Raw genomic sequence first — 57,671 nt, forward strand, 5'->3', positions numbered from 1 at the left:
GTGCGACGTGATTATTGCCGGTGAACTGTGACGATTCGATGAATCAACAGAATCTTAATGTGTTCTGTACGCCGTAACGCCGTGTAGGAATCCGAGATGAGTGAGCGCACGCCAACATCGCCTCTGGACACGACTTGGCATGCGCAGCGCCGCCCCATAAGAAAACAGCGCCGGTGGCGCGGTGCGATGCACACCGCGCCACCGGCGCTGCGGGACCAACCGCTGGCTCAGTAGCCGGCGGCGAGACCGTCGCGACGACTGTCGCTCGCGGCGACGTAGCCTCGATCCGGATCGTTGCGATCCAGGCGCCAAATGTACTGGCCCGAGCCGAAGTCCATGTACGGGTCGTCGATGGACTTCAGGGAGTGCCCCATCGCCACCAGTCCGGCCACCGTCTCGCGGTCAAGCGTCGATTCGATATCGACGGTAAAGTCGCGATTGACCTTCCAGCGCGGTGCGTCGCATGCCGCCTGGGGTTGCTGGCCGTAGTCGATCATCCGCACGATCGATTGCAGATGGCCCTGCGGCTGCATATCGCCGCCCATCACCCCGAAGCTCATCACGGCCTCGTGCTTGCCGTCGACCTTTTGCGTGAGGAACGCCGGAATGATGGTGTGGAACGGTCGTTTACCGCCTTCGACCACGTTGGCCGACTTCGGATCCATGGAGAACCCGCAGCCTCGGTTTTGCAGCGCGATGCCCAGATCGGGCACCACCACGCCGGAACCGAAGCCCATGTAGTTCGACTGGATGAAGCTCACCATCATGCCCTGCTCGTCGGCGGCCGACAGATAGATCGTGCCGCCGGCCTTCGGCATGCCGAAGTCGAAATGCGACGCCCGCTCGGGGTCGATCAGCTTCGCACGCGCGGTGAGGTAGGCGTCGTCGAGCATCTGCTCAGGCGTCACCTCCATCGAGCGGGGATCGGCGACGTATCGGTAGAGATCGGCAAAGGCGAGCTTCATCGCCTCGATCTGCAAGTGTTGCGAATGCACGCGATCGACCGCCAGACGAGACACATCGAACTTCTCCAGAATGCCCAACGCCATGAGCGCGGCAATGCCCTGCCCGTTCGGCGGAATCTCGTGCACCGTATAACCGCGATAATCCTTCTCGATCGGCTTGACCCAATCGGCGCGGTAATTGCGCAGATCGTCGGTCGTCATCGCCCCGCCATGCTCTGCCGACCAGGCGGCGATGCGCTGTGCAATCTCGCCTTCGTAGTACGCGCGCGGCCCCTCCTTCGCGAGCAGGCGCAGCGTGCGCGCATGGCCGGGCATACGGATCATCTCGCTGGTCATCGGCGCACGGCCATGCGGCATGAACGTCTGCGCGTAACCAGGAAGGTCCTTCAGCTCAGGCACCGCCGCCGCCCATTTGCGTGCGACGATATGCGCCACGGCATGTCCGCGCTCGGCGATCTCGATCGCCGGCGCCATCAGATCCGCGAACGGCAGCTTGCCGAACTTCGCATGCAACGCCTCCCAGCCCGCGATCACGCCGGGCACGGTCACGGTGTCGAGACCGCGCGTCGGCTGCTTGGCGATGCCATGCTGCTCACCATATTTCTTGCGGAAGTAATCGATGTTCCACGCGGCCGGCGCCACGCCCGAGGCGTTCAGGCCGTGGAGTTCCTTGCCGTCCCAGACCAGCGCGAAGCAATCGCCGCCCAGGCCGTTGGAGACCGGTTCGACGATTGTCATGCACGCGGCAGCGGCAATCGCGGCGTCGACGGCGTTGCCGCCCTGCCACAGCATGCGCAGCCCGGCCTGGGCGGCCAGCGGATGCGACGTCGACACAATGTTGCGGGCGAACACCGGCAGGCGCGGCGTCGGGTACGGATTCTGCCAATTGAAGTGCGTCATGGGACTGGCTGATGACCTTGGTAACGAATCGTGAAAGTGGCCCACCGGGCGGCGCGGCTGAAGAATCTCGTGCCGCGCTATTGTTCGCGCGGATCGAGCGCGTCGCGCAAACCGTCGCCCAGCAGGTTGAAACCGAGTACCGTCAGGAAAATGGCGATACCGGGGAAAATCGACATCCAGGGCGCCTGCTCGACGAAGTCCTTGGCCGTGTTGAGCATCGAGCCCCACGACGGCGAGGGCGGCAACTGTCCAAGCCCCAGAAACGACAGGCTTGCCTCCGCGATGATCGCGGTCGCCACGGTCAGGCTCGCCTGCACAATGATCGGCGGCAGCACGTTGGGCAGGATATAGCGCACGATGATGCGCGCATCCGTCAGGCCGATGGCGCGCGCGCCTTCCACATACTCCTCCGCCTTGACGGTCAACGCCTGCGCGCGGGCAAGCCGGACGAAACGCGGCATGGCCGACACGCCGATGGCAATCATCGCGTTCGTAAGGCTCGCGCCGAGGAACGCGGCCATCGCAATCGCGAGAATCAGGAACGGGATCGAGAGCAGCGCATCGGCCAGACGCGAGACAATCGCGTCGACCCACCGGCCGAAGTACCCTGCGAGCAAACCCAGCGGCACGCCGACGATCACCGCGATGCCCACCGACACCACCCCCGCCGCGAGCGAGGCGCGCGCACCGAAGATCATGCGGGCGAGCACGTCGCGACCCAGCTCGTCCGTGCCGAACCAGTGCAGCGCGCTCGGCGCCTGCCGCACCGTCATGAAGCTCGTGGCGATCGGATCGTACGGCGACAACCACGGGGCGAACAGCGCGACGATCACGGCGAACGCCACGATGATGGCCCCCACGACCGCCGCCCGGTTACGTGCGAACTTGCGCAGCCCGCGATGGCGGCGGCGCGGCAACCGTTCGGGGCTGGCAACGGCCGCGGCGGGTCGGCCCCCTTCGGCGCTCTGCGATGCAGTGGAAGTCGTAGGCAATGCGGCCATGTTCGAAGAGGTCTCAGGCGCGACGCAGGCGCGGGTTGAGCAAGACGTAAAGCACGTCGGCCAGGAGGTTGAGTGCGATGAAGCTCACGGCGGTCACCAGGACCACGCCTTGTACCACGGCATAGTCACGATTGAACACGGCATCGACGACCAGCTTTCCGAATCCCGGAATCGTGAAGACCTGTTCCGTGAGCACCGCGCCCGCGAGCAGTTCGCCAAAGAGCAGCGCGAGCACCGTCACGATAGGAATCAGCGCATTGCGCAGCGCATGCTTGAGCACCACGGTGCCACGCAACAGACCCTTGGCGCGCGCCGTGCGAATGTAGTCGGTGCGCAGCACGCCAAGCATGGCGCTGCGCGTGTGGCGCATCAACTGAGCCCCCAGCGCCGCGCCGAGCACGAACGCCGGCATGACCATCGTCTTGAAGCTCATCCACAGGTCTTCGGCAGGCGATACGTAACCCGACGACGGCAGCAGGTGCCAACGCACCGAGACCAGAAAGATCAGCAGAATACCGAGCCAGAAGTTGGGGATCGACATGCCGGACAAGGCCAGCACGTTCGCGCCGTAATCGATGGCCTTGCCGCGGTTGGCCGCCGACAGGATGCCCAGTGGGATACCGATCCCGATGGCAATCAGCAATCCGAACATCGCCAGTTGCAGTGTCACGGGCAGCTTCTGCGCGATCAGTGTCGTGACCGGCTCGCCTGTGCGCAGCGAGTTGCCGAGGTCGCCGCGCAGCACGTCGCCGATCCAGAGCGCGTACTGCGTGGGCAGCGGCTTGTCGAGGTGGTACTTCTCGCGCAGCGCGGCGATGACCTGCGGGTTCTGATCCTCGCCGGCCATCGCGAGCACGGGATCGCCGGGCAACATCTTCTGCAGCCCGAAGATCATCATCGACACGATGATGAGCGTGGGTATCGCGACCAGCGCACGATGGAGGACGAGGCGAAGCATGACGGCTCCTGTTTCCCTGGTAATGCCGGGCGGTCCCGGATTATCCCTTGAGGCTCACGCCACGCAGACGAATCAGTCCGTCCGGATAGGCAACGAATCCCTGCACCTTTTTGGTAAGCACATACGGCCACGGCTGCACGTACAGATAAAGGATGGGATTGTCTTCGGACAGGATCTTGTCGGCGGCGTCATAGAGCGGCTTGCGCTCCGCCACGCTGGATTTCACGCGCGCCTCGTTGAGCAGCTTGTCGACATCGGCATTGCAGTACTGCCCGTAGTTCAGGTTGCCCTTGCACGTGACGAACTGATGCAGGTTACCGTCCGGATCCACGCGTCCCGACCAGCCGTTGTAGAGCACGTCGAAGTCGCCGCGATGGGCGGCGTCGAGCGCCGCCGCGTAATCCATCGGCCGCAATTTCAGTTGAATGCCCGCCTCGGCGAGCATCGCCTGCAGCATCTGCGCCATCTGATTGGAAACCGTGTTGTTGCCGAAGCTCAGCGTCACGTCGACCTTCTCGAAGCCCGCCGCTTTCAGCAACGCTTTTGCCTTGGCAACGTCGCGCTTGGTCGTCTTGATCGACGCGTCGTAGTACTGTCCCGAGCGCGGCAATGCCTGATTGGCCGGGGTGAAGATACCGCCGCCGATCACCTTGTTGATGGCGTCGCGATCGATGGCCAGATCGAACGCCTGACGCACGCGCTTGTCGCGCAATGCCTTGGGCGCGTTCGCCGCCACATTGAACGTCAGGCCGTAGTAACCCAACCCGTCGATGGAGACGAACTTCAGGTTGGCATCGCGCTTGACCGAGGCCACATCCGACGGCGCGAGGCGTTCAAGCATGTCGAGCGATCCCGAGCGCACGTTGGCCAGGCGCACCGTGGTGTCGGGAATCGGCAGGAAAACGACCTTCTGGATCGGATACTTGTCCGCTTCCCAGTAGCCCGGGAATTTCTCCAGCACCACACGATCGTTCTGTACACGCTGCACGAACTTGTACGGACCGGAGCACACGGGGTGGGACTGCACGGCGGCATCGTCGCTCAGGGTCTTGGGCGCGAGCATCATGCCCGCGCGATCGGACAGCGTGGCGAGCAGCGCGGAATCCGGCGCTTTGAGCACGATGTTGACGGTGCTGTCGTCCACGGCGTCGACATGATCGATGGACGACAGCTCGCTCTTGCGATTGCTCGCGGGCAGGCTACGCGCGCGGTCCAGATTGGCCTTGACGGCGCGGGCGTTGAACGGTTCGTCGTCGTGGAACTTCACGCCCTGGCGCAGCTTGAATGTCCACGTCTTGCCGTCGGCACTCACACTCCACGAGGTGGCGAGCATCGGCACGAACTTCAGATCGGTACTGATGTCGACCAGCGAGCTGCACAGCGAGCGCAGCACCATGCGGTCGACGACCTGCGAACTGCGCGCGGGATCGAGCGAGCCGATGTCCTCCTGCAAGCCGATGCGAAGCGTCGATTGCGCCATCGCGGCGGCTGCGCCGGTCGTCAACGACGCCGCCAGTACAAGATCGAGCAGAACTTTACGCATGCGTGAGATCCCTTGTGGATGAGAGTGGGGAGAAAGTGTTGTTATCTGCCGACGGCCGCATCGGCCTGGGCTTGGCGCGCACGATACAGCGCAAGTCGCGCGCTCAGCGCATCGCTCGGCGCCGCGGCGCGCGCCGGACTGGCCCCAGCGTTCTGAATCTCGCGCCAGAAATGACAGGCAACTTGCCGGCCGTCGGGCAACACTTCGTCGACCGGCTTGTGCTCGCGGCACGCGGCGCGCGCATGCGGGCAACGCGGATGGAAGCGGCACCCGGGCGGCGGCGCGGTCGGGCTGGGCAATTCGCCGCCGAGCGGCGCGCGTTCGCGCCGCAAGTGCGGATCGCTCGCGGGGATTGCTTGCAGAAGGGCCTGCGTGTAAGGGTGCAGCGGCGTGTCGAAGAGCGCGTCCGCGCTGGCCAGCTCGACAATCTCCCCAAGGTACATCACCGCCACACGATCACTCATGTGGCGAATCACCGCCAGATCGTGGGCGACCATGATGAGCGTCAGTCCGAAGTCGTGCTTGAGGCGTTCGAGCAAATTGATGACCTGGGCTTGCACGGAAACGTCGAGCGCCGAGACCGGCTCGTCGCCAACGATCACCCGAGGCTCCCCCGCCAAGGCTCGCGCAATGCCGATGCGCTGTCGCTGACCGCCGGAGAACTCATGCGGAAAGCGTTGTGCGTAATCGGGTTGCAGGCCGACGGTGCGCAGCAGTTCGGCCACGCGTTCGTCCCGGGCACGCCCACGGGCGAGGCCGTGCAACGCGATAGGTTCGCCGATCAGTCCCCCCACGGTCATGCTCGGATTGAGCGACGCGAACGGGTCCTGGAAGATGATCTGAAGTTCGCGCCGAAGACGCCGCATGGCGCTCGCACCCAACGTCATGATGTCCTCGCCCTGATAGCGCACTTCGCCGCGCGTGGCATCGAGCAAGCGCAACAACAGCCGCCCCAGCGTGGATTTTCCGCAACCGGATTCGCCCACGATTGCGAACGTCTCTCCGGCCTGCACGGAAAATGACACGCCGTTGACCGCATACACCGTGGGCGCACGAGAGAAGCCGACGCGATGACCGCCGAAGTGCTTGGTCAGGTCGCGCACGTCCAACAGCGGGTGCACAGGGGCGGGGGCGTTCATACGGCAACCTCTTCCATCGGGAATGCGGGCGGTGTCAGGGCCTCCACCGGTGCCAGCCAGCAGGCCACGCGATGCTTGCCGGACAACGTACGCTCGACAGGGGCTTCCTGCGTGCAGCGGGCTTCGGCAAACGGACAGCGCGGCGCAAAACGGCAACCGGCAGGCATGCGTTCCGGTGAAGGCACCGCGCCACGGATGGTCGCGAGCGTGCCCTCGCGTTTGCCAATCGACGGAATCGCCCCCATCAGACCGATGGTGTAGGGATGCTGCGGATCATCGAAGATCTCGTTCACCGAGCCGTATTCGACGATGCGCCCCGCGTACATCACCGCGACATCGTCGGCGACTTCGGCGACCACGCCCAGGTCGTGCGTGATGAGCACGACGGCGGTGCCGGTTTCGCGCTGCAAGGTTTGAATGAGCGTGAGTACCTGCGCCTGAATCGTCACGTCGAGCGCGGTGGTCGGTTCGTCGGCAATCAGCAGCGCGGGTCGGTTGGCAAGCGCCATCGCAATCATTACGCGCTGACGCATGCCGCCGGACAGTTCGTGCGGGTAGTTGTCGAGCCGTGTCTCCGGTGCGGGGATGCGCACCCGCTTGAGCATTTCGAGCGCCTCGGCGCGCGCGGCGCGGCGATCCAGACCGCGATGGCGCCGAATGCCCTCCTCGATCTGATGACCGATGGTGAACGACGGGTTCAGCGAGGTCATCGGCTCCTGGAAGATCATCGCGAGACGATTGCCGCGCAGGTCGGCAAAGTCGCGCTCCCCCAACGTCAGCAGATCCCGACCTTCGAACATCGCGCGCCCCGCCACGACATTGGCGGGCGGACTCGGCAACAACCCCATGAGGGCGAGCGACGTCACGCTCTTGCCGCATCCCGATTCGCCGACGATGCACAGCGTCTTGCCGGGATACACGGCAAACGAGACGCCATCGATCAGATTCGGCGAGTCGGGCGCTTTGGAAAACTTCAGCGACAGTCCGGTGACATCAAGCACCGGCCCAGCGTCTGCGGGCATGGTCATGGGCGCGTTGTAGGGGTCATCAATCGTCTTGCCCCGGTTCCGGAAAGTCGGTCGCGAGGGATGTGCGTGACACGATTATGTCTTCCACGCACGCAAAAGAAATATTAATATTTCTTTTTCAAACGTAAATTATTTTTAACCTCTCGATGCTTACGTTGCGCATGTTGAAGACGTTCCGGCTGGTGGCACAAACCGGCTCGTTTGCGGCGGCCGCCGAGCGTGCCGCCCTGACGCAGGCGGCCGTCAGCCTGCAAATGCGCGGTCTCGAAGATGCCGTCGGTCAGCGGCTGTTCGATCGGCGCGGCCGGCAGATCACGCTCACGCGTCAGGGACGCGACTTGTTTCCGCGCGTCGAGCAGATCCTGGCGCTCACCGCCGAGCTGAGCGCCACCTCCGCCGGCACCATGCAGGGCCCGGTCACCATCGGCGCCGTGGTGTCGGTCATTGGCGCACTGTCGATGGCTGTCGCGGAACTCAAGACCGCGCACCCACGGCTCGATGTGCGGCTCACGTCGGCGCGCTCGGACGAACTGACCGATCTCGTCGAGCAGGGCGAGGTCGACATCGCCGCCGTGGTCGCGCGCGCCGACGATGCGCGCGTCGACGGCCTGGTGTGGACGCCCCTCTATACCGAGCCGATGGTCATGGTCGTGAATCGCGACGTCACCGAAACCGACCCGCAGCGCATTCTCGACGAGCACGCGTTTTTGCGCTTCGACCGGCGCGTTCGCACCGGCATGGTGGTGGAGCAGGCGTTACGCGCGGCGAAGCTCGGTGTGACCGAATACCTGGAGCTGAACTCCATCGAGACGATCGTCGCGCTCGTGCGCAAGAATGTCGGCGTATCGGTGCTGCCGCAACTGCATCGCGGCGATTGGCAGTCCGACCCGTTGTTGCGCATCGTGCCGATTGCCGAGCCGCCCTTGCTGCGCACGGTCGGCATGATTCATCGTGAGCATGACTCACGCACGCACGACATCACGGCCGCCATCGCCGGCATGTTGCACGACGTGTGAGTGGATGCTGCGACGAGGGAAAAACGGCGCGAACACTGTCGCGCCGTGACCGAAAATGAGAAGCCTGCAGCCGCGCATGCGATCAATCGCGCGTCTCGAAGGCCTTGTTGATGCGCAGTGCCAGCAGCGTGCAGACAGTGCCGGAGAGCAGATAGGCGCTCACTGCGATCAGCCCGAACTCGGACGACAATCCCAGTGCCACGAGCGGTGCGAAGGCCGCGCCGAACAGCCACGCGAAGTCGGTCGTCAGCGCCGCCCCGGTGTAACGGAAGCGTTGCTCGAAGTTCGACGTCACCGTGCCCGCCGCCTGCCCGTACGACAATCCGAGCAGGGCGAAGCCGACCAGGATGAAAATGTCTTGCTGCGTCGAGCCGCCGCCCATCAGGAACGGCGCGAAGAGTGCGAATATGCCGATAAAGATGGCGAAGAGGCCCAGCGTGGTGCGTCGGCCGATGCGGTCGGCAATGCGCCCGGAAATGACCGTGCACACGATGGCGATCGCCGCGCCGCACAGTTGCACGATCAGCACATTGTTCAGATCCTGGCTGTTTTTCAGCGCGATCCACGACAGCGGGAACACCGTCACCAGGTGAAAGAGCGCATAGCTTGCGAGTGCGGCGAAGGCGCCGAGAAAGATGTTGTATCCCTGCGAGCGCACCATCTCGCGCGTGCTGATCGGCTCCAGTTGGCCCTCTTCGAGCATCTCCGTATATTCGTGCGTCACCACCAGACGCAGCCGGGCAAACAGCGCGACCACGTTCACGGCGAACGCCACATAGAACGGATAACGCCACCCCCACGTTAGGAAGTCGTCGGACTCAAGGCTCGAGTGCAGGAACAGGAACAGCGAGGCCGCGATGATGAAACCGATCGGCGCGCCCAGTTGCCCCATCATCGAATACCAGCCGCGCCGCTGAGGTGGGGCGTTCATCGCGAGCAGCGACGGCAGCCCATCCCACGAACCGCCGAAGCCGATGCCCTGCACGAGCCGGAAGAACGCGAGCAGCCAGATGGCGCGGTCCCCCAGTACCGCATAGCCCGGCAGGAACGCCATGCCGGCTGTCGCCGTGCCGAGCACGAACAGCGCGGCGGTGAGCTTGACGCTGCGCCCCCAGCGGCGCTGCGCGTTCATGAACAGCGCGGTACCGAACGGGCGCGAAATAAACGCGAGCGAGAAGATCGCGAACGCGTACAACAAGCCATGCAGGCTGTCAGCGAACGGGAAGAAAACATGGGGGAAGACGAGGACGGCGGCAATGCCGAACACGAAGAAGTCGAAGTACTCGGAGGTGCGTCCGACCACCACGCCGACCGCGATTTCCTCGGGCGCAATGCGCGACTTGCTCCCGTGATCGTGCGCTGTCGATGCGGCAGTCACGCCGGGCGGCGTCGGCGATTGATGAGCACTGCTTGACATTATCGGACCCCCTTGCGGATCGGGATGACCATGACACTCGTGCCAGAAGAGCATCGCAGGTATCGCGAATCGACGCCATAGGGTTTACCCTAAATTGCCGCATCATGGAGGGGAGTCCATGATGAACCCGGTCTACGGCTACGGTTCCATCGATCGCAGCATGACTTCCCCCAAGTGCCTTCGCGGGGTATTTTTGCTCCCCGCCACCGCGTTGCTGTCCGGTTGCAATACCGTATTGATGTCGCCCTCGGGCGATCTTGCGGTAAGGCAGCGGGACATCATCATCATTTCCACTGTCCTGATGTTGCTGATCATCGTTCCGGTGATCGTGCTGACACTGGTCTTCGCATGGCGTTACCGAGCGTCGAACAAGCGTGCCATTTACACGCCCGAATGGGATCACTCGACGCTGCTCGAACTGCTGATCTGGGCCGCGCCGCTGCTGATCATCATCGCGTTGGGCGCGCTCACCTGGGTCAGCACACACAAGCTGGACCCCTACCGGCCGCTTGAGCGCATCGACGCCAAACGCGAGATCCCCCCCGACACGCGCCCCCTCACGGTGCAAGTGGTCGCCATGGACTGGAAGTGGTTGTTCTTCTATCCCGATCTGGGCATTGCGACCGTCAACGAACTGGCCGCCCCCGTCGATCGGCCGATCCGATTCGAAATCACATCGACGACGATGATGAATTCGTTCTTCGTGCCCGCCCTGGCCGGACAGATCTACGCGATGCCGGGCATGGAAACGAAGCTGCATGCGGTCATCAACAAGCCCGGGATCTATGACGGCTTCTCCGCGAACTTCAGCGGCGCGGGCTTCTCGGGCATGCGCTTCAAATTTCACGGACTGTCGGCAGACGGTTTCGACGCGTGGGTCAAACAGGTCAAGGCGCGCGGCGACAACCTCACGCGCGACAAGTACGAGGCCCTCTCCCAGCCGAGCGAATGGGTGCCCGTCCACTACTACGGCGACGTGGCGCCCAATCTTTATGACGCGATTCTGAACCGCTGCGTGCAACCCGGGCAGACCTGTCTGAAGGACATGATGGATCAGCCCAATCATCCGCGCGCCAGCCGGGCGCGCACAGGCACGTCCGAGTCGTTGCTCGCCGACGCGATGTGCACGGCGCAAAACACCGTGCAGTTCGCCTCCGACACTCGGCACGCCCCCGGCGAGAGACTTACGCAGTGACGCATACCGCGCCCAACCGTCGACAATGATGCGCCTTGTGCGCGATTGATCCCAGGCTCGAGCTTATGGACATCGTCAAGTTGATCTTCGGCCGCCTCACGCTCGAGGCGATCCCGTACCACGAACCGATTCTCGTTGCGACCTTTGCCGGGGTAGCGTTCGGAGGCATCGTCGTACTGAGCGCCATCACCTACTTCAAGTTGTGGGGATACTTGTGGCGCGAGTGGTTCACGAGCATCGATCACAAGAAGATCGGCATCATGTATGTGATCCTGGGCATCGTCATGCTGTTGCGCGGCTTTGCCGACGCCGCGATGATGCGCATGCAGCAGGCGATCTCGTTTGGCGACAACATGGGGTATCTGCCGCCGCACCACTACGATCAGATCTTCACCGCGCACGGCGTGATCATGATCTTCTTCGTGGCAATGCCGCTGGTGACTGGCCTCATGAACTTCGTGGTGCCGCTGCAGATCGGCGCGCGCGACGTGGCGTTCCCGTTCCTCAACAACTTCAGCTTCTGGATGACGACCAGCGGGGCCATGCTCGTAATGCTCTCGCTCTTCGTCGGCGAATTCGCAGGCACTGGGTGGCTGGCTTACCCGCCGTTATCGGGCATCCTGCAGAGCCCTAACGTCGGGGTCGATTACTACATCTGGGCACTGCAGATCGCCGGGATCGGCACCCTGCTCTCGGGGATCAATCTGCTCGTGACCATCGTGAAGATGCGCGCCCCCGGCATGACGATGATGCGCATGCCGGTCTTCACATGGACCTCGCTGTGCACGAATGTGCTGATCGTGGCTGCCTTCCCGGTGCTAACTGCCGTGCTCGCCCTGCTGGCGCTGGATCGCTACGCCGGCACCAACTTTTTCACGAACGATCTCGGCGGCAACGCCATGATGTACGTGAACCTGATCTGGATCTGGGGCCACCCCGAGGTCTACATTCTCGTGCTGCCCGTGTTCGGCGTGTTCTCCGAGGTGGTCGCCACCTTCTCCGGCAAGCGCTTGTTCGGCTATGCGTCGATGGTCTATGCGACGGTCGTGATTACGGTGCTGTCGTACCTCGTGTGGCTGCACCATTTCTTCACGATGGGCTCCGGCGCGAGTGTGAACTCGTTTTTCGGCATCACGACGATGATCATCTCGATACCGACCGGCGCGAAGATTTTCAACTGGCTGTTCACCATGTATCGCGGGCGCATCCACTTCGAAGTGCCGATGCTGTGGACCGTCGGTTTCATGGTGACGTTCGTCATCGGCGGCATGACCGGCGTGTTGCTCGCCGTACCGCCGGCCGACTTCTCGCTGCATAACGGCCTGTTCCTGATCGCTCACTTCCACAACGTGATCATCGGCGGCGTGATCTTCGGGGTCATGGCGGCAATCACCTACTGGTTCCCCAAGGCCTTCGGCTACCGGCTCGATCCGTTCTGGGGCAAGTGCTCGTTCTGGTTCTGGTTCATCGGCTTCTACGTCGCCTTCATGCCGCTGTACCTGCTGGGCCTGATGGGCGTGACCCGTCGCGTGAGCCACTTCGACGACATGTCGCTGCAAATCTGGTTCCAGATCGCCGCCGTGGGGGCACTGCTCATCGCCATCGGCATTGGATGCTTCATCGTCCAGCTCGTCGTGAGCTTCATCCGCCGCGAGCAACTGCGCGACGACACGGGCGACCCGTGGAATGGCCGCACACTGGAATGGTCGACGTCGTCCCCCCCGCCGGCCTACAACTTCGCCTTCACGCCGATCATTCACGACAACGACGCCTGGTGGCAGATGAAGCAGCACGGCTTCAAGCGTCCGGAGCACGACTTCATTCCGATCCACATGCCGAAGAACACGGGCGCGGGCATCATCCTCGCGGGGCTTGCGACGGTATGCGGCTTCGGGCTCATCTGGCACATGTGGCTGGTGGTGATCGTGGCGTTCGTGGCGCTGCTGGCGACCGCCATCGGCCACACGTTCAACTACCACCGCGAGTACTACATCCCGGCCGATCAGGTCGAACAAACGGAGGCAGCGCGCACGCGCCTGCTCGCGCAGCATGTCTGATACGACGGCACCCTTCCCGGCCGGTGGCGCCCCGCTCGGGGCCCACACGCCCAGCGCGCCGCACGACGGCGAGTTGAAGTTCATGATGACGAGCGACTACCACCCGCCCAACGGGACGCTGCTCGGCTTCTGGGTCTACCTGATGAGCGACTGTCTCGTCTTCGCCTGCCTGTTTGCGGCGTATGGCGTACTCGGGCGCAACTACGCAGGCGGGCCGACCGGTGCGGAGTTGTTCGAACTGCCGCTCGTGGCGTTGAATACGACCTTCCTGCTGCTCTCGTCGATCACCTATGGCTTTGCGATGATCGAGATGCAGCGGCGACGCCAGGGCGCGGTGCTAGGCTGGCTCGCGGTCACCGGCGTTCTCGGTGCGGCGTTTCTCTCGCTGGAACTCTACGAGTTCGCGAACCTCATTCACGAGGGGGCGGGGCCTTGGCGCAGCGCGTTCCTGTCTTCGTTCTTCACGCTGGTGAGCACCCACGGGCTGCACGTCACGTTCGGCATCGTCTGGCTCATCACCCTGATGGTGCAGGTCGGCAAGCATGGCCTCACCGCGCCCAACCGCCGCCGGCTCATGTGCCTGTCAATGTTCTGGCACTTTCTCGACGTGGTGTGGATCGGCGTCTTCACGTTTGTCTATCTGATGGGAGTGCTGCCGTGAGCACCCACGACTCGACCCTGCACAATGCCGACGGGCACGGCCACGATCACGATCACGACCATGGCGACGAAGGACCGCACAGCACCCTGCGCGGGTATGCGACCGGCTTCATCCTGTCGGTCATTCTCACCGCCATTCCCTTCTGGTTCGTGATGGGCGGTGTATTCGAGAAATCGAGTACCACCGCGATCATGATCCTGTTCCTGGGCGCCATTCAGATCGTCGTGCATATGATCTACTTCCTGCACATGAACGGGCGCTCCGAAGGCGGCTGGAACCTGTTGTCGTTGATTTTCACGATCGTGCTGGTCGTGATCACGCTGTCGGGTTCGCTATGGGTGATGTATCACCTGAACCAGAACATGATGGCGGGTATGATGCAGGATACGAAAAACCTCCCTTGAACGGCACTTCCCTTGAGCAGCAATCGACTTCATGACTCGGGGGGCGCACAGCGTCCCCCGCGCACTTCCGGTGCGCCCGCCCGCCCGTCTCCCCTTCGACTGATCATCCTTGGCGTTATCACGTTGGTGCTGGTCAGCGTCTTCGTCTCGCTCGGGACCTGGCAGCTTCATCGCCGCGCCTGGAAGCTCGATCTGATCGAGCGTGTGAATTCGCGCGTGCATGCGCCGCCCACCCCGGCGCCCTTGCGTGGCCAGTGGGCCTCGGTCAACGCGGCCGCGGATGAGTATCGCCACGTCTCGCTCAGCGGCACGTACCAGTTCGACAAGGACACGCTCGTGCAAGCCGTCACCGATCTGGGCGGCGGGTTCTGGGTGCTCACGCCGTTGCGCACGGCAGATGGGGGCGAAGTGCTGATCAACCGCGGCTTTGTCCCGCCGGGCTGGAAGGAATCCGTGCCGGCCGCCCCGGCGGGTGCGTTCACCGTCACCGGTCTGCTGCGCATGCCCGAGCCGGGCGGCGGATTCCTTCGCAAGAATGCGCCGTCGGAGAACCTCTGGTACTCGCGCGACGTCGCGGCCATTGCGACCGCGCGCGGACTAACGAGCGCCGACGTGGCGCCCTTCTTCGTCGATGCCGACGGCAAGCCGGGCGCAGATGCAAGCCGCGCGCTCGTCAGCGGCGATGCTGAAGCCGTCACCGGCCGGGCACCGGCACTCGACTACCCCGTGGGCGGGCTCACCGTGGTGCAGTTCCCGAACAACCATATGAGCTATCTGCTGACGTGGTACGCGCTGGCGATCATGTCGGCCGTGGCCGGCGGGTTCGTCATCCGACTCGAACTGCGCAAGCGCGGCTAGTCGAACACCCTGCGGCCGCGACGCGGTCTCGTGTCGCATCCTTCCGAAATCGCGTTCACGACAACGTGGTGACAGCGCAACAGCTGCCAGGCGGAACCTCATCGTTTCAACCGGTTCCGCCTGCCGATCTGCCTCGATTCCCGCAGCGACCGCCCATCCACATCTGACCCCATATAGCAACAAGCGCTTGTCGGCAATGACAAGCGGGCACTTCTGCGGAATGTCCAGAGCCACTCGATCTCGCAATGTGGCCCGTCACGCGGACGTGTGAGACATCATTCCCTAATTAGCCGATATGCGTTAACGTTCCATGGTCGACGGAACTGTTACGCATGCCGAAACCAAGGCAGCGGAGACGTCGCCCCGCAACCGTGCCAGCCTCAGGTGCGCCGCGCGGGCGAGCTGCTGGTCGTGCGTCCGTCGCCAGCGAAGTTGAAATTTCCCCCTATCTCGCTCAAACAAGAACATTTAAAGACGATGAAAAATCCAACCTTATCCAAAGCGTTTCTGGCGACAGCGCTGAGCTGTGCGTTGTTCAACGTTCACGCGGCCTCGCAGGCACCGGTCGGTGCCGAGAACGGCATGGTGGTCACCGCCCAGCACCTGGCGTCGAAAGTCGGCGTGGACGTGCTCAAGGCCGGTGGCAATGCCGTCGACGCGGCCGTGGCCGTGGGATATGCGCTCGCCGTGGTATATCCGGCAGCCGGGAATCTCGGCGGCGGCGGTTTCATGACGATCCAGCTTGCGGACGGCCGCAAGACCTTCCTCGATTTCCGCGAGAAGGCCCCGCTGGCCGCGACGGCTAACATGTATCTCGACAAAGACGGCAACGTCATCAAGGGTGCCTCGACCACGGGCTATCAGGCAGTGGGCGTACCCGGCTCCGTGTCGGGCATGGAATACGCCCGTGAAAAGTATGGCACCAAGACTCGTGCGCAACTGATCGCGCCCGCCGTCACGCTGGCGGAAAAGGGCTTCGTGCTCGATCAGGGCGACGTCGACATGCTTTGGACGGCGACCAAGAATTTCGAGAGCGACCGCGCCAATTCGGGCGCCATCTTCCTGAACAAGGGCCAGCCGTTCCAGCCAGGCGAACGCCTTGTGCAGAAGGATCTTGCACGTACGTTGAAGCTGATCAGCGCGAAGGGTACCGACGGTTTCTACAAGGGAGAGGTCGCCAACAAGCTGGTGGCGTCGATGAAGGCGGGGGGCGGCATCATCACCCAGGCCGATCTCGATCAGTACAAGACGCGCGAACTGGCGCCGGTCGAGTGCGACTATCGCGGCTATCACGTGGTCTCTGCCCCGCCGCCCAGCTCGGGCGGCGTGGTGATCTGCGAGATCATGAATATCCTCGAAGGCTACCCGATGACCGAGCTGGGGTATCACTCGGCGCAGGGGGTGCATTACACCATCGAGGCGATGCGCCACGCGTACGTCGACCGCAACAGCTATCTGGGCGATCCCGATTTCGTGAAGAACCCGATTGCCCACCTGCTCGACAAGCAATACGCGGCCAAGATTCGCGCGGCCATCAACCCGCAGAAGGCGGGTATCTCACAGGAGATCAAGCCGGGGGTGGCGCCGCATGAAGGCAGCAACACCACGCACTACTCGATCATCGATCGCGACGGCAACGCGGTGTCGGTCACCTACACGCTCAACGACTGGTTCGGCGCAAAGGTGATGGCCAACGGCACGGGCGTCATGCTCAACGACGAAATGGACGACTTCACCGCCAAGGTGGGCGTGCCGAACCTGTATGGCCTGATCCAGGGCGAAGCGAACGCCATCGGCCCGGGTCGTCGTCCGCTGTCGTCGATGAGCCCGACCATCGTCACGAAGGATGGCAAGCCGGTCATGGTCGTTGGCACGCCGGGCGGTAGCCGCATCATCACGGCCACCCTGCTCACGATGCTCAACGTCATCGACTACGGCATGAATCTGCAAGAAGCCGTGGACGCCCCGCGCTTCCACCAGCAGTGGATGCCGGAGGCGACCAACATCGAGCGGTTCGCCCTGAGCCCCGACACGCAGAAAATCCTCGAAAGTTGGGGTCAGAAGTTTGCCGGCCCGCAACCGGCGAACCACGTCGCCGCCATTCTCGTGGGCGCGCCGTCGCTGGGCGGCAAACCGATCGGGAAGAACCGCTACTATGGCGCGAACGATCCGCGTCGCAACACGGGACTCGCGCTCGGTTATTGATTGAGGGCGTGTGATCCAAACGACATTGGGATCGAAGGAATTGATGGGGCCGCGCGCGCGGCCCCATTTTTTATGGATGCCGTCTGCGAACGTGTGTGTCGCAGCGTCTTCGTACCCCGAGAGTTAGACATCTGTAACATTTTGTAATGCGTCGTTTGAACGCTCAGGAACTCCTCGCGCGCGTAACGTCCAACAGGTTTCCCGTGTATTTCGCCTGCATCGCGTGCGGTGGCTGCTGCCGCGAGTTGCCTTGTTGTGTGCACATGTCGACCGTATCTTCTGACTATGGAACCGCGTGAAGATGTCTGCCCTGTGGTACCCATTGTTTAGCTCGTCGTTGCCTCGTCTTCGTCGCCTCCCTCGCCGCCCTCGTCTCTCCCGGTTCCCTCGTCTGACGCCACGCATCGTCGCGCTCGCTCGCCTGGCGCTCTTTGGCTTGACGCTGCTCGTTGCCGGGATGCCAGTCAGCGATGCGCTCGCGGTGACCAGCCATCATTCGGGTCATGGCAAGCGCCACCTCCAACCGGCGAAGCACAAAAAGATGGCAGCAAAGACGACGTCGAAGCCCGCGCGTCGGAAAGCAACGGCTGCGCGTGCGCCGCACCATCGATCGGCACATCATCGGGCAAAGACCCATGCAGGCCGTAAAGCGGCGAAACCTGCGCGTCGGGCGCAGACGACGGTGAAGCATCGGGCTAATGCTACGCGGCAGCATGCGACGCCGAAAGTGTCGAGAGCAGCGGGAGCGGTGCGCACTGCTGGCGCGGTAACGAACGCGACCGCGCGCGTGCACACTGCTGCCAAACCACGCCTGCTCGCACGGTGCGGCTTCACGCCGGCATCACGCAAGCGGCTTTTCTCGCGCGCCGTTTATATTGTCGACGAGAATACCAAAACGCCGCTCTTCTCCCTCAACGCCAATCAAGTGCGCCCGATCGCCTCGCTGTCGAAGCTGATGACGGCAGTCGTCTGGCTCGATAGTGGACCGGCCATGCGTGCCCCCCTCACGGTCACGAATGCGGATCTCGATACGCTCAAGTTCAGCCATTCACGTCTGGCGGTAGGCTCGACGCTTTCGCGCGCCGACATGCTCCACATCTCGTTGATGGCGTCGGAAAACCGTGCTGCTGCCGCATTGAGCCGCGACTATCCGGGTGGACGTCCAGCCTTCATCTCCGCCATGAATCGCAAGGCACGCGCCTTGAACATGCCCAACACGCGTTTCGCGAACTCGACCGGGCTATCACCGAACAATGTATCGACGGCGCGCGAACTGGCGCGTCTGGTACGGGCGTCGAACGCGTATCCGCTGATCCGTCGCTATTCGATTGATCATCAGCAACGGGTGAATACGGGCAAGGGACAGTTGCAGTACGTCAATACGAACCGTCTGGTGCGCTACGGGAAAGTGGATGCAAGCGTCCAGAAGACCGGCTTCATTAACGAATCGGGGCATAACATGGTGATGCGCGTGCTTGTGCACAAACGGCGTCCCGTGATCGTGACGATGCTTGGCAGCGACACGCCGGAAGGCTCCCGCCTCGATGGCGTGCGCATCGCCCATTGGTTGTCGTGCTCGTTGCGATGACGCGCGGCACGGGGCGTGTGAAGGCGCACGCTTCAACGGCGCACGTATCGCTCATTGGTTGTCGTACTCGTTGCGACGACGCGCGGCACGCGCGTGTGAAGGCGCCCCGCCTCAACGACGTCACTGTCTATCGGTTGTCATGCTCGTTGCGAGGACGCGCGTGTGATGACTGGCGCGGTTGGCATATCTAAGTGAGACGGCACCTTGGCGTCTGCGGGTGGTCCAGCGTCCTGATACGTCAGTCGCGCGAGGCCATGCGCGGGCGATAACGCTGTTCGATCACCCAGCGCATTGGGACAGTCGAGGCGCCCCATTTCGGCAACGGCATCCACCGAAGACCGTCCGGCGAACTGGTTCCGAAATGGTGGATTGGTGGATTGGTCATGGGAATGTCAGCCAGATCAAGCTGCCCCGTCACGACCTGGGCATCGAGCCACGCGGGCGTTCCGGTGCTGGGCATTATCGCCGTGGACACGACCTTGGCATCGAGCCAACGCAGCCACGCCGGCGCTGGGCATTACCGACGTGGACACGACCATGGCATCAAGCCATGCAGGCGCTCCGGCGCTGGGCGTTATCGCTGTCGACACGACCATGGCATCAAGCCATGCAGCCGCGCCAGAGCTGGGCATTATCGCCGGGGAAAAGCAAAAACCCCTTGCTACACGAGTTAGCAAGGGGTTTTTAGGGGGAGCCTGACGATTACCTACTTTCACACGGGTATCCGCACTATCATCGGCGTGGAGTTGTTTCACGGTCCTGTTCGGGATGGGAAGGGGTGGTTCCAACTCGCTATGGTCATCAGGCATAACTTGTATGTTCTGCTGAGCGAGGCTCAACAAAACCAATTTGGAAGAAGCGTAGTACTACATTGGTTGGGTTGTGAGTTGTATCGGCACACTGCACGACACTCACACCAGGAAAAACACACTGGTTATAGGATCAAGCCTCACGGGCAATTAGTATCAGTTAGCTTAACGCATTACTGCGCTTCCACACCTGACCTATCAACGTCCTGGTCTTGAACGACCCTTAAGGGGAATCGAGTTCCCAGGGAAGTCTCATCTTAAGGCGAGTTTCCCGCTTAGATGCTTTCAGCGGTTATCTCTTCCGAACATAGCTACCCGGCGATGCCACTGGCGTGACAACCGGTACACCAGAGGTTCGTCCACTCCGGTCCTCTCGTACTAGGAGCAGCCCCCTTCAAACTTCCAACGCCCACGGCAGATAGGGACCAAACTGTCTCACGACGTTTTAAACCCAGCTCACGTACCTCTTTAAATGGCGAACAGCCATACCCTTGGGACCGGCTACAGCCCCAGGATGAGATGAGCCGACATCGAGGTGCCAAACACCGCCGTCGATATGAACTCTTGGGCGGTATCAGCCTGTTATCCCCAGAGTACCTTTTATCCGTTGAGCGATGGCCCTTCCATACAGAACCACCGGATCACTATGACCTGCTTTCGCACCTGCTCGACTTGTCAGTCTCGCAGTTAAGCACGCTTTTGCCATTGCACTATCAGCACGATTTCCGACCGTACCTAGCGTACCTTCGTACTCCTCCGTTACACTTTGGGAGGAGACCGCCCCAGTCAAACTGCCTACCATGCACTGTCCCCGATCCGGATTACGGACCTAGGTTAGAACCTCAAACAAACCAGGGTGGTATTTCAAGGACGGCTCCACAGAAACTAGCGTTCCTGCTTCAAAGCCTCCCACCTATCCTACACAGACCGGTTCAAAGTCCAATGCAAAGCTACAGTAAAGGTTCATGGGGTCTTTCCGTCTAGCCGCGGGTAGATTGCATCATCACAAACACTTCAACTTCGCTGAGTCTCGGGAGGAGACAGTGTGGCCATCGTTACGCCATTCGTGCAGGTCGGAACTTACCCGACAAGGAATTTCGCTACCTTAGGACCGTTATAGTTACGGCCGCCGTTTACCGGGACTTCAATCAAGAGCTTGCACCCCATCATTTAATCTTCCGGCACCGGGCAGGCGTCACACCCTATACGTCCACTTTCGTGTTTGCAGAGTGCTGTGTTTTTATTAAACAGTCGCAGCCACCAGTTTATTGCAACCCTTTCACCCTCCTGGCGCAGGCCAGTCAAGCTACAAGGGCGTACCTTATCCCGAAGTTACGGTACCAATTTGCCGAGTTCCTTCTCCCGAGTTCTCTCAAGCGCCTTAGAATACTCATCTCGCCCACCTGTGTCGGTTTGCGGTACGGTCTCGTATGACTGAAGCTTAGAGGCTTTTCTTGGAACCACTTCCAATTGCTTCGTACCCGAAGGTACTCGCCCCACAGCCTTGAATTACGCGCCCGGATTTGCCTAAGCGCCTTCTCCACTGCAGGGACCGGGACTTCCAACACCCGGACAACCTTCCGCGATCCGTCCCCCCATCGCATCATACGACGGTGCAGGAATATTAACCTGCTTCCCATCAGCTACGCATCTCTGCCTCGCCTTAGGGGCCGACTCACCCTACGCCGATGAACGTTGCGTAGGAAACCTTGGGCTTACGGCGAGGGGGCCTTTCACCCCCTTTATCGCTACTCATGTCAGCATTCGCACTTCTGATACCTCCAGCATCCTTCACAAGACACCTTCACAGGCTTACAGAACGCTCTCCTACCATGCGAGCAAGCTCGCATCCGCAGCTTCGGTATATTGCTTAGCCCCGTTACATCTTCCGCGCAGGACGACTCGATCAGTGAGCTATTACGCTTTCTTTAAAGGGTGGCTGCTTCTAAGCCAACCTCCTGACTGTTTTAGCCTTCCCACTTCGTTTCCCACTTAGCAATATTTAGGGACCTTAGCTGGCGGTCTGGGTTGTTTCCCTCTTGACACCGGACGTTAGCACCCGATGTCTGTCTCCCGTGATTGCACTCTTCGGTATTCGGAGTTTGCTATGGCGAAGTAATCCGCAATGGACCCTTCAACCATGACAGTGCTCTACCCCCGAAGGTGATACACGAGGCACTACCTAAATAGTTTTCGGAGAGAACCAGCTATTTCCAAGTTTGTTTAGCCTTTCACCCCTATCCACAGCTCATCCCCTAATTTTTCAACATTAGTGGGTTCGGTCCTCCAGTACGTGTTACCGCACCTTCAACCTGGCCATGGATAGATCACTTGGTTTCGGGTCTACACCCAGCGACTGAACGCCCTATTCGGACTCGCTTTCGCTACGCCTTCCCTATTCGGTTAAGCTTGCCACTGAATGTAAGTCGCTGACCCATTATACAAAAGGTACGCAGTCACCCCTTGCGAGGCTCCTACTGTTTGTATGCATGCGGTTTCAGGATCTATTTCACTCCCCTCCCGGGGTTCTTTTCGCCTTTCCCTCACGGTACTGGTTCACTATCGGTCGATTACGAGTATTTAGCCTTGGAGGATGGTCCCCCCATCTTCAGACAGGATTTCACGTGTCCCGCCCTACTTTTCTCAAGCTTAGTTCCACACCAGGGTTTTCTCATACGGGGCTATCACCCACTATGGCCGGACTTTCCATTCCGTTTTGATAACACCGGTGCTAAATCTTGAAGGCTGGTCCCATTTCGCTCGCCACTACTTTGGGAATCTCGGTTGATTTCTTTTCCTGCAGCTACTTAGATGTTTCAGTTCGCCGCGTTCGCTTCACTAGACCTATGTATTCAGTCTAGGATGACCCAAAGGGCCGGGTTTCCCCATTCGGACATTTGTGGATCAAAGCTTATTTGCCAGCTCCCCACAACTTTTCGCAGGCTATCGCGTCCTTCATCGCCTGTAATCGCCAAGGCATCCACCACATGCACTTATTCGCTTGACCCTATAACGAGTGTGTCTTTCGGCACATTCCCTATAGGTTGAGTTTTCGCGTTGTGCCGTATTCCAAGTCATCTTTCGATCACTTAAATACTAGTTGATACAATCACAACCCGTACAATTTCCACGCGCCATCTCTAACGCGCTTCCGTTGTACTACTACTTCTTCCAAATTGTTAAAGAACAAATACTGCATGACATTGCTGTCATTCAAAAACATTCACACTTGGGGATTTACCACAGACGTAAAAGCTTTTGACTGACATCGATGTGCGATCTAAGGAATTGGTGGAGGCAGACGGGATCGAACCGACGACCCCCTGCTTGCAAAGCAGGTGCTCTCCCAGCTGAGCTATGCCCCCCAAATCAGTCTGATGCGGCGTTACAAAAAACCTTGCATACCGATGTATGCGGCGGCCTTTTGTGCCTTGCCTCAGCCAGATTTCTTTCTACCAGGCGTCGGTGGAAAGAGTTTGGTGGGTCTGGAAGGACTTGAACCTTCGACCCCCGCCTTATCAAGACGGTGCTCTAACCACCTGAGCTACAGACCCGACTTAGATCTACGCAGTCAACAACCGATAAGCGTGAACACTCAACTTCCAGTGCATGCTCTAGAAAGGAGGTGATCCAGCCGCAGGTTCCCCTACGGCTACCTTGTTACGACTTCACCCCAGTCATGAATCCTGCCGTGGTAAGCGCCCTCCTTACGGTTAGGCTACCTACTTCTGGCAAAACCCACTCCCATGGTGTGACGGGCGGTGTGTACAAGACCCGGGAACGTATTCACCGCGACATGCTGATCCGCGATTACTAGCGATTCCAGCTTCACGCAGTCGAGTTGCAGACTGCGATCCGGACTACGATCGGTTTTCTGGGGTTAGCTCCACCTCGCGGTTTGGCAGCCCTCTGTACCGACCATTGTATGACGTGTGAAGCCCTACCCATAAGGGCCATGAGGACTTGACGTCATCCCCACCTTCCTCCGGTTTGTCACCGGCAGTCTCCCTAGAGTGCTCTTGCGTAGCAACTAAGGACAAGGGTTGCGCTCGTTGCGGGACTTAACCCAACATCTCACGACACGAGCTGACGACAGCCATGCAGCACCTGTGTTACGGTTCTCTTTCGAGCACTCCCACCTCTCAGCAGGATTCCGTACATGTCAAGGGTAGGTAAGGTTTTTCGCGTTGCATCGAATTAATCCACATCATCCACCGCTTGTGCGGGTCCCCGTCAATTCCTTTGAGTTTTAATCTTGCGACCGTACTCCCCAGGCGGTCAACTTCACGCGTTAGCTTCGTTACTAAGGAAATGAATCCCCAACAACTAGTTGACATCGTTTAGGGCGTGGACTACCAGGGTATCTAATCCTGTTTGCTCCCCACGCTTTCGTGCATGAGCGTCAGTATTGGCCCAGGGGGCTGCCTTCGCCATCGGTATTCCTCCACATCTCTACGCATTTCACTGCTACACGTGGAATTCTACCCCCCTCTGCCATACTCTAGCCTTGCAGTCACGAATGCAGTTCCCAGGTTAAGCCCGGGGATTTCACATCCGTCTTACAAAACCGCCTGCGCACGCTTTACGCCCAGTAATTCCGATTAACGCTTGCACCCTACGTATTACCGCGGCTGCTGGCACGTAGTTAGCCGGTGCTTATTCTTCCGGTACCGTCATCCCCCCGAGGTATTAACCCAGAGGATTTCTTTCCGGACAAAAGTGCTTTACAACCCGAAGGCCTTCTTCACACACGCGGCATTGCTGGATCAGGCTTTCGCCCATTGTCCAAAATTCCCCACTGCTGCCTCCCGTAGGAGTCTGGGCCGTGTCTCAGTCCCAGTGTGGCTGGTCGTCCTCTCAGACCAGCTACAGATCGTCGCCTTGGTGAGCTTTTACCCCACCAACTAGCTAATCTGACATCGGCTGCTCTTGTAGCGCGAGGCCCGAAGGTCCCCCGCTTTCCTCCTCAGAGCGTATGCGGTATTAATCCGGCTTTCGCCGAGCTATCCCCCACTACAAGGTACATTCCGATGTATTACTCACCCGTTCGCCACTCGCCACCAGGTGCAAGCACCCGTGCTGCCGTTCGACTTGCATGTGTAAGGCATGCCGCCAGCGTTCAATCTGAGCCAGGATCAAACTCTTCAGTTTAAACCTGTTACTGTTTTCGGTTTTTCGTGATAAATCACTCGAACCGGTCGCTCTCAAAGTATGCTGACAAGTTAATTACTTAACTTACCTATTACTTATGTGAGCCTCAATAAATTTAAAGCTTATCTGCCGAAGCAGACGCACTATTCATCGAGTGCCCACACTTATCGGTTGTCTAGTTTTTAAAGATCAATCGCATCGAACTTCGCTTCGTCGCACACTTACCGCGCCGTCGCTTCGTTTTCTGCGTCGCTGCATCTGCAGCAGAGAAGCAAGATTATGTCGCAGCTTCTCGTCGTCGTCAACAGTTTTTTTCGCCTTCTTCGCTCGTCGCCGTAGCAACTCGCCAGCTCCAAAACCACCAACCACCGGGCTTTCCAGCCCGCCGCCCCCACCGCTTCGCCGCTTTCGCTGCGTCGCCGTCGTTGCGAGAGACGGAATATTAGACAGGTTCGACCAACCGCGCAAGCCCTTTGTGAAACTTTTTTGAAGGCGGCGACGCGTCCCTGCCGTTTAGCGCCGTGTTCGATGCTCGACACGCGCCTCACCAACGAAAAATGCTTGCACGCCGGAACGGTCTACAAGTGATCCGCAGCCGCGTAGCGCGACGTCGTCCCATGCCATCTTTCTATATATATGGATCGGCTGGTCGCGTCGCCGCTGGAGATGGCGGGATAAATTTCCGGCAAATAACGATGCGCCAAGCGCATACGACGCCCCGGTCGCCCAGTTGAGCGTCGAGCCGTCGATCTGTCGGGAGTTGGCGCGCCAGGAATCGATGCGTCCGGAGACGGGGCAACAAGATATGAAGGTGCGCGAACCGCGCGCCGTCGATCAGGCGGTCTCTCGGCGATTTCGGCCAATACCGCCGTGATAAAGCGCTGGGGACGTCATGCCTAGCTTGTGCGCCATGATGACGAGATCCGCAAAGGAGCGGGCTTCCATTTTGCGCATGGCATTGCCGCGATGAATCTTGACAGTGACTTCGCTGATGCCCAACTCGTCCGCAATATGTTTGTTCATGCGGCCCGCCGCGACCAATGCCATCACCTCGCGCTCGCGCGGCGAGAGCCGCTGCGCCCGGTCGGCGACGGTCGTGCTCACTTTCTCGCGTGCGAGGCGCAGACGATCCTGCGCGAGCGCGGCGCCCACAGCATCAAGCAACACGCCTGCGCCAAACGGCTTGGTGAGAAAGTCGACCGCCCCCGCCTTCATGCCCTGGACGCTCGTCGCCACATCCGCGTCATCGGCGATGAAGACCACCGGGATCGGATCCCGCATCGCGACAAGGGCGCGCTGCAAAGCCAACCCGCTCCCGACCACATCGAAATCCATATCGACCACAAGGCACGCAGGCCCAGCAGCACGTTCGCTCGCAAGGAACGATGCCCCGCACGCAAAGCCGCGCGCACATACGCCGGCGGCGAAGAGCTGCGCGCAAAGCGTGTCTCTGCTCGCCGGTTCGTTGTCGACGACGTAGACGGTCGCGGTATCGTTATCCGAAAGCCCGTTCATGCGGATAGGCAGTGTCATGATTCAGTGCGGACGAGTATACGATAGCCGCGAGACATATCGTTCGACGCCATAGAAAAGCACGAACGTCCGCGCTATTCTCGGTAAACATTGCCGGACGGACTGCGTCAGAAAGGGGATGACGGACGCTAATACGAAGAGACGATAGTCCGAGCAACATGAACGGCATAGGCTTCGGAAGATCTGCCGCCGTGGCATCACCCCCATGTCCGCATTACCACCGGAGCCCCTCATGTCGAATCCCAAGCTCGAAGTCCTCACCCCGCAAAACAGCCAGCTCATCTTCATCGATCATCAACCGCAGATGGCCTTCGGCGTTCAGTCGATGGATCGTCAAGCACTCAAGAACAACGCGGTCGGTCTGGCCAAAGCCGCGCGCATCTTCAATATTCCGACGACGATCACGACCGTGGAGACTGAATCGTTCTCGGGCTTTACCTATCCGGAACTGCTCGACGTCTTCCCGAACCAGAAGTTGCTGGAACGCACCTCGATGAACTCGTGGGATGACCAGAAGGTGCGCGACGCCCTCGCCGCCAACGGTCGCAAGAAGGTCATCGTCTCTGGCCTGTGGACCGAAGTCTGCAACACCACATTCGCGTTGTGCGCGATGCTTGAAGGCGGCTACGAGATCTATATGGTTGCCGATGCGTCGGGCGGCACCTCGAAGGAAGCTCACGACTATGCGATGCAGCGCATGGTGCAGGCGGGTGTCGTGCCCGTGACGTGGCAGCAGGTGCTGCTCGAATGGCAACGAGATTGGGCACATCGCGACTCGTACGATGCCGTGATGAAGCTCGTCAAGGAGCATTCCGGTGCCTACGGTATGGGCGTCGACTACGCCTACACGATGGTCCACAAGGCGGCGCAGCGCACCGCAACGCCGCACGACGCCATCCCGGCCGTGCCCGCTCGCTGACAGGAGGGACGCCATGTCCGCCCCCACCCCCGATCTGATTCTCATCAACGGCAAGTTCGCCACGCTCGATCGCGCCAATCCGCAGGCGGATGCCGTGGCGCTCACCGGCGGGAAGTTCACTGCCGTGGGCACACGCGACGACGTGATGCGTCTGGCCGGCAGCGGCACCGAGGTCATCGACCTGCGGGGCCGCCGCGTCATCCCGGGACTGATCGACAGTCATATGCACATCATCCGGGGCGGTCTTAACTACAACATGGAACTGCGCTGGGACGGGGTTCGCTCGCTGGCCGACGCCATGCGCATGTTGAAGGCGCAAGTCGACCGTACGCCTGCGCCGCAATGGGTTCGGGTGGTGGGTGGGTTCACCGAGCATCAGTTCGCCGAGAAGCGTCTGCCGACGATCGACGAACTGAACGCCGTTGCCCCCGATACGCCAGTGTTCATCCTGCATCTGTATGACCGTGCGATTCTCAACGGCGCAGCCCTTCGTACGGTGGGCTATACGAAAGACACGCCCAACCCGCCGGGCGGGGAGATCTTGCGCGACGCGTCGGGCAATCCGACCGGGTTGCTGCTGGCCAAGCCGAACGCGACCATTTTGTATGCCACGCTCGCCAAGGGCCCGAAGCTGCCCCCGGACTATCAGAAGAACTCGACGCGCCACTTCATGCGCGAGGTCAACCGGCTCGGCGTGACGGGCGTGATCGACGCGGGCGGCGGGTTCCAGAACTACCCCGAGGACTACGACATCATCGAAGCGCTGCATCGCGAGGGACAGCTCACGGTGCGCCTCGCCTATAACCTGTTCACGCAGAAGCCCAAGGCCGAACTTGAGGATTTCAGTCAGTGGGTCAAGCAAGTCAGCCCCGGCCAGGGCGACGATCTCTATCGTCACAATGGCGCGGGCGAGATGCTCGTGTACACGGCCGCCGATTTCGAGGACTTTCGCGTCGAGCGGCCCGAGATGCCACCATCGATGGAAGGTGATCTCGAGCCGGTCGTGCGGCTGCTTGCGGAAAACCGCTGGCCGTGGCGTCTGCATGCCACCTACGACGAGACCATCTCCCGCGCGCTCGACGTCTATGAAAAGGTCGCGAAGGATGTGCCGTTCGACGGCCTGCATTGGTTCTTCGATCACGCCGAGACCATCAGCGATCGCAACATCGATCGCATCGCGGCCCTGGGCGGCGGCATTGCCGTGCAGCACCGGATGGCCTATCAAGGCGAGTACTTCGTAGAGCGCTATGGCGCGCGTGCGGCCGAAGCCACACCGCCGATCCGCCGCATGCTGGAGCGCGGCGTGAAGGTCGGCGCAGGGACGGACGCGACGCGGGTCGCCTCCTACAACCCGTGGGTCTCGCTTTACTGGCTCGTGACGGGCAAGACCGTGGGTGGGCTGCGCCTGTCCGCGCCGGGCAACCTGCTCGATCGCGACGATGCGCTGCGCCTTTGGACGGAAGCCAACGCATGGTTCTCGTCTGAGGTTGGCAAGAAGGGGCAGATCAAAGTGGGGCAACTCGGCGATCTGGCGGTGCTCTCCGACGACTACTTCAGCGTGCCTGAAGACGAAATCCAGGACATTACGTCGGTGCTTACGTTGCTGGGCGGAAAGGTTGTCTACGGCGACGGCGACTTCGGCGGCCATGCCCCGGAAATTCCGCCAGCCATGCCGGACTGGTCGCCGGCACGGCATGGCGTGGGCTACTCGCCTCGCCAACCGCAAGTGCTTAACGTGAGCGTGAGTTGTGCATGCGCGACGTCGTGCGGGGTACATGGTCATGCGCATGCGAGGGCGTGGTCGTCCAGTGTGCCGGCGTCTGACGAAAGCGGCTTCTGGGGTGCGCTCGGCTGCTCGTGCTGGGCGTTCTGATCGTTCGGACGGTTCGGAGAATCCTCATGAAGCTATATCTCGTATCGCTCGGCGTCGGCGTGCTCGTCGGCATCATTTACGGCGGTCTCGGCGTGCGTTCCCCGGCACCGCCGGCTGTCGCGCTCATCGGGCTGCTCGGCATGCTGATCGGCGAACAGGTCGTACCGCCGGTCAAGCGACTGCTCGCTGGCGAGCCGGTCAATCTCGTCTGGTTCCATCGCGAATGCGTGCCGAAGATCACCGGCTTGCCCGGGCCAGTGGCGCAACCGACGAAGGAAGCTGCCGAGAGCGACTCGCGCAAGGCTTGATCTGTCGTCGGAGAGGGATAGGTCGCTTGTTGGCGCCCGGCGGGTAACGAACCGCGCAACGCGGAGGAGGTATCGTTTCCCACCGGGCACGTCAAAGGGGGGCGGCGGCTTACATGCCTATTTCATACTGGCGAATCAACTCACGCACCCGATCCTTGTCCGCATCGGGGATACGATCCAGCCCGATGTATTCCCAGAACTCCTCCGCAGCGGCCATACCCTCCTCACCGTCCGCGAGCAAACACGCCAGCGCATCCGCCCTACGGCTTGGCGGCAGCACGTCGATGCATAGCATCAGCGCATCCATCACGCGTTGCTTCCGGCTGCCTTTAAAGAAGCGGACACTGATGTCGTCGACGAATCGGCACCATGCTTCGGATTGACTGCCGGCGCTCGCCGCTTCCCCCCATTGACTCAGAAGTGTTTCGTTCTGCTTCAAAGGCTCGCGGAAAAACGCGAAGTCGACGGCCGGTTCCGGATCTGGCAAGTTCGCCAGGTTATTGACGGACAGAAGCGGCAGCGAGCGTTGTGAGGTGTCGTCACGCGTTCGTACCGCCAATGCCGCCATGGGCGAGCGGAGCCTTCCCGCCGCCTGGAGTCCAACAGTCCGGAGATCTGCGATGAAACGCTCACTCGGGCGATCCAAAGGCCGGTGCTCGGTGCTGGGCACCATCGGTAAGGTGCTGATCGTTGCGGCGCCTACATGATTCATGGACAACCTCCGTGGGTGGTGGGAGATTGCATCCTGCCATCGCCTTGGCGCCACACTTTTCCATACGAGCGGCGGGCTTGCAGTTCTGGCGAACACGCGGCGACCCGATGACAGTCCGCACAATCCCCGAGCCCCCCGCCATCGACCGGTCATTGACTCGATTCGAGAAATCGCGCCACGCCACCGTCGCTTGTTCGCGTGTGTGATTGCTTGCGACGTGAGGCTCCGGCGCGCGACCCGACATCGTGGGCGATTAGCGCACCGGGCCGCGTTGCGACGCCTTAATCGTTCATTTCGGCGTCAGGCTGGATGCCGCCTCGGGATACCGGACCGCCACCGCACCCCGATAGTCGGACTTCACGACATCGATCTTCTTCTGCTGGAGCAGAAACTCGGCCGTCGACTTCAGCGTTTGTGCCGCACCGCCCTTCTCCCCGCACCCAAGCCACTGACATGAGACCTGCTCCGCCAACGTCGGATACTTGTACAGTGCCATTTCTTCTGCCGCGTCGTTGGCATTGCCACCGAGCCCGCGCAGCACTGCCGCCATATTCTTCGAACCGGCCCCCCATGCGTCGGGGTGCTCTATGAAGTCTCGATTCGTCGCGTTCAGCACCGCAATGAACTTGGCCATGAATTCAGGATTGCCGGCCCCGAACGTCTTCGTCACGGCCATCCCCTCAAACGTGCAACGGCCCAGCGCGCATATCTGCCCTGCCGTGATCAATGGCTTTCCGGTGGGCCGGATCCGGCCGAGCGCCGGCCCCCAGATGAAGGCAGCGTCGACGTCGCCTCGCTCCCATGCGGCGGCGGCCTGCGTCGGCGTCATATTGACCAGCTTCACCTGCTGGGTGATGCCCCATTTGTCGAGCATGTACATCAACTGGTAATGGCTTGTGCTGGCCACCGGCACCGCGATGGTTTTGCCCACCAGGTCCTTGGGCGATTGGATGTTCGCCGCGTTACGCACCATGAGCGCCTCGGCGTTGGCGATGTCCTCCAGAATCCAGAACAACTGAATGTCCATTCCGCGGCTGGCTGCCGCCGCCAGCGGGCTCGATCCCAGCACACCGATGTCGATGCTGCCAGACGCCATTGCACTCATCACCGCCGCGCCGGAATCGAACTTCTTCCAGTGGATCTGGTAGCCGGTCGCCTTTTCAAACGCGCCATTCACCATCGCCGCAATCCAGGGGCTGTAGGTCGTCTGATACGCCACGTTGACGACCTTCTCGGCTGCGCGGGCCGGGGCCAATGCGCCACCGCACGCCAACAGAAACACGCCACATACGAACGAACCGACGATTTTTGTCAGGTATTTCATTCCGTCTCTCCCAATTCGGCGTAGCGAGACAGGACTGGCGAGCATCGTGCCCGCCCCCCTCCACGCCCGCCACTGTGGTCAAAGTGATTTGCGGCTGCGAATACTTTCCGCGAGCACACAGAGAATCTCGAACATCAGCGTCGCCCCCACCAGCGCGGTATTGCCGCTCGGGTCGAACGGCGGAGAGACTTCCACGACGTCTCCGCCGATCAGGTTCAATCCTTGGAGCCCACGAATCATGCGCTGCGCGTCGAGGGTCGTCAGGCCGCCAATTTCCGGCGTTCCGGTGCCTGGGGCGTACACCGGATCCAGGGCGTCGACGTCAAAAGTGACGTAGGTTGCACCGTCGCCGACGACTCGCCGTGCTTCGGCGATGACCCCCTCGACGCCCAACGCGCGGCATTCCTCGATATCAATCACGCGAATGCCCTGTCGCTCACCCCAGTCGTTCTCGCTGTCGTTGTACAACGCGCCCCGAATGCCGATTTGTACCGTGCGCTTGGGATCGAGCAAGCCCTCCTCGATGGCGCGCCGAAACGGCGTGCCGTGGGTGTAGGCGTTATCGCCGAAATATCGATTCCACGTGTCTGTATGCGCATCGAAGTGCACCATGCCCACAGGCCGGTGCTTGGCCACGGCGCGCAAGATCGGCAGCGTCACCAGATGATCGCCGCCGACGGACAGCGGCGCGATGCCGGCATTGCAGACCTCATCGTAAAACGCCGCAATACGTGCAAGGGAATCCATGAGGTCGACCGGGTTCACTGGGGTGTCGCCCAGATCGGCACAATTGCAAAGCTCGAAGGGGTTGATGCCGCTCGCCCGATTGACATTGCGCACCATCGTCGAAAGATCGCGCACCTGGCGCGGCCCATGGCGCGCCCCTGGCCGATTGGTGGTGCCACCGTCCCAAGGCACACCGATCAGGCCGACATCCACGGCGCGAATGCTTTCGTCGTCAAGACCGACATAAGGCAACCGCATGAGTGTCGCCAATCCCGAAAACCGAGGCATGACGGTACCGGTAATGGGTGCGAATTTATTTTCTTTCATAGACAATTCCTGGGTGGCAAGGGGTGTCTCGGACTGGATCGCCCGACGCGCACTGGTAAGCGGCACCGAGCGATGCGTGAAGCGAGTGTGTCCGTTGCGCACGTCCTATGGAATCCCGATTGTTCGAACTTTAGTTTGGTATTTTCCGAAGCATTACCGCCACCCTTGCGTGCCGATCCCTCGTTTGCCTGGCCCATGAGTCCATCGTCATGATCAAAGTAACTGACTTCGATCTGCGTCTGCTGCGTATATTCAAAACAGTGTCGGACTGCGGCGGCTTCTCGGCGGCGGAGTCTGCGCTGAACATGAACCTGTCGACCATCAGTACGCATATGGCCGACCTGGAAGCACGCCTGGGCATTCGCCTTTGCGAGCGCGGGCGCCGTGGCTTCCGGCTGACGGAAGAGGGCCACTCACTTTATCGAGCCGCTGAGCGGCTGCTCGAGTCTGTCGAGGTGTTCCGCACGGACATTGGGGAAATACGCGGTCAGATCAGCGGCGAGTTGGCGATTGGCGTCGTCGACAATACGATTACCGATGCGCAATCGCACATTGCACGCGCCATCGGCATGCTCAAGCAACAAAGTCGAGATCTGGAGATCAGATTGGAGATCAAGTCGCCCAGGGAAATCGAGGCCGGGGTGTTGGAGAGAAAGCTTCATCTCGGCATCGGACCGTTTCGAGATACGCAACCGGGCCTGATCTATGAGCCGCTGTATCGAGAGGAAATTCAGCTTTATTGCGGCGCGGGGCATCCGCTCTTCGCACTGGCGCCCGATGACGTTGACATGCAGAGCCTGAGTGGTCTCGACTATGTCGCGCGGGGATATTTACGGGAGACGAAAGAGTTCGGCATCCTCACGAACCTCAAGGTCGGCGCGAGCGTTTTCCACATGGAGGCCGTCGCCACGCTCATTCTTTCGGGAAAGTTTGTCGGCTACCTGCCCACGCACTACGCGCAGCATTGGATCCGGCAAGACCTGATGCGGTCATTACGCCCGGATCACCTTACCCACCACGCCGAGTTTCGACTCATTACCCGAAAGGACCGCGAGACGACTGTCGCCGCACGGGCATTCCTGGATGCGTTGCGCGGCGGAGCAAATGGCAAGTGAAGATGGCGCAGTTCACACACCATGACGGTGATGTTGCTGTCTGGCGCACGTTGAATCACGGCGTCGGGCATATGAGCCGCCAACGTACAAAGGGCTTCCACTCGGGAAGCCCTTTGTTTATCCGTGGCGGAGAGAGGGGGATTCGAACCCCCGATAGGCTATTAACCTATACACGCTTTCCAGGCGTGCGACTTAAACCGCTCATCCATCTCTCCTGAAGGTCGCGAATTATAGCAGATCATCGGCAACATCCCATACCCTTTCGCACGAACCCCGCCAAAAATGCTTCCGCCACGCATCGTTACGGGCGGCGAAGATGGTCCACCAGATGTCGATCGCGCTCGCTCGGACGCCCACCCAGCAAGCTGAATAGGATCGCCACCGCAAACCCCGCCGGCACCCCGAACGCCCCCGCCGAAATCGGATCCACCCCCCACCAGCGCGCCCCAACAAACCCCGTCAAACGCGTGAAGAACGGATACGTCGTCACAATGTAATACACACACACCAGCAACCCACTCACCATCCCCGCCGTCGCCCCCAGCCGTGTCGTACGCTTCCAAAACACCCCCAGCACCAACGCCGGGAATAAGCACGACGCCGCCAACGAAAACGCCGCCCCCACCAGGAACAAAATGTTCCCCAGATTCAGCGACGTCACATACGACGCAAACATCGCCACGCACAACAACAAGATCTTCGACGTCGTCACCCGCTTCTGGCTCGACGCATTGCGATCCACCATGTGAAAGTAGACGTCGTGCGACAACGCGTTCGCAATCGTCAGCAGTAACCCGTCCGCCGTCGACAACACCGCCGCCAACGCCCCCGCCGCCACCAGCCCCGATATGACGTACGGTAGTCCCGCAATCTCCGGCCCCGCCAACACCAGCATGTCCGGCTGCATCCATATCTCGCCCCACTGCACCACGCCGTCGCGATAGACATCCGAGATATCGAGCTGCACCGGCGTCGCATGCCGCCACTGCATCACCCACCCCGGCAGATTCTCATAACGCGCCCCCACCAGATGCAACAGCACGTCGTACTTGAGCATCACCGCCAGCGCCGGCGCACTCACATACAGCAGTGCCACGAAGAACAGCGTCCACCCCACGGAACTACGCGCGCCCTGCACCGTCGCCGTCGTCCCATACCGCGTCAAGATGTGCGGCAAGCTCGCCGTGCCGATCATCAGGCACACCATCAGCAACAGAAAGTTCAAGCGCTGCGCGTTGCGCGTTGCGTCGTCGTGCGCGGGGAACGGCTCCGTCATCGCGTGCTGCGGCTCGCTGCGCTCCACATACTGATTGCGCATCTCCAACCAACGGTTCTGCGCCTCGCCGACGTCGCGCGGGAACGCCTCCAGCTTCGCTTCCAGCACCTTCACGTCGCGCAACGGCCCGTTGCGACGCTTCGTATCCAGCAACTGCCGCTCCAGCTCCGCACGCTCACCATAAAAGCTGTCCGGTAAGCCGTCCAACCGACGCTGCATCTGCTCCGCCTGCTCACGGTAGTAATCACGCACCTCGCGCTCAGGCACCGACTGCTGTATCTGGCGCTCCAGCGCCTCGACTTTCGCCAACGCCGTGCCATAGCTGAATTGCGGAAACCAACCGTTACCCGTCTGATGGCCGATCATGGCCGTCGGCACCAGAAACGCCGTGATCATGATGATGTACTGCGCCACCTGCGTCCACGTCACGGCGCGCATGCCCCCCAGGAACGAGCACACGAGAATGCCCGCCAACCCAAAGAAAATGCCAATGGTGAATTCCACACCGATGAATCTCGACGCGATCAGTCCCACGCCTTGAATCTGGGCCACCAGATAGACGAATGAACACAGAATCGTCGAGAAGACCCCCAACGCCCGAACCACGTTGCTGTCGTAGCGCGTGCCAAGAAAGTCCGGCACCGTGTAGCGCCCCATCTTGCGCAAATACGGCGCAAGCAGGAACGCCACCAGACAGTACCCGCCGGTCCATCCCATGACGTACGCCAGGCCATCGTAGCCCGACACGTAAAGCGACCCCGCCAACCCCATGAACGACGCCGCGCTCATCCAGTCCGCCGCGCATGCCATGCCATTGAACACCGGCGGCACACGACGCCCCGCAACGTAGTACTCGGCAGCGTCCGACGTCCTAGAGATCAGGCCAATTACGGCGTAAACGGCAATCGTCACGAACAGGAACGCGTAGCCGATCCACACGCCCGGGCCGTTGACCCGCTCGAGCAGCCCCATCATCAACACGAACGCCAGGAAGCCCGCCGTGTAATAGAGGTAGTAGCGCAGCATTCTGCGCGTGAAACTCATCGGGACGTCGGCGCCGACGTGACGCGAGAGGGAGCGAGAGAGGAAGCGCTTCGAGATGCCGCAGACGCCGCAGCGTTGTTCATCCCGTCGCTATCCAGGCCGAGACTTTCGCGATGCGCATCGCGCAACGCATTCAGCTCACGATGGTAGCGCGCGTCATTGCGCCGTTGCAGCCACGCGTAGGCGACGATCAGGCCGATGTCGACCAGAATCGAACCCTGGGCGCCCATGTAGAACGGCAGCGGCCACCCGGCAAATCGCGTCTCGGCCCATTCGCGCGCCCAGAACTGCGGCACGAATGTCACCACGAAGCCGATCGCCATGAGCACGGCTACCCAACGCAATGTCCTGCGCCAGTGACGCGCCGCAATGCCGGCGGCTGCCCCATGCCAGTCGACATCGGGCAGCGAGCCACCGGCAGCAAGCCCCGGCGGCCGGCTGACGCCCACCGGGTCGGCCTTGCCGGCCGAGCCGGTCTGCGAGCGATTTGCCATAGCCCCGCCGCGGAACCCGCGCTTACTGCGCCTGCTTGAGCTGCTCCAGAATGGCCGGATTCTCTAGCGTAGACGTGTCCTGCGTAATCTCCTCACCCTTGGCAATCACGCGAAGCAAACGGCGCATGATCTTGCCCGAACGAGTCTTCGGCAGGTTGTCGCCAAAGCGAATGTCCTTCGGCTTGGCGATCGGCCCGATCTCCTTGCCCACCCAATTACGCAGTTCAACGGCCAGTTGCTTGGCTTCGTCGCCCGTCGGGCGCGAACGCTTGAGCACCACGAACGCCACGATCGCCTCGCCCGTGGTGTCGTCGGGGCGCCCCACGACCGCCGCTTCGGCCACGAGAGGATTGGCGACAAGCGCCGACTCGATTTCCATCGTGCCCATGCGGTGACCCGAGACGTTCAGCACGTCGTCGATACGGCCCATGATCGTGAAGTAGCCCGTCTTGGCGTCGCGAATCGAGCCATCCCCCGCCAGATAGATCTTGCCGCCCAACTCCGACGGGAAGTAGCTCGACTTGTAACGCTCCGGATCGCCCCAGATCGTACGAATCATCGCCGGCCACGGACGCTTGATCACCAGCATGCCGCCCTGACCGTTGGGCACGTCCTGCCCGGTTTCGTCGACGATGGCCACCGCAACGCCCGGCAGACCCAGCGTGCACGACCCCGGCACCAGCGGCGTGGCACCCGGCAGCGGCGTAATCACGTGTCCGCCCGTCTCCGTCTGCCACCACGTGTCGACGATCGGGCAACGCCCGCCGCCAACGTTTTCGTAGTACCACATCCACGCCTCCGGATTGATCGGCTCGCCGACCGACCCGAGAATGCGCAGCGACGACAGGTCGTACTGTTTCGGATGCACCGCGGGTGTCTGCTCGGCCGCCTTGATCAAAGAACGGATCGCCGTCGGCGCTGTATAGAACACGGTCACCTTGTGACGCCCGATCATCTCCCAGAACCGCCCCGCATTCGGGTACGTGGGCACGCCTTCGAACACGATCTGCGTCGCGCCCACCGCCAACGGACCATAAGCGATGTACGTGTGACCAGTGATCCAGCCAATGTCGGCCGTGCACCAGAAAACGTCGTCGGGCTTGATGTCGAAGGTCCACTGCATGGTGAGCGACGCCCACAGCAGATAGCCACCGGTGCTGTGCTGCACCCCCTTCGGCTTGCCCGTCGAGCCCGACGTATAGAGGATGAAAAGCGGATGCTCCGCGCTGACCCACTCCGGTTCGCACTGATCCGATTGACCGGCGACGAGATCTTGCAGCACTTCGTCACGACCTGGGTGCATCGTCACATTGCCGCCCGTGCGACGGTAGACAATCACGGACTTCACATGGTCGCAGCCGCCCATCGCGAGCGCTTCGTCGACGATGGCCTTCAAGGGCAGCGCCTTGCCGCCCCGCATCTGCTCGTCGGCAGTGACGATCGCCACCGCCCCGGCGTCGATCACGCGCTCGTTGAGCGACTTGGCCGAGAAGCCGCCGAAGACGACCGAATGCGTCGCGCCGATACGCGCGCACGCCTGCATGGCGACCACGCCTTCGATCGACATCGGCATATAGATGACCACGCGGTCGCCCTTCTTCACTCCCTTGGCCTTGAGCGCATTGGCGAAGCGGCTCACGCGCGCGAGCAGGTCGCGATAGGTGACCGGGGTCACCGTGCCATCGTCTGCCTCGAACAGAATGGCCGTCTTCTCGCCCAGGCCCGCTTCAATCTGGCGATCCAGACAGTTATAGGAAGCGTTGATCTGACCGTCGGCGAACCACGTGTAGAACGGCGCGTTGGTCTCGTCGAGGACTTGCGTGAACGGCTTGTGCCAGGCCAGATTTTCGCGCGCCTGGCGCGCCCAGAATCCCTCGTAATCCTTGTCGGCCTCGGCGCACAGCGCCTCATAGGCGGGCATGCCGGAGATCTTCGCTTGGGCGACGAGCGCCTGCGGCGGCGCGAAGACGCGCTGCTCCTGCAATACCGATTCGATTGCTGCCATGAGTTGTCCCCTCTTATAGATATGCAAAAACCATTGCAATCAAGCCCAAACAGATCGCTAACGTCACATTAAGACGAGCGACTTACTAACGCCTTACACTGGCGCACGCGACATCGTCGCGCCGCGCGCGGGACTCGCGCGAACGCGCACCCGTAGGGCGTCAGACTGTGGCGAATTCGCTACAATCCTACCCGCATCCCCCCGACTCGCCACCCCGGACTCGCACGGAGCGCCCGTGAATTCGACATCTCCGTTCCAACCACCCACGCCGTCGCCCCCGACGGGGTCACCCGCCGACCGCCTGTTTGCGCGTTTTCCGAGTTTCGCGCTGGCACTGGCGATGACCTTCGTGGGCACCAACGTCGGCATCGGCAAGACCATGGTCGCCGTCATGCCGGTGGCCGCCTTCGCGCTGTGGCGCTTCGTGATCGCCATCGTCGCCCTCGCGCCCCGCTACCGTCCCTCGGCCATGCGACGCGTCACGCGCCCCCAATGGCGCAACCTTTTCGTGCAAACGTTCTTCGGCACGTTTCTCTTCACCTTGCTCATGCTCTCGGGCGTACGGATGACGACGGCCACCGCCGCCGGGGTCATCACCGCGACGCTGCCGGCCTGTGTCGCCCTGCTGTCGTGGGGCGTGCTGCGCGAACGCCCGTCACGACGCACGCTGGTGAGCATCGGACTGGCGATTGCCGGGGTCGCCCTGCTCAACCTGTCGCGCGGCGACACGCACAGCGCCAGCGCCCCGGGCGCCGCCGGCAACGCCTGGCTGGGCAACCTGCTCGTGCTCGGCGCCGTGGTCTGCGAAGCCATTTACGTGATCGTCTCGAAACGGCTCGCCGCCGAACTCGCCGCCATCGATATCTGCGCCTACACCCACCTGATCGGCGGCGCGCTGATGCTCCCCTTCGGCGTGGCGGGCCTGATGGCCGTGAACTACGCAGCGCTGACGCCCTGGCATTGGGCGCTCATCGTCTGGTACGGACTCGCCGCCAGTGTCTTCTCGTTTTTCCTGTGGATGCGCGGCATTCGGCACGTCAGCGCTCAACTCGCGGGGGTTTTCACCGCCATGGTGCCCGTGGCGGCGACCGCGTACGGCGTGATCTTCCTCGGCGAGCGGCTGGCCCCCGCCCAAGGCGCCGCGCTGGCCCTGACCGTCGCCGGGATCGTGCTCGCCGCGTTGCCGCGCGCCGGTTCACGCAAGACGCTATTGCCCGCCCGAGATTGAATCGGACACAGCGCCTGCGGCCAGACGTTGTAAAATGCCCGCCAAGCCGAATGTCGCGACGCGATATCCGTCACGGGCAAGCCAGTCGCCGTATCGCCCGATGTCCTTCTATTTGATTTGCGTATCCAATAATTCCGGTCTGCCGCGGCAAGCGCCGACCACTGTCACCACTTCGTCAAAACCGCCATGTCGACTCCCGGCCGCCCGTCCGACGCGCCGATGCGCCCCCTGCCCCGCATCATCTTCTTCAGCCGTTGGCTCCAACTGCCGCTGTATCTGGGGCTGATTGCCGCGCAAGGCGTCTACGTCTACAAGTTCCTGGCCGAACTCTGGCACCTGATCTCGCACGCCACGACGTTCGACGAAACGCAGATCATGCTCGTCGTGCTCGGCCTGATCGACGTGGTGATGATCTCGAACCTGCTCATCATGGTCATCATCGGCGGCTACGAGACGTTCGTCTCGCGCCTCGGTGTCGAAGGCCATCCTGACGAGCCGGAGTGGCTCGATCATGTGAACGCCGGCGTGCTCAAGGTGAAGCTGTCGATGGCGCTCATCAGTATTTCGTCGATCCACCTGCTCAAGACCTTTATCGATGCCGCCCAGCAAACGCCCCACACGATCATGTGGCAGGTGATCATTCATTGTGTCTTCCTGCTTTCCGCCGTCGTCATGGCCGTCGTCAACAAGTTGACGAACGAGAGCCACGCCCCGGCGTACGCGACCCCGCAAGTCATTACCCCCATCCGTCCCCACTAAGTCGAGAGCCGTTTCATGTCTACCGTCATTAAAGAAGACGACGTCATTCAGAGCGTCGCCGGTGCCCTGCAGTACATCAGCTACTACCATCCGGCCGATTACATCCAGGCACTGGGCCGGGCGTACGAGGCCGAGCAAAGCCCCGCCGCGCGCGACGCCATCGCGCAGATCCTGACCAACAGCCGCATGTGCGCCGAAGGCCGCCGCCCGCTGTGCCAGGACACCGGCATCGTGACCGTGTTCGTGAAGGTCGGCATGAATGTGCGCTGGGACGCCAAGCGCAACCTCACCGACATGATCAACGAAGGCGTGCGTCAGGCGTACATGCACCCGGACAACGTGCTGCGTGCCTCGATCGTGGCGCCGCCCGAAGCCGGCCGCAAGAATACGAAGGACAACACGCCCGCCGTCATCCACTACGAAATCGTGGAAGGCGACAAGGTCGACATCACGGTCGCAGCCAAGGGCGGCGGCTCGGAGAACAAGTCGAAGTTCGTGATGCTCAACCCGTCCGATTCGATCGTCGACTGGGTCGTGAAGACGGTGCCGACGATGGGCGCCGGCTGGTGCCCGCCGGGCATGCTCGGCATCGGGATCGGCGGCACGGCGGAAAAAGCCATGGTGCTCGCCAAGGAATCGCTCATGGACCCGATTGACATCCATGACGTCATCAAGCGCGGTCCGCAGAACTGGAACGAAGAGCTGCGTATCGAGCTGTTCGAGAAGGTCAACGCCCTCGGCATCGGCGCGCAAGGCCTGGGCGGCCTGGCGACCGTGCTCGACGTGAAGATCCTCGACTACCCGACGCACGCGGCGTCCAAGCCGGTCGCCATGATCCCGAACTGCGCGGCCACGCGTCATGCGCACTTCACGCTGGACGGCTCGGGCCCGTCGTTCCTCGCCGCACCGTCGCTCGACGCATGGCCGAACGTACACTGGGCACCGAATACCGAGACGAGCAAGCGCGTCGACCTGGACACGCTCACGCCGGAAGAAGTCGCCAGCTGGACGCCGGGCCAGACCCTGCTGCTCTCGGGCAAGATGCTCACCGGTCGCGACGCGGCACACAAGCGCATCGCTGACATGATCGGCCGCGGCGAGCCGCTGCCGGTGGACTTCAACGGCCGCGCGATTTACTACGTCGGCCCGGTCGATCCGGTGCGCGACGAAGTCGTCGGCCCGGCGGGCCCGACCACGTCCACCCGCATGGACAAGTTCACCGACATGATGCTGTCGAAGACGGGGCTCGCCGTCATGATCGGCAAATCGGAGCGCGGCCCGGCCGCCATCGAGGCGATCAAGAAGCACAAGGCTGCGTACCTGATGGCTGTTGGCGGTGCCGCTTATCTCGTGTCCAAGGCCATTCGTGCGGCGCGCGTGCTCGCCTTCGAAGACCTCGGCATGGAAGCGATCTACGAGTTCGACGTCAAGGACATGCCCGTGACGGTGGCCGTCGATTCGACCGGCGTCTCGGTGCACCAGACCGGTCCGAAGGAATGGCAAGCCAAGATCGGCAAGATCCCGGTCGCTGCCGAGTAATGCGCCGTAAAGCGACGTAGCGCGAAGTAGCGCGCCACAACGCGACACCCGGTTGCCCCCGGCCGCAGACAGCCGGGTCAGCGCCTGCTGGACCGAGCCCGGCCTTCGCCGGGCTTTTTTTGTCCGCTCGGCGCCGATCCGCGCCATGCCGATCTCACATGAAGGAGCACGAATGGATCGCATTTCCATTTGCACCTTGGTTCACGAAAGGCCCGGCAAGGCTTGGCTTCCCAGCCTTTTCAGGCTACGCTTCAACCGCTCGCAAACCGAACAAGGCAGGGATTCCAAATGAAAGGCGACAAGAAAGTTCTCGAACTCCTCAACGCGCAGCTCACGAACGAGTTGACGGCGATCAACCAGTACTTTCTGCACGCCCGGATGTACAACCACTGGGGCCTCGCAAAGCTCGGCAAGCACGAGTACGACGAGTCCATCGGCGAGATGAAGCACGCCGACAAGCTGATCGAACGCATCTTCATGCTCGACGGCCTGCCCAACCTGCAAGATCTGCACAAGCTGCTCATCGGCGAGAACACGGAAGAAATCCTGAAGTGCGATCTGAAGCTCGAATACCTCTCGCAAAAGACTTGCAAGGAAGGGATCGCCCATTGCGAAAGCGTGAAGGACTTCGTCTCGCGCGAAATCTTCAACGAGATCCTGCACGACACCGAAGAGCACATCGATTGGTTGGAAACGCAAATCGAACTGATCGACAAGGTCGGTCTGCAGAACTATCAGCAGTCCGGCATGGCGTCGTTCGACGAATAAGGTCGCACGCCGCAGCACGCGGACGCACCACGCATCGCCGCACCGATATGGGTTCGCGGGCTTTGCGCTAGAATTCCAGGGTCGGCCATTTGCCGGCCCTTTTTCGTTTGCCATGCCCTCCAACGCGCCGATTGGCGTTTTCGATTCCGGTCTCGGCGGCCTGTCGGTGCTTCAGGCCGTACGCGCCCTCCTCCCGCAAGAGTCCCTGCTCTATGTGGCCGACTCCCGCTTCGCTCCGTACGGCGAGCGCCGCGACGCGTTCATCGAACAACGCACACTGGCGATCGGCCGGTGGCTGCGCGAGCGCGGTGCCAAGGCACTCGTCGTCGCCTGCAACACCGCGACGGCGCACGGCGTGGCAGCGCTTCGCGCCGATGCCTCGTGGCCGGTCGTCGGCGTCGAGCCCGGCATCAAACCCGCAGCGGCAGTGTCGAAGCGCGGTGTAATCGGGGTTCTGGCTACGGCGGCCACGCTGCGCAGCACCCGGTTCGCCGATCTGCTCGCGCGCCACACCGCACAAGGCCAACGCTTCCTTTGCCAGCCGGGTCACGGGCTCGTCGAGCGCATCGAAGCCGGCGATGTCGACTCACCCGACGTCATGGCACTGCTCGAACGATACGTGGAACCGATGGTGTCGCAAGGCGCCGACACGCTCGTGCTCGGCTGCACCCACTATCCCTTCCTGATACCGGCCATCCAGCGACGCTTCGGCACGACGCTCTCCCTTATCGACACCGGTGCGGCCATCGCCCGGCAGCTTGAGCGGCGTCTTGAATCCGATGCCCTGATCGCCCCTCGTCTGCCCGACACCTGTGGCGACCTCAAATTGTTCGCCACCGCGAACGCGAGCGCGCTGCAGACGATGGCCGATCGGCTACTGCCCAACGCGCCACGCGTTCAGACGATCGAGATCGCCGACATTGCCGAGATCACGTCGGATGGCCCGGCCAGTCTCGATCCGCTCCCAAACCTTCCCATCATCTCCGCCTGAACCCGCGACCGCAAACCCCTGCTCGCACCATGGAATAGGTCGACGGCACTTGCAAAACATCATCACTTGAATAATAATTATTCTCATTAGTGTTACATTTTGACGTTTTCATCATGATCGTCTGCGTCTGCAAATCCGTCTCCGAACGCCAGATCAAGGCCTGCATCGATGCCGGTGCCACCTCGATGGAAGATCTTCAGATCGACCTCGGCGTTGCGCTGTGCTGCGGCAAGTGCGGCCCTTATGTTCAGGAAATGGTGTCCGGTGCGTCGCCGTGCTGCGGCCGCTCGTGCGATGGTGGCTGCCAGTCAGCCCATGCGACGCCCTCCTCGGAAGTCGTGGTCGTGCGGGAGCTGGCGCTGGCCGCCTGAGACGGCTCGCACCGTCACGCCCTCCCCCGATTGCCCTGCGGCATCGGCAGCAATTCTGCCGAGTGTTCTGCCTGGCATGTTTCCGAATCGCCTCTGCGGCCAAGTGTCGCATCGGCAACAGCGCCAGCCAACGGCGGCCTATGCGACGATTCGCATGTGCCGCCCAGCGCCAGCCAGCGACTTCTCACCCACCGGAGGTGTCAAATGGAACTCCTGATTGGCTTTGTGTCGACGCTATGTTTGTCGTTTTTCCTGTTTCGAAAGTGAGTTCGCGCACGGCGCTCGATTCATGCCGTCACTGTGTTCGCCGACCGCGCCGCTTGGCGCGGTTTTCCTTTCATCGTACGTCCCGGCCTATCCCGAACGTCGAGTCATCGCGCACCGCGCAGCGCTCGCCGTTCGTCGCCGCAATTTAGCGTACCCTAGCCGTTACCATGTCGACCGTGCCCCCTTCTGGCCTCACGCTCATGCCGAGCCGCGATCCGCTGATGTCGCCGCGCGCCGTCGCAATTGCGGCAGTGATCGTCGTCGCCCACATTGCCGCGCTGGTGGGCCTGTCGCACCTGCGAAATGCCCCGGCGCCGGCCACGATTGTGCCGACGGTCTTCACCGCCACCATCGTTCCGCCCCAACCGAGACCCGCGCCGCCGCAGGCATCCCCCCCCAAGCCCGCGCCCGAACCTCCGAAGCCAAAGGTCGCTCCGCCGCCGCCCAAGCCTCGCGTATCGGCGCCCAATGCCATCGCACAAAAGGCCGAGCCGGTAGCGCCGCCGCAGCCAAGTGCCGAGCCGGTGAAAGACACGGCACCTGTCGCGCCAGCGGCACCGCCAGCACCGGCACAGGCCGTCGCGCCGCCGGGCCGCGTCGAAGGGCTGAAACTCGAATGCCCGGATCCGCCGCTGATCTATCCGACGCAGTCACGCCGACTCGGTGAGGAGGGCGTCGCGACGGTAAGGATGGTCATCAATGTGCAAGGCCGAGTGGCGGAGGCAAACATCGTCAAGTCGAGTGGTTATCCGAGACTCGATAAAGCCGCCATCGAATCGGCCTACAAGATGCGCTGCGCTGCGCCTATGAAAGACGGACGCGCGGTAGAAACCACGGCGACGAAGCCTTTCAGATTCAACATCGACAATTAACGCAACCCTTCACGAACGGGATCTCCCGAGGAAAGCAAAATGCAAGAGTATGGTTTGAGCCACGTCTGGGCGCAGGGCGATTTCGTTACCCGAGCCATCGCGATCGTGTTGTTGGTGATGTCGGTGCTGTCGTGGACGGTCATCCTCATCAAGGGCACCCAGGTCTTCCGCCTGAGCCGCCTGACGCGCACCGCCGAGCCGGATTTCTGGCACTCGGAGAATTTCTCCGCCGGTCTGCAGAAGCTGGGGGAATCCGGGCAGAACAACCCGTTCCTCGCACTGGCCCTCGCCGGCCAGGACGCCGCCGAGCATCACCGCCAGAGCCAGCCGCACCTGCACGACAAGATGGATGTAAGCGACTGGATCACGCGCGCCCTGAAGAACTCGGTGGACGACACGGTGTCGCGCCTGCAAAGCGGCCTGGCCATGCTGGCGTCGATCGGCTCGACCGCACCGTTCGTCGGTCTGTTCGGCACGGTGTGGGGCATCTATCACGCCCTGCTGGCGATCGGCGCATCGGGTCAGACGACGATCGACAAAGTGGCCGGCCCGGTGGGCGAGGCGCTCATCATGACCGCCTTCGGTCTGTTCGTCGCCATTCCGGCCGTGCTCGGCTTCAACGCCCTGACGCGCGCCAACAAGGGCATCGTGTCGAAGCTCAACCGTTTTGCCCACAGCCTGCACGCCTACTTCCTGACCGGCGCCAGCCTGCACCCGACGCAGTTCGCGACCAACGTCTCGCCGGTGCGCAAGTCCACCCCGGCCAGCGCCAGCTAAGCCGCCGCGCCAGACAAGGAGTTCGCCATGGCTATGGGTTCATACAGCAGCGACGACGGTGCCGACGACGCCATGATGAGCGAGATCAACATGACGCCGCTCGTCGACGTCATGCTGGTACTGCTGATCATCTTCATCGTGACGCTGCCGGTGCTCAATCAATCGGTCAAGCTCGACCTGCCGCAGGCAAGTAGCCAGCCGGAAGACACCAAGCCGGCCAAGATCGATCTGTCGATCCAGGCCGACGGCACCGTCTTCTGGGACAAGCAGGTCGTCGACGAGACCGCACTCAAGGCGCGTCTGGCGCAGGCCGCCGAAGCGCAGCCGCAGCCGGAACTGCACCTGTTCGCCGACAAGAACGTGCGCTACGAGAGCGTCGCCAAAGTGCTGGCGCAAGCGCAGACGGCCGGCATCACCAAACTCGGCTTCGTGACCGCCCCCGACACGAAATAGGTTTGACGCGTTCACGAATCGCGCAAGCGCGGTGCTCGTCACCGCGCTTTTTTTCGCCCATCGAATTCGCAAACGACGTCGTGCGGCCACATTTGGCCGGCATTGTTCCAATCGGGTAACAATCCTTCCTGCGTTACGGGCTACTCCCGGGGCCATGCGCCCCGATATAGTTTGGGCACGACATTGGACGCACAACGCCATCTCGGCATGCGCCCCCCCCACAGGAGGTTTCCCCATGAGCACCCCGTCGGCCCGCCCGATCGCCCGCGTCTTTACGGCAGCGCAAACGCAGGAAGGCGCCGGTTTTCACGTCAATCGCCCGTTCCCCACGCGCATGATGGCGGACTTCGATCCGTTCCTCCTGCTCGACGAAATGGGGCCAATGCAAGTCGCCCCCGGCGACGCCAAGGGCGCCCCCGATCACCCGCACCGCGGCTTCGAGACCGTGACGTACTTGCTCGCTGGCGAAATGGAGCATCGCGACTCACAAGGCCACGCGGGCAAGCTCACGCCGGGCGACGTGCAGTGGATGACGGCCGGTGCGGGCGTCATCCACTCCGAAATGCCCTCGCAGGCCTTTCAGCAGCGCGGCGGCGAGATGCACGGCTTCCAGCTCTGGGTGAACCTGCCGCGCACGGACAAGATGATGACGCCGCGCTACCAGGAACTGCCGGCGGCCGGCATCCCGAGCGCGACCAGCGAAGACGGCAAAGTGTCGGTGCGCGTAATTGCGGGCGAGGCGCTTGGAACGCGCGCCGCCATCGAAACGCGGACGCCGATCCTGTACCAGCACTTCACGCTGCAATCGCAGGGAGTGCTCGATCATTCGGTGCCCACGGACTTCAACGTGTTCGCCTATGTGATCGACGGCGAAGGGCAATTCGGCGACGACGCCACTGTGGCCAAGACGCATCAGATGGTCGTATTCGGCGACGCCGGCGAGCGCATTGCCGTGCGCAACGTTAGCGACAGACCGATGTCGTTCCTGCTGATCGGCGGCAAGCCGCTGGGTGAGCCGGTGGCCCGCTACGGCCCGTTCGTGATGAACACGGAGGGCGAGATTCGTCAGGCGATTCTCGACTTCCAGGCCGGCCGAATGGGACGGATTCCGGCCTCGAGCACTACCGACTGAGGCGTCGTCGTCGGGGAGATCCCCGCCGTTCGTACCGGCCCGGTGAATTTGGGTCACAATGGCACGCAGAGTGCGTTGTGGCTCGACGTCTTCACCGGGCCGTTCTCATCCTCTCCCGATACGTTCCGTGACGTTCACCCTAACGTTGATTTGGCCCCCACAGGAGCTGCCATGGCTGCAGAAGCGATAGTCACCGCCCATCTGGGCGCCGCAGGTTTTACCACGCCTCTCTCGGACGGCAAGCATGAATGGCTGGCCGACGAGCCCGCGGCGCTCGGCGGCGGCGACCTCGGTCCCGCCCCTGCGGCGTTGCTGCTTTCCAGTCTCGGCGCCTGCACCTCGATCACGTTGCAGATGTATGCGCGGCGCAAGGAATGGCCGCTCAAGGAAGTGACCGTGACGCTCGCGATGAATCCGGACGGCAAACCGCCCGTCGGGACCACGCAAATCACGCGCAAAATCGAACTGGCCGGAGATTTGTCGGAGGAGCAGCGTCAGCGCCTCTTGGAAATCGCGAATGCGTGCCCAATTCACAAGGTGTTATCGGGCACCATTGCCATCGACAGTCTGTTGGTCGAGTAATATTCGGCGCGACGCCGGCATGCTGTCACCGCATGCCGGCCCGCACCGATGCACGGGGAGACTTTCTTGCAGTACGAACACCTGATCGAGGTCAACGACCTCCTGAATCCGCTGGCCTTCGCGTTGACGCGCGATCAACTGTGGCGCGGTCTCGTGCTGCGCGCCGAGCAACCGGAGACTTTCGTGCTCGGACTCGACACGTGCATCGTGCACGAACGCACCGACGACTCGCTGACCCGCGAGCTGCGCTTCGGTGAAGCGGTGGTGCACGACCGGGTCGTCTTCGAGGCCCAGCAGTGGGTGCGCTACGAGACGGCGGCGACGGATCAACACGCGGGTGGCACCCTCACCATGCGTATCGAAGAGCCGACGCCGACGCATTACTTCGTGCGCTTCACCTACAGCACCACACTGCAGGAAGACGCCGCCACGGCAGACACGCGCTATAGCGAGTTCGTGAAGTCCGCCTATCGTGAGGCCGATATCGACACCGTCGGGCAGATCCGGGCACTCGCCGAACAAGGCGCGCTGGGCTAAGCGATCATCGGCAAACGATTCGCCGGGCGTGGCGTGCCACCCGTCCGGCGAATCCGCGATTAGCTACTCACTATTTGGAATTCACAGCAATAGCCATATTTCAATGTAAATAGTAATGATTCTCATTTAATATCTGTCTCATAGTCAGCCACACGGATGAGCGAGATGACCGCAAGCCACACCCCTGCCCGCCAGACCCCGCCCGCCATGGCACCGCGCCGCACGTTGTCGGCGTCACGTGCGCAAACGGATAGATCGGCCAGCCACACCACGGGGCGCGCGCTCACGAGCGAACACCTGCTGCAAGGCACGCAATGCGTGAACATCCTGCACAACGGACAGACGTATCAGTTGCGCGCCACGCGGTACGGCAAGTTGATCCTGACGAAATAAGACGCGCAATCCGTCATGAATTTTGGCGGCGGCACGACCACGACCGTGCCGCCCCGTTACCGAGTTTTGTGGGGACCACCTCGCCTAAGAGGTGTTTGGCAGTAGCCAGCGAATGCAACGCAATCCCATGTAGTTACGGCAAGCCCCTCTCTACCTGCGTTGCACGCCAGCCAAGCCGCTTTTTTTGTCCGTCCACGCGAGTTTCATTGATGTTCTCCTCGTGGCCCAGCCTGCCAAGCCTCAGGGGGTGGCCATCCGGCCTGACAAGCCTTTGACCCGTCCGCGAGGACGGGTTTTTCTTTGGTGCCGTCGAAAAAAAAGCATCGTCGAACTCATCGACGATGCTTTTTGTCCCTACGGATCTGTGGAGGCGGGCGAGTGCCCCGAGGCACTTAGGCGCTCAGGCGCGCTTGACCGCCGCGATCCCAGCCCGCGCGATCTGGGCATCCTGCGTCGACTTCACACCGGACACACCGACCGCGCCAATCACGTTGCCGTCGATCACGATGGGCACGCCGCCTTCGAGCATCGCGGTGTTCGGCGCGCTCAGGAACGCAAAGCGGCCGCCATTGATCATCTCCTCGAACGCGCCGCTTTCACGACGGCCGACCGCGGAGGTCTGCGCCTTGCCCAGCGACATCATGGCCGTGCTGGGCGCCGCACCGTCCATACGATACAGCGACAGCGCGTGACCGCCGTCGTCGACGATCGTGATGCACACGTTCCAACCGTTCGCGGTGGCTTCGGCCACGGCGGCGGCGTTGATCTTCTGCACGTCTTCAACGCTCAGGACAGCTTTCGTCTTCATACGTCTCTCTCGTTTGAGGTTGGCAATTCAAGGAGCCCGCATCCATGCGTGACCCCGATTCGTTCGTCGTCCCTTTGAGACGCCGGTACTTCGTGGCATCGAAAAGGGAATGAAAAAGCTCAATGCCCCACGGCCAGGGCCATCCATTCGCGCAGCGCCTGATGCGTGGTGCGCAAGCCACCGACGGTGGGCCACCAGCCGGGAATAACATCCGCTTCGAACGCATTCGCATTGCAGCACGGTGCGGGTACCACCGTCAGTCCAGCACGTTCGAACTGGTCGCGAGCCCGACGCATATGCCAGGCGCTCGTGACCAGATAGACGCGCGACACGCCGACGTTCGCCAGCATACGCGCGCTGAAGGTGGCGTTTTGCGCCGTATTCAACGATTGTCCTTCTATCCAGCGCACCGGGACGCCGAATTCTTCGGTCGCGACTTGGGCCATCATGCGCGCCTCGACCACATCGCCAGTCGGACTGCCGCCCGAGACAAGCACCGGCAATTGCGTGCGACGCGCGAGCAGCGCGCCATACCGCACGCGGGCCAACGTGGGGGCCTTCAGATCGGAATCGCGTTCACGCCCGAATTCTGGCGCATGATGGGTCGCCCCGCCACCAAGGATCACCACCGCCTGCGGCAGCGTCGCTGCCGCCCCGCTCGCCCCGCGCGCGGCGTCGAGCGACTTGAGATCGATCGGGGAGCCGGTTTCCAGCGGTCGAGCCAACTGCCGGCCGAACCAAGGCATCGCCTGCACCCATAGCGCAAGTATCGCGACGATCGCCAGCGTTTTGCCGACACGCGGACAGCGCCGCCCGATGGCGACGGCGAAACCCGCTAGCAGCAGTACATTGACCGGCGGCAGGAACAGGCTGACGAGAAGAGTGCGGGCAAGCCAATCGAGGGACATCCGGCCAGTGTACTGGACTGCACTGCGCAGCGCACCCTTTCTCTATGACATCTTCCGTACGATAGCCGGGCCTAGCGTCAGGCTGTCAGGCCAGCAGGCTGCGCAGCATCCATGCGTTCTTTTCGTGCAGTTGCATGCGTTGCGTGAGCAGGTCGGCGGTCGGCTCGTCGGAGGCGGCGTCGACCGTCGGGAAAATGCCGCGCGCGGTGCGGGTCACCGCTTCCTGCCCTTCGACCAATTGGCGAATCATCTCTTCGGCAGCCGGCACGCCGTCGGCTTCGGGAATCGACGACAGCTTCGCAAACTCCTTGTAGGTCCCCGGCGCCGGGTAACCCAACGCGCGAATACGCTCGGCAATCAGGTCGACGGCCAGGGCGAGTTCGTTGTACTGCCCTTCGAACATCAGATGCAGCGTGTTGAACATCGGACCGGTCACATTCCAATGGAAGTTGTGCGTCTTCAGGTAAAGGGTGTAGGTGTCGGCCAGCAGATGGCTCAATCCTTCGACGATACGCTTGCGATCCTTCTCGCTGATGCCGATGTTCACACTAGCCACATTGTTCTTCTTTGCCATGATCCGACTCCGTTGGTGATGGTGCCCCCGTCGTACTGTGGGGGCACGCTGGACTGAAATGAAAATGCCGGCGCAGGCCGACGAATCCCGACTTCGGCGGGCATCGGTCCAGTCTATCGGGATCGCGTGGCGATTCCCGGCACGTCTGGATGTGATGCCTCTCACCCGCCGATGTTTCGCGCGAGCGCTCTCCGTACTTTCCTCGAGACGTGCGCGCTGGCATTCCGGTTACACTGCGCGCATGTCCGCCGACCCCGCAGATTCCGCCTACCGCCTGTCGATGCCCGACCGCCCGGCCGCGCACGACAAAGCGGACCGTGCCACGCCTCCCGCTCAAACGCCTCTGCCGCGCCAACTCCTGGTGACGCCCGATATCGCGACGCGCTCACAGATTGCCGGGTTCGCGTCACAACTCGCGCAAGCACTCGCCCGCGGCATCCGGCTGGTACAGCTTCGCAATCGTTCGCTCGATGCCGACAGCTACCGGGCCTTGGCAGAGAGCGCCCTAGCATTGACCCATGCGGCAGGTGCGCAACTTATCCTCAACCCGCCGCAAAGCGTTGCGGATCTCTGGCTCGACGCACCGAACGGCGTGCACGCCAGTACTGTCCCGCAGGCAGACGGCTGGCATCTGACGAGTGCGCGACTCATGGTCTGCGATGCTCGTCCCGCGGGCTGGAAGCTTGTCAGCGCCGCCTGTCACAACGCCGCACAGGTCGAACGCGCCACGCTTCTGGGCCTCGACTTCATTACGCTATCGCCCGTGCTCGTCACCGCGACGCATCCGGACGCCAAGCCGCTTGGCTGGCCCGCATTCACCGCGCTCGCCGCGCAAACGTCGCTGCCGGTGTTCGCCCTCGGCGGCATGCGGGACGACGCCTTGTCGAGCGCGCGCCACGCCGGGGCCTACGGCATCGCCGCCATACGCGCTTTCTGGCCGTAGTCGACGCGCTCAGTCATGGCTTGCCGGGCTTCTCGATGCTTAAGACTAATTCGCCTTATGAAAACGGTCGAGTTAATCGTTTTTATGCGTTCAATAGCTAAAAACAATACGCCGCAGCACCAAGCGACGGCGTATTGCACCTTCAAGCGGTAACGGAACGGGTGGGTCCCGGCGTATCAGTTCGACGTTGCCGGCAGATCGAGGGGAATCACGCCCGGCAGATGGCATCGGGCGATGGCTTGCGCCACGGCGTCGATGGCGGGCAGCCGCGTGAAGCTCTTGCGCCACGCCAGCACGACGCGACGGTCAGGCACTGGTGCCGAGAACGGCACATAGCGCAGCAGACTGTCGGGCGCCTGCGTCTCGGGCACCGACGTCTTCGGCAGCACGGTGATGCCTACGCCGCTCGCGACCATATGACGAATGGTCTCCAGCGAAGAGCCTTCGAACGTCTTCTGGATGCCGTCGGCATTCTGCGAGAAGCGCATCAGTTCCGGACACACACCCAGCACGTGATCGCGGAAACAATGCCCACTGCCCAGCAGCAGCATCGTCTCCTGCTTGAGATCGCCCGCGTCGATGTGCTCACGCTCGGACCACGGATGCGAACGCGGCAGCGCCACGACGAACGGTTCGTCGTAAAGCGGGCGCACCATCAGGCCGCTCTCCGGGAACGGCAGCGCCATGACCGCCGCATCGATTTCGCCCTGCTTGAGCAGCTCGATAAGCTTGAGCGTGTAGTTCTCCTGCAGCATGAGCGGCATCTGCGGCGTCGTCTCGATCATCTGTTTGACGAGGGACGGCAGCAGATACGGCCCGATCGTGTAGATCACGCCCAGACGCAGCGGCCCGGCAAGCGGATCGCGCCCCTGCTTGGCGATTTCCTTGATGGCGATCGTCTGCTCGAGCACTCGCTGCGCCTGGGCAACGATCTGCTCGCCGAGCGGCGTCACGCTCACTTCGGCGGCGCCACGCTCGAAAATCTGTACGTTCAGCTCGTCTTCGAGCTTCTTGATGGCCACCGAAAGCGTCGGCTGGCTGACGAAACAGGCTTCCGCTGCGCGACCGAAATGGCGTTCGCGCGCCACCGCCACGATGTACTTGAGTTCCGTGAGGGTCATGTCGTCCTAACCTGTGTAAATTAATCGAATTACCGCAATCGATAGATTTTGTTTTTTATAGCACAATCGAGCGGCGATTGCCCGTTTTCGGTCGACGTCCACGTTGATGCCAGCGCAGATGCGTCCGTTGACGCCTCACCGCCCGACCGTCGCGCAGACACCGGCGTTATGCCTTCAGATAGTCTTCCCGCGCCCCGAGCCAGCGCTCCAGGTGCGCCGCCACGGCACCGGGGTGCGACGCGAGCAGCACATCGGCCGCTTCCTGGGCGCCCGGGATCAGCCAGGCGTCCTCATTCAGATCGACGAAGCGCAACATCGCCGCGCCCGACTGCCGCGCACCGAGAAATTCGCCCGGGCCGCGAATCTCCAGATCGCGTCGCGCAATGACAAAACCGTCGGTGGTCTCGCGCATCGTTTGCAAACGCGCCTTCGCGCCCATCGACAACGGTGACGCATACATCAACAGGCACACCGATTCCGCCGAGCCGCGCCCCACGCGTCCGCGCAACTGGTGCAGTTGCGCAAGCCCGAAGCGCTCCGCATGTTCGATGACCATCAGCGATGCATTCGGCACGTCCACCCCCACTTCGATGACCGTGGTCGCCACCAGCAGATGCGTGTCGCCACGCGTGAAGTCGTCCATCACGGCCGCCTTCTCCGCCGGCGCGAGCCGCCCGTGCACGAGTCCCACACGCAACTCGGGCAGCGCCGCGACCAGTTGGGCATGCGTGTCGACGGCCGTCTGCAATTGCAGCGCCTCGCTCTCCTCGATCAGCGGACAAACCCAGTACACCTGGCGGCCGGCCAGCGCCGCCGCCCGCACGCGTTCGATCACTTCCGGGCGCCGCGTGTCACTGATCAGCTTGGTGACGACGGGACTGCGGCCCGGCGGCAACTCGTCGATCACGGAAACGTCCAGATCGGCGTAGTACGTCATCGCGAGCGTTCGCGGAATGGGCGTCGCGCTCATCATCAACTGATGCGGCATGGCGTTGCCGCCCATGCCGGCGGTTTGCATCTTGCTGCGCAGCGCCAGACGCTGTGCCACGCCAAACCGGTGTTGCTCGTCGACTACGGCCATGCCCAGTCGCGCAAACGTGACGGTATCCTGAATGATGGCGTGCGTGCCGATGACCAGTTGCGCGTCGCCGCTCGCCACGCGCGCGAGGGCCTCGCGCTTTTCCTTCGCCTTCATGCTGCCCGCCAGCCACGCGACCTCGACGCCCAATGGCGCAAGCCAGCCCGAGAGTTTGCGCAGATGCTGCTCCGCAAGGATTTCGGTCGGCGCCATGATCGCCGCCTGATACCCTGCGTCGATGGCCTGTGCCGCGGCCAGCGCCGCAATGATCGTCTTGCCGCTGCCCACGTCGCCCTGAAGCAGGCGCTGCATCGGATGCGGTTCGGCAAGATCGGCGCGGATCTCGGCCCACACGCGTTGCTGAGCGCCGGTCAGGCGAAACGGCAGCGCCGCCTCGAAGCGTTCGAGCAAGCCCCCCGGCACGCGGGCGCCGAGCGCAGGGGCCGCGAGCCGTCGACGCGCCGCCTGTGCCCGTTTGAGCGACAGTTGCTGCGCGAGCAACTCCTCGCACTTGATGCGCAGCCATGCCGGATGCGAGCGCTCGACAAGCGCTGTCTCGGACACATTGGGCGGAGGCGCGTGCAGCAGGTGGACGGCGTCGGACAACGCCGGGAGCGGATGCTCGGGCCCCATGACACGCTGAAGCAGTCCTGGCGGCAGCAACTCCGGCAACGGCGTGCGCTCCATCGCGTTGTGGATCGCTTTGCGCAGATACGCTTGCGACAGGCCCGCCGCGCTCGGGTACACCGGCGTGAGGGACTCCGGCAGCGGCGCGGCGGCGTCCTGCACCACGCGATACGCGGGGTGGACCATCTCCAATCCGAAGAAGCCGCCACGCACTTCGCCACGCACTCGCACGCGCGTGCCAACGGCGAGTTGCTTCTGCTGGCTGCCGTAGAAATTCAGAAAACGCAGCACAAGTTCGTGGCCTTCGTCCGCAATGCGTACGACCCATTGACGGCGCGGCCGGAAGGCCACTTCGCTTGACGTGACGACGCCCTCCACCTGCGCCAGTTCGCTCGGCAGCACTTCGCCGATCTTGCGCAGGGTGGTTTCGTCCTCGTAGCGCATCGGCAGATGCAGAATCAGATCGATGTCGCGCTTCAGACCGAGCTTGGCGAGCTTGTCGGCCGTGCCTGAACCGGTCGTCTTGCGCGCGGCGGCCTTCGCGTTTTTCGGTGACTGGGTGGATCTAGCGGGGACCGCTTCGTCCCCCCCTGTCGGCGCCTGCGCCGGCGCAGCCGGGCGCCGACCGCGCTTCGCGGCGGGACGTGGTGCGACATCGGTCTGTGCACCGGCGGCATCGGCAAGGTCCACGAGGTCGGCAGGGGCGTCGTCAGGCGCGGTGGCGGGCATTCTGCGTTCGGTCATGCAGTCGCGAGTCGGGGACGTTCGGCCGTGAGGCGCACACCGTGCCGGCAGGCCTTCGGACGAACCAAGTAAAATGTCGGTTGCTACGCATTGTAAACGCTGATGTATACCCTTTCCGATTTCGATTTCGACCTGCCGCCCGAACTGATCGCGCAGACCGCGCTCACCGAGCGCACCGCCAGCCGCCTGCTGGAGGTCGACGGCAGCGTCACGCCGCCCCATCTGTACGACCGGCGCTTCGCCGATCTGCCTAGCCTGCTCGCCCCCGGCGACTTGCTGGTGTTCAACGACACCCGTGTCATCAAGGCGCGCCTGTTCGGCCAGAAGGCGAGCGGCGGCAAGATTGAGGTGCTCGTCGAGCGAGTGATCGACAACCGCACCGTGCTCGCGCAGATCCGGGCGAGCAAGAGCCCGACGCCCGGCACCGTGCTGCATCTGGCCGATGCGTTCGACGTGACCGTTGGCGAGCGCGTCGAACCGTTCTACACGCTGCACTTCCCGGACGACTGCTATACGCTGCTGGAGACCTACGGCCGCCTGCCCTTGCCACCGTATATCGCACACGACGCCGACGCCGCCGACGAAACGCGCTACCAGACCGTGTATGCCCGCAACCCGGGCGCGGTGGCCGCGCCGACCGCTGGGCTGCATTTCGACGACAGCCTCTTCGCCCACCTCGACGCACTGGGCGTGCACCGCGCCACACTGACGCTGCACGTGGGCGCCGGCACGTTCCAGCCGGTGCGCGTGGAGAACATCGGCGAACACAAGATGCACTCGGAGTGGTACGAAATCACGCCGTCGCTGGTCGACGCCATCGCCGCCACCCGCGCGCGCGGCGGCCGCGTCGTCGCGGTCGGCACGACGTCGATGCGTGCCCTGGAGTCGGCCGCGCAAGCCACGCTGGCTGCGGGCGGGGCGCCGGGCACCTTGCGCGCCGGCAGTGCCGAGACGGACATTTTCATCACGCCGGGCTACCATTTCCAATTGGTCGACCGGCTCATTACCAACTTCCACCTGCCCAAATCGACCTTGCTCATGCTGGTGTCGGCGTTCTCGGGGATGGAGACGATCCGCGCGGCCTACCGGCATGCGATCGAGCAGCGCTACCGCTTCTTCAGCTACGGCGACGCGATGATCCTCTCGCGCGTGGCGCCTCACGACGCGCCGAAAGCCGCCGCCTGACGCGGCACGGCCGTTGGATCGACGGCCGTGCGACCCGGTACAATAGCGGCTTGGCCGCGCATGGGGCGCCGGCCGCTTATTTGACGTCCTGTGCGGGCGCCGGCTTGTGTTGCCGGTGGTGCCGGGGCGCACGACACATGCTCAAGTTCGAACTCATCACCACCGACGGACAAGCCCGCCGGGGGCGCGTCACGCTCAACCACGGCGTGGTCGAGACACCCATCTTCATGCCGGTCGGCACCTACGGCTCGGTCAAGGCGATGTCGCCGGCCGAATTGGTCGAGAACAACGCCCAGATCATCCTCGGCAATACCTTCCACCTTTGGCTGCGCCCCGGGCTGGAGACGATCGCCGCCCACGGCGGGCTGCATCGCTTCATGGGCTGGGATCGTCCGATTCTCACGGATTCCGGCGGTTTTCAGGTATTCAGCCTCGGTGAGCTGCGCAAGATCAGCGAGGAAGG

General features: G+C 62.3%; 48 protein-coding genes, 3 tRNA genes and 3 rRNA genes (1 of these 54 cut by a window edge). 28 read left to right on the forward strand and 26 right to left on the reverse strand.

Going from position 1 to position 57,671, the window contains the following annotated elements; all coding sequences use genetic code 11:
• Positions 1-227 precede the first annotated feature (227 nt).
• The 6 genes from PanNE5_RS02360 to PanNE5_RS02385 all read right to left on the reverse strand — a co-directional run bounded on the left by PanNE5_RS02360 (position 228) and on the right by PanNE5_RS02385 (position 7,528).
• A complete protein-coding gene (locus tag PanNE5_RS02360; RefSeq protein ID WP_261939161.1) occupies positions 228-1,865 on the reverse strand; it encodes a gamma-glutamyltransferase family protein in 1,638 nt (545 codons plus the stop codon).
• A 77-nt stretch (positions 1,866-1,942) separates the two neighbouring features.
• Positions 1,943-2,866, reverse strand: coding sequence for an ABC transporter permease (locus tag PanNE5_RS02365; RefSeq protein ID WP_017233211.1), 924 nt, complete (start codon positions 2,864-2,866; stop codon positions 1,943-1,945).
• 13 nt (positions 2,867-2,879) lie between these two features.
• Positions 2,880-3,824, reverse strand: coding sequence for an ABC transporter permease (locus tag PanNE5_RS02370; protein ID WP_017233210.1), 945 nt, complete (start codon positions 3,822-3,824; stop codon positions 2,880-2,882).
• 40 nt (positions 3,825-3,864) lie between these two features.
• Positions 3,865-5,367, reverse strand: a complete 1,503-nt coding sequence (locus PanNE5_RS02375) for an ABC transporter substrate-binding protein (RefSeq protein ID WP_150563250.1) — start codon at positions 5,365-5,367, stop codon at positions 3,865-3,867.
• Positions 5,368-5,408: 41 nt separating this feature from the next.
• Positions 5,409-6,506 carry an ABC transporter ATP-binding protein gene (locus PanNE5_RS02380; protein ID WP_150552476.1) on the reverse strand — a complete coding sequence of 366 codons (1,098 nt, stop codon included), beginning with the start codon at positions 6,504-6,506 and terminating at the stop codon, positions 5,409-5,411.
• Positions 6,503-7,528: an ABC transporter ATP-binding protein gene (locus PanNE5_RS02385; protein ID WP_410007555.1), complete on the reverse strand. Its 1,026-nt coding sequence runs from the start codon at positions 7,526-7,528 to the stop codon at positions 6,503-6,505. Before PanNE5_RS02385 ends, PanNE5_RS02380 begins: the two co-directional genes overlap by 4 nt.
• Before the next feature lie 152 nt (positions 7,529-7,680).
• Here PanNE5_RS02385 and PanNE5_RS02390 point away from each other — a divergent pair, with 152 nt between their 5' ends.
• Positions 7,681-8,550: a LysR substrate-binding domain-containing protein gene (locus PanNE5_RS02390; protein ID WP_261939163.1), complete on the forward strand. Its 870-nt coding sequence runs from the start codon at positions 7,681-7,683 to the stop codon at positions 8,548-8,550.
• A gap of 82 nt (positions 8,551-8,632) precedes the next feature.
• On the opposite strand, the gene PanNE5_RS02395 is transcribed toward PanNE5_RS02390, so the two are convergent.
• Positions 8,633-9,967, reverse strand: a complete 1,335-nt coding sequence (locus tag PanNE5_RS02395; RefSeq protein WP_026131810.1) for an MFS transporter — start codon at positions 9,965-9,967, stop codon at positions 8,633-8,635.
• Positions 9,968-10,127: 160 nt separating this feature from the next.
• On the opposite strand from PanNE5_RS02395, the gene cyoA reads away from it, so the two are divergent.
• From cyoA to PanNE5_RS02430, 7 genes are all read left to right on the forward strand, one after another.
• Positions 10,128-11,162: a ubiquinol oxidase subunit II gene (cyoA, locus tag PanNE5_RS02400; RefSeq protein ID WP_051060118.1), complete on the forward strand. Its 1,035-nt coding sequence runs from the start codon at positions 10,128-10,130 to the stop codon at positions 11,160-11,162.
• A gap of 65 nt (positions 11,163-11,227) precedes the next feature.
• On the forward strand, positions 11,228-13,219 hold the full coding sequence (gene cyoB, locus PanNE5_RS02405) for a cytochrome o ubiquinol oxidase subunit I (RefSeq protein ID WP_261939164.1): 1,992 nt from the start codon (positions 11,228-11,230) through the stop codon (positions 13,217-13,219).
• Positions 13,212-13,880 (forward strand): cytochrome o ubiquinol oxidase subunit III, encoded by a 669-nt coding sequence (gene cyoC, locus PanNE5_RS02410; RefSeq protein ID WP_261939165.1) that lies wholly within the window; start codon positions 13,212-13,214, stop codon positions 13,878-13,880. Before cyoB ends, cyoC begins: the two co-directional genes overlap by 8 nt.
• On the forward strand, positions 13,877-14,284 hold the full coding sequence (cyoD, locus tag PanNE5_RS02415) for a cytochrome o ubiquinol oxidase subunit IV (protein WP_017233201.1): 408 nt from the start codon (positions 13,877-13,879) through the stop codon (positions 14,282-14,284). The genes cyoC and cyoD overlap by 4 nt, the downstream gene beginning before the upstream one ends.
• Before the next feature lie 12 nt (positions 14,285-14,296).
• Positions 14,297-15,142, forward strand: coding sequence for an SURF1 family protein (locus PanNE5_RS02420; protein WP_261939166.1), 846 nt, complete (start codon positions 14,297-14,299; stop codon positions 15,140-15,142).
• 582 nt (positions 15,143-15,724) lie between these two features.
• A complete protein-coding gene (gene ggt / locus PanNE5_RS02425) occupies positions 15,725-17,347 on the forward strand; it encodes a gamma-glutamyltransferase (protein WP_232424580.1) in 1,623 nt (540 codons plus the stop codon).
• A gap of 787 nt (positions 17,348-18,134) precedes the next feature.
• Positions 18,135-18,935, forward strand: coding sequence for a serine hydrolase (locus tag PanNE5_RS02430; RefSeq protein ID WP_315973449.1), 801 nt, complete (start codon positions 18,135-18,137; stop codon positions 18,933-18,935).
• 238 nt (positions 18,936-19,173) lie between these two features.
• Here PanNE5_RS02430 and PanNE5_RS02435 read toward each other — a convergent pair whose 3' ends face one another.
• From PanNE5_RS02435 to PanNE5_RS02465, 7 genes are all read right to left on the reverse strand, one after another.
• Complete coding sequence (locus tag PanNE5_RS02435; protein ID WP_017233197.1) at positions 19,174-19,395, reverse strand: hypothetical protein; 222 nt, start codon at positions 19,393-19,395, stop codon at positions 19,174-19,176.
• A 233-nt stretch (positions 19,396-19,628) separates the two neighbouring features.
• Positions 19,629-19,741 (reverse strand): 5S ribosomal RNA (rrf, locus tag PanNE5_RS02440).
• Positions 19,742-19,873: 132 nt separating this feature from the next.
• Positions 19,874-22,751 (reverse strand): 23S ribosomal RNA (locus tag PanNE5_RS02445).
• Positions 22,752-23,033: 282 nt separating this feature from the next.
• Positions 23,034-23,109, reverse strand: a tRNA-Ala gene (locus PanNE5_RS02450).
• A gap of 112 nt (positions 23,110-23,221) precedes the next feature.
• Positions 23,222-23,298: transfer RNA gene (locus PanNE5_RS02455), tRNA-Ile, on the reverse strand.
• 64 nt (positions 23,299-23,362) lie between these two features.
• Positions 23,363-24,895: ribosomal RNA gene (locus tag PanNE5_RS02460) — 16S ribosomal RNA — on the reverse strand.
• The 16S, 23S and 5S rRNA genes sit together here with 2 tRNA genes alongside, the layout of an rRNA operon.
• A gap of 834 nt (positions 24,896-25,729) precedes the next feature.
• Positions 25,730-26,428, reverse strand: a complete 699-nt coding sequence (locus tag PanNE5_RS02465; RefSeq protein ID WP_198288634.1) for a response regulator transcription factor — start codon at positions 26,426-26,428, stop codon at positions 25,730-25,732.
• 232 nt (positions 26,429-26,660) lie between these two features.
• Here PanNE5_RS02465 and PanNE5_RS02470 point away from each other — a divergent pair, with 232 nt between their 5' ends.
• From PanNE5_RS02470 to PanNE5_RS02480, 3 genes are read left to right on the forward strand one after another with little or no spacing between them, the layout of a single operon-like run.
• On the forward strand, positions 26,661-27,347 hold the full coding sequence (locus tag PanNE5_RS02470; RefSeq protein ID WP_017231634.1) for a hydrolase: 687 nt from the start codon (positions 26,661-26,663) through the stop codon (positions 27,345-27,347).
• 13 nt (positions 27,348-27,360) lie between these two features.
• Positions 27,361-29,220 (forward strand): amidohydrolase, encoded by a 1,860-nt coding sequence (locus tag PanNE5_RS02475; RefSeq protein ID WP_261939168.1) that lies wholly within the window; start codon positions 27,361-27,363, stop codon positions 29,218-29,220.
• A 26-nt stretch (positions 29,221-29,246) separates the two neighbouring features.
• On the forward strand, positions 29,247-29,528 hold the full coding sequence (locus PanNE5_RS02480; protein WP_017231632.1) for a XapX domain-containing protein: 282 nt from the start codon (positions 29,247-29,249) through the stop codon (positions 29,526-29,528).
• 109 nt (positions 29,529-29,637) lie between these two features.
• Here PanNE5_RS02480 and PanNE5_RS02485 read toward each other — a convergent pair whose 3' ends face one another.
• The 3 genes from PanNE5_RS02485 to speB form a co-directional block, all read right to left on the reverse strand.
• Positions 29,638-30,240 (reverse strand): hypothetical protein, encoded by a 603-nt coding sequence (locus tag PanNE5_RS02485; RefSeq protein ID WP_261939169.1) that lies wholly within the window; start codon positions 30,238-30,240, stop codon positions 29,638-29,640.
• A 289-nt stretch (positions 30,241-30,529) separates the two neighbouring features.
• The gene (gene tauA, locus PanNE5_RS02490; protein ID WP_150562489.1) at positions 30,530-31,564 is read right to left on the reverse strand and encodes a taurine ABC transporter substrate-binding protein; all 1,035 of its coding nucleotides are present in this window, start codon (positions 31,562-31,564) and stop codon (positions 30,530-30,532) included.
• 78 nt (positions 31,565-31,642) lie between these two features.
• The gene (gene speB / locus PanNE5_RS02495) at positions 31,643-32,617 is read right to left on the reverse strand and encodes an agmatinase (protein WP_261939170.1); all 975 of its coding nucleotides are present in this window, start codon (positions 32,615-32,617) and stop codon (positions 31,643-31,645) included.
• A 209-nt stretch (positions 32,618-32,826) separates the two neighbouring features.
• Here speB and PanNE5_RS02500 point away from each other — a divergent pair, with 209 nt between their 5' ends.
• A complete protein-coding gene (locus tag PanNE5_RS02500; RefSeq protein WP_017231628.1) occupies positions 32,827-33,732 on the forward strand; it encodes a LysR family transcriptional regulator in 906 nt (301 codons plus the stop codon).
• A gap of 124 nt (positions 33,733-33,856) precedes the next feature.
• Here PanNE5_RS02500 and PanNE5_RS02505 read toward each other — a convergent pair.
• The 4 genes from PanNE5_RS02505 to acs all read right to left on the reverse strand — a co-directional run bounded on the left by PanNE5_RS02505 (position 33,857) and on the right by acs (position 38,551).
• Positions 33,857-33,947: transfer RNA gene (locus PanNE5_RS02505), tRNA-Ser, on the reverse strand.
• 86 nt (positions 33,948-34,033) lie between these two features.
• Complete coding sequence (locus PanNE5_RS02510) at positions 34,034-36,052, reverse strand: sodium:solute symporter family protein (RefSeq protein WP_026131791.1); 2,019 nt, start codon at positions 36,050-36,052, stop codon at positions 34,034-34,036.
• Entirely contained in the window at positions 36,049-36,546 is a 498-nt protein-coding gene (locus tag PanNE5_RS02515; RefSeq protein WP_261939171.1) for a DUF4212 domain-containing protein, read from the reverse strand. Before PanNE5_RS02515 ends, PanNE5_RS02510 begins: the two co-directional genes overlap by 4 nt.
• 22 nt (positions 36,547-36,568) lie before the next feature.
• Positions 36,569-38,551: an acetate--CoA ligase gene (gene acs / locus PanNE5_RS02520; RefSeq protein WP_017233121.1), complete on the reverse strand. Its 1,983-nt coding sequence runs from the start codon at positions 38,549-38,551 to the stop codon at positions 36,569-36,571.
• A gap of 340 nt (positions 38,552-38,891) precedes the next feature.
• Here acs and PanNE5_RS02525 point away from each other — a divergent pair, with 340 nt between their 5' ends.
• The 13 genes from PanNE5_RS02525 to hemP all read left to right on the forward strand — a co-directional run bounded on the left by PanNE5_RS02525 (position 38,892) and on the right by hemP (position 49,220).
• Positions 38,892-39,779, forward strand: coding sequence for a DMT family transporter (locus PanNE5_RS02525; protein WP_261939786.1), 888 nt, complete (start codon positions 38,892-38,894; stop codon positions 39,777-39,779).
• A gap of 186 nt (positions 39,780-39,965) precedes the next feature.
• Positions 39,966-40,538 carry a TIGR00645 family protein gene (locus PanNE5_RS02530; protein ID WP_017233120.1) on the forward strand — a complete coding sequence of 191 codons (573 nt, stop codon included), beginning with the start codon at positions 39,966-39,968 and terminating at the stop codon, positions 40,536-40,538.
• A 15-nt stretch (positions 40,539-40,553) separates the two neighbouring features.
• Positions 40,554-42,077: a fumarate hydratase gene (locus PanNE5_RS02535; protein WP_150562485.1), complete on the forward strand. Its 1,524-nt coding sequence runs from the start codon at positions 40,554-40,556 to the stop codon at positions 42,075-42,077.
• Between the two features lie 288 nt (positions 42,078-42,365).
• Positions 42,366-42,845, forward strand: a complete 480-nt coding sequence (gene bfr / locus PanNE5_RS02540) for a bacterioferritin (protein ID WP_017233118.1) — start codon at positions 42,366-42,368, stop codon at positions 42,843-42,845.
• Positions 42,846-42,957: 112 nt separating this feature from the next.
• Positions 42,958-43,836, forward strand: coding sequence for a glutamate racemase (murI, locus tag PanNE5_RS02545; RefSeq protein ID WP_017233117.1), 879 nt, complete (start codon positions 42,958-42,960; stop codon positions 43,834-43,836).
• A 113-nt stretch (positions 43,837-43,949) separates the two neighbouring features.
• Positions 43,950-44,207: a bacterioferritin-associated ferredoxin gene (locus PanNE5_RS02550; RefSeq protein ID WP_017233116.1), complete on the forward strand. Its 258-nt coding sequence runs from the start codon at positions 43,950-43,952 to the stop codon at positions 44,205-44,207.
• Positions 44,208-44,641: 434 nt separating this feature from the next.
• On the forward strand, positions 44,642-45,346 hold the full coding sequence (locus PanNE5_RS02555) for an energy transducer TonB (RefSeq protein ID WP_017233115.1): 705 nt from the start codon (positions 44,642-44,644) through the stop codon (positions 45,344-45,346).
• A 39-nt stretch (positions 45,347-45,385) separates the two neighbouring features.
• Entirely contained in the window at positions 45,386-46,123 is a 738-nt protein-coding gene (locus PanNE5_RS02560) for a MotA/TolQ/ExbB proton channel family protein (RefSeq protein ID WP_017233114.1), read from the forward strand.
• 27 nt (positions 46,124-46,150) lie between these two features.
• Positions 46,151-46,576 (forward strand): ExbD/TolR family protein, encoded by a 426-nt coding sequence (locus tag PanNE5_RS02565; RefSeq protein ID WP_026131790.1) that lies wholly within the window; start codon positions 46,151-46,153, stop codon positions 46,574-46,576.
• Positions 46,577-46,811: 235 nt separating this feature from the next.
• Complete coding sequence (locus tag PanNE5_RS02570; protein ID WP_261939172.1) at positions 46,812-47,708, forward strand: pirin family protein; 897 nt, start codon at positions 46,812-46,814, stop codon at positions 47,706-47,708.
• A gap of 171 nt (positions 47,709-47,879) precedes the next feature.
• The gene (locus PanNE5_RS02575) at positions 47,880-48,290 is read left to right on the forward strand and encodes an OsmC family protein (protein WP_017233111.1); all 411 of its coding nucleotides are present in this window, start codon (positions 47,880-47,882) and stop codon (positions 48,288-48,290) included.
• 66 nt (positions 48,291-48,356) lie between these two features.
• A complete protein-coding gene (locus tag PanNE5_RS02580; RefSeq protein ID WP_261939173.1) occupies positions 48,357-48,827 on the forward strand; it encodes an SRPBCC family protein in 471 nt (156 codons plus the stop codon).
• A 165-nt stretch (positions 48,828-48,992) separates the two neighbouring features.
• On the forward strand, positions 48,993-49,220 hold the full coding sequence (gene hemP, locus PanNE5_RS02585; RefSeq protein ID WP_410007556.1) for a hemin uptake protein HemP: 228 nt from the start codon (positions 48,993-48,995) through the stop codon (positions 49,218-49,220).
• Positions 49,221-49,620: 400 nt separating this feature from the next.
• Here hemP and PanNE5_RS02590 read toward each other — a convergent pair whose 3' ends face one another.
• From PanNE5_RS02590 to PanNE5_RS02600, 3 genes are all read right to left on the reverse strand, one after another.
• Entirely contained in the window at positions 49,621-50,028 is a 408-nt protein-coding gene (locus tag PanNE5_RS02590; RefSeq protein WP_017233108.1) for a GlcG/HbpS family heme-binding protein, read from the reverse strand.
• A gap of 119 nt (positions 50,029-50,147) precedes the next feature.
• A complete protein-coding gene (locus tag PanNE5_RS02595; protein ID WP_261939174.1) occupies positions 50,148-50,936 on the reverse strand; it encodes a YdcF family protein in 789 nt (262 codons plus the stop codon).
• Between the two features lie 85 nt (positions 50,937-51,021).
• The gene (locus PanNE5_RS02600; protein ID WP_017233106.1) at positions 51,022-51,510 is read right to left on the reverse strand and encodes a Dps family protein; all 489 of its coding nucleotides are present in this window, start codon (positions 51,508-51,510) and stop codon (positions 51,022-51,024) included.
• Positions 51,511-51,751: 241 nt separating this feature from the next.
• Here PanNE5_RS02600 and PanNE5_RS02605 point away from each other — a divergent pair, with 241 nt between their 5' ends.
• Entirely contained in the window at positions 51,752-52,453 is a 702-nt protein-coding gene (locus PanNE5_RS02605) for a thiamine phosphate synthase (protein ID WP_261939175.1), read from the forward strand.
• A 176-nt stretch (positions 52,454-52,629) separates the two neighbouring features.
• Here PanNE5_RS02605 and PanNE5_RS02610 read toward each other — a convergent pair whose 3' ends face one another.
• Together PanNE5_RS02610 and recG are read right to left on the reverse strand one after the other, a co-directional pair.
• Positions 52,630-53,574, reverse strand: a complete 945-nt coding sequence (locus PanNE5_RS02610) for a LysR substrate-binding domain-containing protein (protein ID WP_017233103.1) — start codon at positions 53,572-53,574, stop codon at positions 52,630-52,632.
• Between the two features lie 166 nt (positions 53,575-53,740).
• Complete coding sequence (gene recG / locus PanNE5_RS02615; RefSeq protein WP_261939176.1) at positions 53,741-56,023, reverse strand: ATP-dependent DNA helicase RecG; 2,283 nt, start codon at positions 56,021-56,023, stop codon at positions 53,741-53,743.
• Positions 56,024-56,125: 102 nt separating this feature from the next.
• Here recG and queA point away from each other — a divergent pair, with 102 nt between their 5' ends.
• Positions 56,126-57,208, forward strand: a complete 1,083-nt coding sequence (queA, locus tag PanNE5_RS02620) for a tRNA preQ1(34) S-adenosylmethionine ribosyltransferase-isomerase QueA (RefSeq protein WP_017233101.1) — start codon at positions 56,126-56,128, stop codon at positions 57,206-57,208.
• Positions 57,209-57,345: 137 nt separating this feature from the next.
• Positions 57,346-57,671 carry the 5' end (the start) of a tRNA guanosine(34) transglycosylase Tgt gene (gene tgt, locus PanNE5_RS02625; RefSeq protein WP_017233100.1) on the forward strand. The gene runs 805 nt beyond the window's last position, so only the first 326 of its 1,131 coding nucleotides appear in the window; the start codon lies at positions 57,346-57,348; its stop codon lies off the right edge, out of view.

It is taken from the genome of Pandoraea sp. NE5, from assembly GCF_024363545.1.
GTDB lineage: Bacteria > Pseudomonadota > Gammaproteobacteria > Burkholderiales > Burkholderiaceae > Pandoraea > Pandoraea cepalis.

Bases quoted from the DNA above. Each gene is read 5' to 3' on its own strand.
- PanNE5_RS02360 (WP_261939161.1), bottom strand. From the start codon at position 1,865: ATGACGCACTTCAATTGGCAGAATCCGTACCCGACGCCGCGCCTGCCG.
- PanNE5_RS02365 (WP_017233211.1), bottom strand. From the start codon at position 2,866: ATGGCCGCATTGCCTACGACTTCCACTGCATCGCAGAGCGCCGAAGGG.
- PanNE5_RS02370 (WP_017233210.1), bottom strand. From the start codon at position 3,824: ATGCTTCGCCTCGTCCTCCATCGTGCGCTGGTCGCGATACCCACGCTC.
- PanNE5_RS02375 (WP_150563250.1), bottom strand. From the start codon at position 5,367: ATGCGTAAAGTTCTGCTCGATCTTGTACTGGCGGCGTCGTTGACGACC.
- PanNE5_RS02380 (WP_150552476.1), bottom strand. From the start codon at position 6,506: ATGAACGCCCCCGCCCCTGTGCACCCGCTGTTGGACGTGCGCGACCTG.
- PanNE5_RS02385 (WP_410007555.1), bottom strand. From the start codon at position 7,528: ATGCCCGCAGACGCTGGGCCGGTGCTTGATGTCACCGGACTGTCGCTG.
- PanNE5_RS02390 (WP_261939163.1), top strand. From the start codon at position 7,681: ATGCTTACGTTGCGCATGTTGAAGACGTTCCGGCTGGTGGCACAAACC.
- PanNE5_RS02395 (WP_026131810.1), bottom strand. From the start codon at position 9,967: ATGTCAAGCAGTGCTCATCAATCGCCGACGCCGCCCGGCGTGACTGCC.
- cyoA (WP_051060118.1), top strand. From the start codon at position 10,128: ATGACTTCCCCCAAGTGCCTTCGCGGGGTATTTTTGCTCCCCGCCACC.
- cyoB (WP_261939164.1), top strand. From the start codon at position 11,228: ATGGACATCGTCAAGTTGATCTTCGGCCGCCTCACGCTCGAGGCGATC.
- cyoC (WP_261939165.1), top strand. From the start codon at position 13,212: ATGTCTGATACGACGGCACCCTTCCCGGCCGGTGGCGCCCCGCTCGGG.
- ggt (WP_232424580.1), top strand. From the start codon at position 15,725: ATGGTGGTCACCGCCCAGCACCTGGCGTCGAAAGTCGGCGTGGACGTG.
- PanNE5_RS02435 (WP_017233197.1), bottom strand. From the start codon at position 19,395: ATGCCCAGCACCGGAACGCCCGCGTGGCTCGATGCCCAGGTCGTGACG.
- PanNE5_RS02465 (WP_198288634.1), bottom strand. From the start codon at position 26,428: ATGACACTGCCTATCCGCATGAACGGGCTTTCGGATAACGATACCGCG.
- PanNE5_RS02470 (WP_017231634.1), top strand. From the start codon at position 26,661: ATGTCGAATCCCAAGCTCGAAGTCCTCACCCCGCAAAACAGCCAGCTC.
- PanNE5_RS02475 (WP_261939168.1), top strand. From the start codon at position 27,361: ATGTCCGCCCCCACCCCCGATCTGATTCTCATCAACGGCAAGTTCGCC.
- PanNE5_RS02480 (WP_017231632.1), top strand. From the start codon at position 29,247: ATGAAGCTATATCTCGTATCGCTCGGCGTCGGCGTGCTCGTCGGCATC.
- PanNE5_RS02485 (WP_261939169.1), bottom strand. From the start codon at position 30,240: ATGAATCATGTAGGCGCCGCAACGATCAGCACCTTACCGATGGTGCCC.
- tauA (WP_150562489.1), bottom strand. From the start codon at position 31,564: ATGAAATACCTGACAAAAATCGTCGGTTCGTTCGTATGTGGCGTGTTT.
- speB (WP_261939170.1), bottom strand. From the start codon at position 32,617: ATGAAAGAAAATAAATTCGCACCCATTACCGGTACCGTCATGCCTCGG.
- PanNE5_RS02500 (WP_017231628.1), top strand. From the start codon at position 32,827: ATGATCAAAGTAACTGACTTCGATCTGCGTCTGCTGCGTATATTCAAA.
- PanNE5_RS02510 (WP_026131791.1), bottom strand. From the start codon at position 36,052: ATGAGTTTCACGCGCAGAATGCTGCGCTACTACCTCTATTACACGGCG.
- PanNE5_RS02515 (WP_261939171.1), bottom strand. From the start codon at position 36,546: ATGGCAAATCGCTCGCAGACCGGCTCGGCCGGCAAGGCCGACCCGGTG.
- acs (WP_017233121.1), bottom strand. From the start codon at position 38,551: ATGGCAGCAATCGAATCGGTATTGCAGGAGCAGCGCGTCTTCGCGCCG.
- PanNE5_RS02525 (WP_261939786.1), top strand. From the start codon at position 38,892: ATGACCTTCGTGGGCACCAACGTCGGCATCGGCAAGACCATGGTCGCC.
- PanNE5_RS02530 (WP_017233120.1), top strand. From the start codon at position 39,966: ATGTCGACTCCCGGCCGCCCGTCCGACGCGCCGATGCGCCCCCTGCCC.
- PanNE5_RS02535 (WP_150562485.1), top strand. From the start codon at position 40,554: ATGTCTACCGTCATTAAAGAAGACGACGTCATTCAGAGCGTCGCCGGT.
- bfr (WP_017233118.1), top strand. From the start codon at position 42,366: ATGAAAGGCGACAAGAAAGTTCTCGAACTCCTCAACGCGCAGCTCACG.
- murI (WP_017233117.1), top strand. From the start codon at position 42,958: ATGCCCTCCAACGCGCCGATTGGCGTTTTCGATTCCGGTCTCGGCGGC.
- PanNE5_RS02550 (WP_017233116.1), top strand. From the start codon at position 43,950: ATGATCGTCTGCGTCTGCAAATCCGTCTCCGAACGCCAGATCAAGGCC.
- PanNE5_RS02555 (WP_017233115.1), top strand. From the start codon at position 44,642: ATGTCGACCGTGCCCCCTTCTGGCCTCACGCTCATGCCGAGCCGCGAT.
- PanNE5_RS02560 (WP_017233114.1), top strand. From the start codon at position 45,386: ATGCAAGAGTATGGTTTGAGCCACGTCTGGGCGCAGGGCGATTTCGTT.
- PanNE5_RS02565 (WP_026131790.1), top strand. From the start codon at position 46,151: ATGGCTATGGGTTCATACAGCAGCGACGACGGTGCCGACGACGCCATG.
- PanNE5_RS02570 (WP_261939172.1), top strand. From the start codon at position 46,812: ATGAGCACCCCGTCGGCCCGCCCGATCGCCCGCGTCTTTACGGCAGCG.
- PanNE5_RS02575 (WP_017233111.1), top strand. From the start codon at position 47,880: ATGGCTGCAGAAGCGATAGTCACCGCCCATCTGGGCGCCGCAGGTTTT.
- hemP (WP_410007556.1), top strand. From the start codon at position 48,993: ATGACCGCAAGCCACACCCCTGCCCGCCAGACCCCGCCCGCCATGGCA.
- PanNE5_RS02590 (WP_017233108.1), bottom strand. From the start codon at position 50,028: ATGAAGACGAAAGCTGTCCTGAGCGTTGAAGACGTGCAGAAGATCAAC.
- PanNE5_RS02595 (WP_261939174.1), bottom strand. From the start codon at position 50,936: ATGTCCCTCGATTGGCTTGCCCGCACTCTTCTCGTCAGCCTGTTCCTG.
- PanNE5_RS02600 (WP_017233106.1), bottom strand. From the start codon at position 51,510: ATGGCAAAGAAGAACAATGTGGCTAGTGTGAACATCGGCATCAGCGAG.
- PanNE5_RS02605 (WP_261939175.1), top strand. From the start codon at position 51,752: ATGTCCGCCGACCCCGCAGATTCCGCCTACCGCCTGTCGATGCCCGAC.
- PanNE5_RS02610 (WP_017233103.1), bottom strand. From the start codon at position 53,574: ATGACCCTCACGGAACTCAAGTACATCGTGGCGGTGGCGCGCGAACGC.
- recG (WP_261939176.1), bottom strand. From the start codon at position 56,023: ATGACCGAACGCAGAATGCCCGCCACCGCGCCTGACGACGCCCCTGCC.
- queA (WP_017233101.1), top strand. From the start codon at position 56,126: ATGTATACCCTTTCCGATTTCGATTTCGACCTGCCGCCCGAACTGATC.